The organism is Nonomuraea sp. NPDC049646 (genome assembly GCF_044465525.1).
Lineage (GTDB): Bacteria > Actinomycetota > Actinomycetes > Streptosporangiales > Streptosporangiaceae > Nonomuraea.
Genome location: NZ_JBITLU010000018.1, coordinates 152,356 through 208,541, shown reverse-complemented (window position 1 = coordinate 208,541; position 56,186 = coordinate 152,356). Strand labels below are relative to the sequence as shown.

Annotated in this window: 45 protein-coding genes and 1 pseudogene; 26 read left to right on the top strand and 20 right to left on the bottom strand. The window is 73.0% G+C overall.

The genetic code is table 11. The features are described 5' to 3' along the window. Positions 1–186: pseudogene (locus ACIBQ8_RS40980) on the top strand (hypothetical protein); the annotation flags it as partial. Positions 187–240: 54 nt separating this feature from the next. On the opposite strand, the gene ACIBQ8_RS40975 reads toward ACIBQ8_RS40980, so the two are convergent. Continuing rightward, entirely contained in the window at positions 241–552 is a 312-nt protein-coding gene (locus ACIBQ8_RS40975) for an EthD family reductase (protein ID WP_397194732.1), read from the bottom strand. Between the two features lie 77 nt (positions 553–629). Further along, entirely contained in the window at positions 630–1,100 is a 471-nt protein-coding gene (gene rraA / locus ACIBQ8_RS40970) for a ribonuclease E activity regulator RraA (protein WP_397194731.1), read from the bottom strand. 189 nt (positions 1,101–1,289) lie between these two features. Here rraA and ACIBQ8_RS40965 point away from each other — a divergent pair, with 189 nt between their 5' ends. The 6 genes from ACIBQ8_RS40965 to ACIBQ8_RS40940 all read left to right on the top strand — a co-directional run bounded on the left by ACIBQ8_RS40965 (position 1,290) and on the right by ACIBQ8_RS40940 (position 18,659). Next, the gene (locus ACIBQ8_RS40965; protein ID WP_397194730.1) at positions 1,290–5,735 is read left to right on the top strand and encodes a LamG-like jellyroll fold domain-containing protein; all 4,446 of its coding nucleotides are present in this window, start codon (positions 1,290–1,292) and stop codon (positions 5,733–5,735) included. Positions 5,736–5,905: 170 nt separating this feature from the next. Continuing rightward, positions 5,906–12,649: a polymorphic toxin-type HINT domain-containing protein gene (locus tag ACIBQ8_RS40960; RefSeq protein ID WP_397177306.1), complete on the top strand. Its 6,744-nt coding sequence runs from the start codon at positions 5,906–5,908 to the stop codon at positions 12,647–12,649. Continuing rightward, entirely contained in the window at positions 12,649–12,954 is a 306-nt protein-coding gene (locus ACIBQ8_RS40955) for a hypothetical protein (protein WP_397177308.1), read from the top strand. The genes ACIBQ8_RS40960 and ACIBQ8_RS40955 overlap by 1 nt, the downstream gene beginning before the upstream one ends. 269 nt (positions 12,955–13,223) lie before the next feature. Continuing rightward, entirely contained in the window at positions 13,224–14,897 is a 1,674-nt protein-coding gene (locus tag ACIBQ8_RS40950; protein ID WP_397194729.1) for a BTAD domain-containing putative transcriptional regulator, read from the top strand. A 155-nt stretch (positions 14,898–15,052) separates the two neighbouring features. Beyond that, entirely contained in the window at positions 15,053–17,500 is a 2,448-nt protein-coding gene (locus tag ACIBQ8_RS40945; protein WP_397194728.1) for a S8 family peptidase, read from the top strand. A 34-nt stretch (positions 17,501–17,534) separates the two neighbouring features. After that, entirely contained in the window at positions 17,535–18,659 is a 1,125-nt protein-coding gene (locus ACIBQ8_RS40940; RefSeq protein ID WP_397194727.1) for a helix-turn-helix domain-containing protein, read from the top strand. 54 nt (positions 18,660–18,713) lie between these two features. On the opposite strand, the gene ACIBQ8_RS40935 is transcribed toward ACIBQ8_RS40940, so the two are convergent. Beyond that, entirely contained in the window at positions 18,714–19,682 is a 969-nt protein-coding gene (locus ACIBQ8_RS40935; protein ID WP_397194726.1) for an NAD-dependent epimerase/dehydratase family protein, read from the bottom strand. Between the two features lie 201 nt (positions 19,683–19,883). Between ACIBQ8_RS40935 and ACIBQ8_RS40930 the strand changes: the two genes are divergently transcribed. Then, on the top strand, positions 19,884–21,446 hold the full coding sequence (locus ACIBQ8_RS40930; protein ID WP_397194725.1) for a serine/threonine-protein kinase: 1,563 nt from the start codon (positions 19,884–19,886) through the stop codon (positions 21,444–21,446). A gap of 60 nt (positions 21,447–21,506) precedes the next feature. On the opposite strand, the gene ACIBQ8_RS40925 is transcribed toward ACIBQ8_RS40930, so the two are convergent. Then, positions 21,507–22,085, bottom strand: a complete 579-nt coding sequence (locus ACIBQ8_RS40925) for a hypothetical protein (RefSeq protein WP_397177319.1) — start codon at positions 22,083–22,085, stop codon at positions 21,507–21,509. 236 nt (positions 22,086–22,321) lie between these two features. On the opposite strand from ACIBQ8_RS40925, the gene ACIBQ8_RS40920 reads away from it, so the two are divergent. Beyond that, positions 22,322–23,902 (top strand): glycoside hydrolase family 27 protein, encoded by a 1,581-nt coding sequence (locus ACIBQ8_RS40920; RefSeq protein ID WP_397194724.1) that lies wholly within the window; start codon positions 22,322–22,324, stop codon positions 23,900–23,902. Between the two features lie 38 nt (positions 23,903–23,940). On the opposite strand, the gene ACIBQ8_RS40915 is transcribed toward ACIBQ8_RS40920, so the two are convergent. Next, the gene (locus ACIBQ8_RS40915) at positions 23,941–24,903 is read right to left on the bottom strand and encodes an NADP-dependent oxidoreductase (protein WP_397194723.1); all 963 of its coding nucleotides are present in this window, start codon (positions 24,901–24,903) and stop codon (positions 23,941–23,943) included. 100 nt (positions 24,904–25,003) lie between these two features. Between ACIBQ8_RS40915 and ACIBQ8_RS40910 the strand changes: the two genes are divergently transcribed. Further along, complete coding sequence (locus tag ACIBQ8_RS40910) at positions 25,004–25,615, top strand: TetR/AcrR family transcriptional regulator (protein WP_397194722.1); 612 nt, start codon at positions 25,004–25,006, stop codon at positions 25,613–25,615. Here ACIBQ8_RS40910 and ACIBQ8_RS40905 read toward each other — a convergent pair. The 4 genes from ACIBQ8_RS40905 to ACIBQ8_RS40890 form a co-directional block, all read right to left on the bottom strand. Further along, positions 25,578–26,102 carry a dioxygenase gene (locus tag ACIBQ8_RS40905; RefSeq protein WP_397194721.1) on the bottom strand — a complete coding sequence of 175 codons (525 nt, stop codon included), beginning with the start codon at positions 26,100–26,102 and terminating at the stop codon, positions 25,578–25,580. The two genes, ACIBQ8_RS40910 and ACIBQ8_RS40905, sit on opposite strands and share 38 nt — an antisense overlap. Positions 26,103–26,167: 65 nt before the next feature. Then, positions 26,168–27,181: an NAD(P)/FAD-dependent oxidoreductase gene (locus ACIBQ8_RS40900; RefSeq protein ID WP_397177327.1), complete on the bottom strand. Its 1,014-nt coding sequence runs from the start codon at positions 27,179–27,181 to the stop codon at positions 26,168–26,170. 86 nt (positions 27,182–27,267) lie between these two features. After that, positions 27,268–27,789, bottom strand: coding sequence for an isoprenylcysteine carboxyl methyltransferase family protein (locus tag ACIBQ8_RS40895; protein WP_397177329.1), 522 nt, complete (start codon positions 27,787–27,789; stop codon positions 27,268–27,270). A 33-nt stretch (positions 27,790–27,822) separates the two neighbouring features. After that, positions 27,823–28,887 carry a type III polyketide synthase gene (locus ACIBQ8_RS40890; protein WP_397177331.1) on the bottom strand — a complete coding sequence of 355 codons (1,065 nt, stop codon included), beginning with the start codon at positions 28,885–28,887 and terminating at the stop codon, positions 27,823–27,825. A 126-nt stretch (positions 28,888–29,013) separates the two neighbouring features. On the opposite strand from ACIBQ8_RS40890, the gene ACIBQ8_RS40885 reads away from it, so the two are divergent. Next, complete coding sequence (locus ACIBQ8_RS40885; RefSeq protein WP_397194720.1) at positions 29,014–29,886, top strand: UbiA family prenyltransferase; 873 nt, start codon at positions 29,014–29,016, stop codon at positions 29,884–29,886. Between the two features lie 33 nt (positions 29,887–29,919). On the opposite strand, the gene ACIBQ8_RS40880 is transcribed toward ACIBQ8_RS40885, so the two are convergent. From ACIBQ8_RS40880 to ACIBQ8_RS40870, 3 genes are all read right to left on the bottom strand, one after another. Continuing rightward, entirely contained in the window at positions 29,920–31,107 is a 1,188-nt protein-coding gene (locus ACIBQ8_RS40880) for an NAD(P)/FAD-dependent oxidoreductase (protein ID WP_397194719.1), read from the bottom strand. A gap of 50 nt (positions 31,108–31,157) precedes the next feature. Continuing rightward, positions 31,158–32,918: a glycoside hydrolase family 15 protein gene (locus ACIBQ8_RS40875; protein WP_397194718.1), complete on the bottom strand. Its 1,761-nt coding sequence runs from the start codon at positions 32,916–32,918 to the stop codon at positions 31,158–31,160. 76 nt (positions 32,919–32,994) lie between these two features. Continuing rightward, on the bottom strand, positions 32,995–33,597 hold the full coding sequence (locus ACIBQ8_RS40870) for a YitT family protein (protein ID WP_397177338.1): 603 nt from the start codon (positions 33,595–33,597) through the stop codon (positions 32,995–32,997). A gap of 63 nt (positions 33,598–33,660) precedes the next feature. Between ACIBQ8_RS40870 and ACIBQ8_RS40865 the strand changes: the two genes are divergently transcribed. Further along, positions 33,661–35,091 (top strand): PLP-dependent aminotransferase family protein, encoded by a 1,431-nt coding sequence (locus ACIBQ8_RS40865; protein ID WP_397177340.1) that lies wholly within the window; start codon positions 33,661–33,663, stop codon positions 35,089–35,091. A 71-nt stretch (positions 35,092–35,162) separates the two neighbouring features. On the opposite strand, the gene ACIBQ8_RS40860 is transcribed toward ACIBQ8_RS40865, so the two are convergent. Next, positions 35,163–35,777, bottom strand: a complete 615-nt coding sequence (locus tag ACIBQ8_RS40860; RefSeq protein WP_397177342.1) for a trimeric intracellular cation channel family protein — start codon at positions 35,775–35,777, stop codon at positions 35,163–35,165. 11 nt (positions 35,778–35,788) lie between these two features. Beyond that, complete coding sequence (locus tag ACIBQ8_RS40855) at positions 35,789–37,279, bottom strand: peptide MFS transporter (protein ID WP_397177344.1); 1,491 nt, start codon at positions 37,277–37,279, stop codon at positions 35,789–35,791. 148 nt (positions 37,280–37,427) lie between these two features. Between ACIBQ8_RS40855 and ACIBQ8_RS40850 the strand changes: the two genes are divergently transcribed. The 3 genes from ACIBQ8_RS40850 to ACIBQ8_RS40840 all read left to right on the top strand — a co-directional run bounded on the left by ACIBQ8_RS40850 (position 37,428) and on the right by ACIBQ8_RS40840 (position 41,156). After that, entirely contained in the window at positions 37,428–39,281 is a 1,854-nt protein-coding gene (locus ACIBQ8_RS40850; protein WP_397194717.1) for an AMP-dependent synthetase/ligase, read from the top strand. 102 nt (positions 39,282–39,383) lie between these two features. Continuing rightward, complete coding sequence (locus ACIBQ8_RS40845; protein WP_397194716.1) at positions 39,384–40,505, top strand: hypothetical protein; 1,122 nt, start codon at positions 39,384–39,386, stop codon at positions 40,503–40,505. A gap of 153 nt (positions 40,506–40,658) precedes the next feature. Further along, positions 40,659–41,156 (top strand): hypothetical protein, encoded by a 498-nt coding sequence (locus ACIBQ8_RS40840; protein WP_397177349.1) that lies wholly within the window; start codon positions 40,659–40,661, stop codon positions 41,154–41,156. Between the two features lie 219 nt (positions 41,157–41,375). Here ACIBQ8_RS40840 and ACIBQ8_RS40835 read toward each other — a convergent pair whose 3' ends face one another. Next, positions 41,376–42,029: an NAD(P)-dependent oxidoreductase gene (locus ACIBQ8_RS40835; RefSeq protein WP_397177350.1), complete on the bottom strand. Its 654-nt coding sequence runs from the start codon at positions 42,027–42,029 to the stop codon at positions 41,376–41,378. A 112-nt stretch (positions 42,030–42,141) separates the two neighbouring features. Here ACIBQ8_RS40835 and ACIBQ8_RS40830 point away from each other — a divergent pair, with 112 nt between their 5' ends. The 3 genes from ACIBQ8_RS40830 to ACIBQ8_RS40820 all read left to right on the top strand — a co-directional run bounded on the left by ACIBQ8_RS40830 (position 42,142) and on the right by ACIBQ8_RS40820 (position 44,429). Further along, positions 42,142–42,507, top strand: coding sequence for a winged helix-turn-helix transcriptional regulator (locus ACIBQ8_RS40830; protein ID WP_397194715.1), 366 nt, complete (start codon positions 42,142–42,144; stop codon positions 42,505–42,507). Positions 42,508–42,646: 139 nt separating this feature from the next. After that, the gene (moaA, locus tag ACIBQ8_RS40825) at positions 42,647–43,636 is read left to right on the top strand and encodes a GTP 3',8-cyclase MoaA (protein WP_397177354.1); all 990 of its coding nucleotides are present in this window, start codon (positions 42,647–42,649) and stop codon (positions 43,634–43,636) included. 1 nt (position 43,637) lies between these two features. Then, positions 43,638–44,429 carry an NTP transferase domain-containing protein gene (locus ACIBQ8_RS40820; protein ID WP_397194714.1) on the top strand — a complete coding sequence of 264 codons (792 nt, stop codon included), beginning with the start codon at positions 43,638–43,640 and terminating at the stop codon, positions 44,427–44,429. Positions 44,430–44,743: 314 nt separating this feature from the next. On the opposite strand, the gene ACIBQ8_RS40815 is transcribed toward ACIBQ8_RS40820, so the two are convergent. Further along, the gene (locus ACIBQ8_RS40815) at positions 44,744–45,058 is read right to left on the bottom strand and encodes a DUF3099 domain-containing protein (protein ID WP_397177358.1); all 315 of its coding nucleotides are present in this window, start codon (positions 45,056–45,058) and stop codon (positions 44,744–44,746) included. Positions 45,059–45,157: 99 nt separating this feature from the next. Here ACIBQ8_RS40815 and ACIBQ8_RS40810 point away from each other — a divergent pair, with 99 nt between their 5' ends. Then, positions 45,158–45,370 carry a dodecin gene (locus tag ACIBQ8_RS40810; protein ID WP_125642491.1) on the top strand — a complete coding sequence of 71 codons (213 nt, stop codon included), beginning with the start codon at positions 45,158–45,160 and terminating at the stop codon, positions 45,368–45,370. A 243-nt stretch (positions 45,371–45,613) separates the two neighbouring features. Here the strand turns inward: ACIBQ8_RS40810 and ACIBQ8_RS40805 are convergent, their stop codons facing one another. Together ACIBQ8_RS40805 and ACIBQ8_RS40800 are read right to left on the bottom strand one after the other, a co-directional pair. After that, positions 45,614–46,972: a metallopeptidase TldD-related protein gene (locus ACIBQ8_RS40805; protein WP_397177565.1), complete on the bottom strand. Its 1,359-nt coding sequence runs from the start codon at positions 46,970–46,972 to the stop codon at positions 45,614–45,616. 14 nt (positions 46,973–46,986) lie between these two features. Further along, positions 46,987–48,480, bottom strand: coding sequence for a TldD/PmbA family protein (locus tag ACIBQ8_RS40800; protein ID WP_352327883.1), 1,494 nt, complete (start codon positions 48,478–48,480; stop codon positions 46,987–46,989). Positions 48,481–48,557: 77 nt separating this feature from the next. Between ACIBQ8_RS40800 and ACIBQ8_RS40795 the strand changes: the two genes are divergently transcribed. After that, positions 48,558–49,253, top strand: coding sequence for a beta-ketoacyl-ACP reductase (locus ACIBQ8_RS40795; protein WP_352363417.1), 696 nt, complete (start codon positions 48,558–48,560; stop codon positions 49,251–49,253). Position 49,254: 1 nt separating this feature from the next. Then, a complete protein-coding gene (fabI, locus tag ACIBQ8_RS40790; protein WP_352327881.1) occupies positions 49,255–50,019 on the top strand; it encodes an enoyl-ACP reductase FabI in 765 nt (254 codons plus the stop codon). Positions 50,020–50,026: 7 nt separating this feature from the next. Here fabI and ACIBQ8_RS40785 read toward each other — a convergent pair whose 3' ends face one another. Together ACIBQ8_RS40785 and ACIBQ8_RS40780 are read right to left on the bottom strand one after the other, a co-directional pair. After that, positions 50,027–50,893 (bottom strand): hypothetical protein, encoded by an 867-nt coding sequence (locus ACIBQ8_RS40785; protein ID WP_397194713.1) that lies wholly within the window; start codon positions 50,891–50,893, stop codon positions 50,027–50,029. A gap of 124 nt (positions 50,894–51,017) precedes the next feature. Further along, positions 51,018–51,965, bottom strand: coding sequence for an aldo/keto reductase (locus ACIBQ8_RS40780; protein WP_397177364.1), 948 nt, complete (start codon positions 51,963–51,965; stop codon positions 51,018–51,020). 146 nt (positions 51,966–52,111) lie between these two features. Here ACIBQ8_RS40780 and ACIBQ8_RS40775 point away from each other — a divergent pair, with 146 nt between their 5' ends. The 5 genes from ACIBQ8_RS40775 to mshC are packed head-to-tail and all read left to right on the top strand — an operon-like array spanning position 52,112 to position 56,019. Further along, the gene (locus ACIBQ8_RS40775) at positions 52,112–52,798 is read left to right on the top strand and encodes an MSMEG_4193 family putative phosphomutase (RefSeq protein ID WP_397194712.1); all 687 of its coding nucleotides are present in this window, start codon (positions 52,112–52,114) and stop codon (positions 52,796–52,798) included. Between the two features lie 9 nt (positions 52,799–52,807). Further along, positions 52,808–53,356 (top strand): DUF3090 domain-containing protein, encoded by a 549-nt coding sequence (locus tag ACIBQ8_RS40770; protein WP_352363409.1) that lies wholly within the window; start codon positions 52,808–52,810, stop codon positions 53,354–53,356. After that, entirely contained in the window at positions 53,353–54,117 is a 765-nt protein-coding gene (locus ACIBQ8_RS40765; RefSeq protein ID WP_397177366.1) for an SCO1664 family protein, read from the top strand. The genes ACIBQ8_RS40770 and ACIBQ8_RS40765 overlap by 4 nt, the downstream gene beginning before the upstream one ends. 31 nt (positions 54,118–54,148) lie before the next feature. Next, positions 54,149–54,805 carry an NRDE family protein gene (locus ACIBQ8_RS40760; protein WP_397177368.1) on the top strand — a complete coding sequence of 219 codons (657 nt, stop codon included), beginning with the start codon at positions 54,149–54,151 and terminating at the stop codon, positions 54,803–54,805. Next, positions 54,802–56,019 carry a cysteine--1-D-myo-inosityl 2-amino-2-deoxy-alpha-D-glucopyranoside ligase gene (gene mshC / locus ACIBQ8_RS40755; RefSeq protein ID WP_397194711.1) on the top strand — a complete coding sequence of 406 codons (1,218 nt, stop codon included), beginning with the start codon at positions 54,802–54,804 and terminating at the stop codon, positions 56,017–56,019. The genes ACIBQ8_RS40760 and mshC overlap by 4 nt, the downstream gene beginning before the upstream one ends. Positions 56,020–56,186: the final 167 nt, after the last annotated feature.

Below are 56,186 nucleotides of genomic sequence, written 5' to 3'. Positions count from 1 at the left end.
GGCGGCCGCTTCAACCCCGACACGCTGGGTGTGGACGGGGTGAAGGGCGAGGGCCACATCAAGATCCAGTACGTGGTCACCAAGTGGGGTGACGGTGTGGGCAGGAAGGCCGCTCCGGTGGCGTTCGAGACGGGCGCCTGGCGTCAGCAGGACACCGGCACGGCTCCGGTGTCGGTCAAGAAGTAGCGCGCGCGAACAGCAGAAGGGCGTCTCCCGCCGGGGGACGCCCTTCTCGCATGCTCAGAGCACCGAGCTCGACGGCCCGGTCGTCATCGTGACCCCCGACCCGGCGAACTCGCCCACGTCGGCGACCGCCGCCTGCCCCTCCTCGCTGCTCATCGCCGCGATGAACGCCTGCTCGTCGTCCCAGGTCAGCACCGCCACCAGGTGGTAGGCGGGCCGCTGGCCGCCGCCGGCCACCGGCCGCTGGACGGTGTAGGCCCGCAGGCCGGGCAGCTTGGCCGCCAGGGGCGCGTGGATCTCGTCGTAGTGCCGGTCGAAGGCCGCGACGTCCTCGGGGTGGTGGTAGAGAACGATGAGCTGGAATGCCATGGTCCGCCTCCGGATCGTGATGTCCTGTCACGAAACCACACCCCGGCGTCCGCGTGGAAGCCCGCGCGGCGGCCCGGTCAGCCCGGTACGCGGGTGACCAGGATGCCGTCGTCGTCGCTGAACAGCTCGGCCCCCGGCGAGAACGTGGCGCCGCCGAACGTCACCGGCACGTCCCGCTCGCCCGCGCCCGTCTTGCCGCTCTTGCGCGGGTTGGAACCCAGGGCCTTGACGCCGAGGTCGAGCTCGCGCAGCGCGGTCACGTCCCGGACAGCTCCGTGGATCACCACGCCCGCCCACCCGGCCGCCACCGCCGCGCCCGCGATCATGTCGCCCATCAGCGCGGCGTGCAGCGAGCCGCCGCCGTCCACCACCAGGACCCGGCCCTCGCCGGGCTCCGACAGGACCGCCTTGAGCAGGGCGTTGTCCTGGTGGCAGCGCACGGTGGCGATCGTGCCGTGGAAGGCGCGGCGGCCGCCGTACTGGCGCAGCTGCAGGTCGCAGGAGTCGAGCTCGTCGCCGCGCTCGTCGTACAGGTCCGCGGTGTTCATGGGGGCCCTTCCCGGCGGGGGTGTCAGCGGTCGCGTTCATGCTGCCACGCCGGGCCCGCCGGAGAGGGGCCGGGCGGGAAGCGTTTCCCACGTTTTCCCAACCGGTCGCCGCGGCCTACCCCGGCGGCCCGGCCCGATCGATGCTGTGGCGGAACGCAGGCCACGTGATCGTGCACCAGGGGAGTACGCATGGGGTTACGAAGGTGGACGGCCGTCCTGGCAGCGGCGTCGCTGGCCGTGGGCGGCCTGGCCGGCACGGTGTGGACGCCGCCGCGGGCGGTCGCCGAAGCGGCGGACGCCGAAGCGGTGGACGCCGCCACCGCGTGGATGGTCAAACCCCTGTTCCGGCTACGGGGCACCACCGGCACCGACAACACGCTGTTCACCTCCTGGGAGACGGAGTACGACAGCGCGGTGACGAAGTGGGGTTACACCCCTGAGGGCCAGGTGCTGCACGTCTCGCGCGAGGCGGTCTCCGGGCTGTCGCCGGTCTCCGGCCTGCGCAAGGCGGGCGGCGACCGCATCTTCACCCTCGACCAGGGCGAGCGCGACCAGGCCGTCGCGCAGGGCTACGTGGACGAGGGCGTCCGCTTCCACGCGCAGGCCGCGGGCGGCGACGGGCTGCTCCCGGTCCACCAGCTCGTCAAGGGCCCCTCCCACCGGTACGCGGTCGGCGAGGCGGAGAAGGCGCGCGCGCTCGCCGAAGGCTGGACGTACCAGAAGGTCGCCTTCTACGGACGGGGCTCGTTCAGCAAGAAGCTGCTGCTCAACGGGGAGTTCACCACGGACGCCACGTCATGGGAGGCCGCCGGGCCGGCCACGGCGGCGGTCGAGGACGGCGTGCTCAAGGTCACCGTGGCCGACGGCACCACCGAACCGGGGCAGGCCCACCTGCGCCAGCTCGGGCGCACGTTGCAGGCCAAGAAGACGTACACGCTCTCCTTCGACGCCCACGCCACCGCCGCGGCGACCATCAGGGCCGTGCTCTGCGAGGACGCCGAGACCTGCCCGGAGATCTTCGCCACGGACGTGGAGCTGCCCGACCAGCCGCAGCACTTCTCCTACACCTTCGACTCCACCGCCGACACCACCACGGGGGCGCTCACCTTCCAGCTCGGCGGCCAGGGCGCGCTGACGGCCTTCCTGGACAACGTCTCGCTGACCGAGCAGAAGTGGACCGTTTCCACCGACCCCAAGCAGAGCGAGGCCGAGGCGCTGGCCGCCGCCGAGGCCACGGGGCAACTGGTGGAGGTGCTGGCCGAGCGGGGCGAGACGCGCGAGGTGTACGCCACCCCCGAAGGCACGATGTACGTCAACGACCGGCTCGCCCCGATCAGGCGGAAGCAGGGCGACACGTGGGTCCCCCTGTACAACGGCCTGCGGTTCCAGGACGGGACGGTCCGGCCGTACTCCTCGCTGGTGGACCTCAGGCTGTCGGCCGGCGGGACGGGGCCGATGGCCACGCTCACCCGCTCCGGCCACACCATGTCGCTGACCTGGCCGGCCGCGCTGCCCACGCCCAGCCTGGACGGCGACACCGCCGTGTACGCCGGCGTGCTCGGGCCGGACGTCGACCTGCGCGTGCGGGCCACCGCGGACGGCTTCGCGCACACGCTGGTGGTGAAGACGCCCGCCGCCGCCCAGGACCCCCGGCTGGCCAGGCTGACCCTCGGCCTGTCCGCGCCGACGCTGACGGTGAGCACCGGCGCCGACGGCACGCAGGAGGCGGTCGACCCCGACAACGGCGCGGTGATCTTCGAGGCGCCCAAGCCCGTCATGTGGGACTCGGCGGCCGCGCCCCCCGCGGCGGGCACGGGCATGGTGGGCGAGGACGGCCCCGTCGACCCGCCGACCACCCACGCCACGGACGGCGCCCCCGGCGACGCGTCGAAGATCGCCACGATCGGCGCCGACCTGGCTCAGGGACAGCTCACGCTGACCCCGGACCCGGCCATGCTGACCGCGGCCGACACGACGTTCCCCGTCTACATCGACCCGATGTACCGCACGCCGATGAGCTCGGCGAACCTCATGGTGGCCAGCAGCGGGTTCGAGATCTACAACTTCACCAAGGACCAGGGCATGGGCCGGTGCCCGATCGGCCTGCCCTCCAGCGGCAAGAGCTGCGGCTCCCCGCACAAGAAGCGGCTGTTCTACCGCATCCCCACCGGCTGGCTGGCCGGCAAGCAGGTCCTGTCCGCCGAGTTCCACGTACGGGAGGTGTGGGCCGCCTCCGGCAGCAAGCGGCCGGTCAACATCCACCTGGCCAAGGCGTTCGGCAAGAACTCCACCTGGAACTCCACCTCCGACAACTGGCTGCGCAAGCTGGACGGCCGCAACGTGGCCAAGGGCTGGTCGGGATGCGCCGCCAAGTCCTGCCCGGCCGGTGACGTGCTGTTCAACGTGACCTCGGGCGTCCGGGAGGCGGCGCAGAAGGGCTGGCGGGACACCACGTTCGGCCTGCGCGCCGCCGACGAGGGCGACCAGCTCGGCTGGAAGCGCTTCGAGTCGCGCGCCTACCTGCGGGTGCACTACAACCGGCCGCCGCTGCAGCCGAGGATGAGCCAGCTGGAGATGGAGCCGGGCGGCCCGTGCAAGGGGCCGGGCAACCCGTCGGTGTTCAACTGGTCCACGCCCAAGCTGATCGCCAAGAACCTGCGCGACCCCGACACCTACAACCGCACGGCCGACAAGGTGCAGGCCGAGTTCCTGGTGTCGTGGAAGAACGCCGCCGGCCAGAACAAGGAATGGCGGTACCTCACGCCGGCCAAGAGCGCCAGGTCCGGCAAGGCGGGCAACAGCTTCATGGCGCAGGTGCCGCGCGGGCTGCTGCCGGAGAACACCGTCGTCAACTGGCAGGTCCGCGCCCAGGACAGCCGCAAGGGCAAGGGGCCGTGGAGCTCGGCCGGGGCGGCGACCGCCTGCTACTTCGTCTTCGACACCAAGGCGCCGCCGCTGCCGGTGATCACCTCGTCGGCGGCCGACGGGTACGTCGCGGAGAACCCCCTCGACCCGGCGCAGACGCCGCAGGACGGCATGGGCCGCCACGGCCGGTTCGTCATCACCTTCGACCCGTCGGTGACCGAGTGGGCGTACGCGGTCAACGACGACCCCACCGTGTTCCGCAAGCGGACCGCGGGCAGCGCCACCGAGACGGTGCAGATCCTGCCCAAGGTCGTCGGCAGCAACAGCCTCTACGTCCGCGTCAGGGACCAGGCGGGCAACTACTCCAAGGGCTCGGCCGTCTACCGGTTCCGGGTCGCGCCCGGCCGCGGGCCGAAGGCCCACTGGAAGCTCAACGACCCGGCCGGCGCCACCACCCTGGCGGAGACCGGCGGCCGTTACCCGGCCCGCGTCGCGGGCGCGCCGCAGCTCGGCGTGGCCGGATCGCGCGGCACGGCGATGGCCGGCAACGGCACCACCGCCTACGCCCGCACCGACGCCGCGGTGCTCGACACCACCAAGAGCTTCACGGTGACGGCGTGGGCCAAGCTGCCGGACGTCCTGCCCGCGTCCTACGCCACCGTGCTGGCCCAGGACGGCGCCAACGTGTCCGGCTTCTGCCTGCGCTACGACGCGCCGAACCGCAAATGGGTGTTCTGGCGCATGAACGCCGACTCGACCTCGGCGGCCTCGTCCAGCGCGTGGTCGGCGAAACAGGCCAGACCTGGCGAATGGACGCACCTGATGGGCGTCTTCGACGCGGTGGCCAAGAAGGTGCGCATCTACGTCAACGGCGAGCCCGGCACCGAGATGGACTACACCAGCGCCTGGGCGGCCAGCGGCCCGCTCACCATCGGCCGGGTCCTGTGGGGCGCCCAGCAGCTCGACCACTTCCCCGGCAAGATCGACGACGTCCGCGTCTACGACCGGATCGTCAGCGTCGAGGAGGCGGCGGCGCTGTCCAAGGAGATGCTGACGGTGACGCACAAGTGGCACCTCAACAACGTCCCCGACGACAGCGGCGAGGCGCCGAGAATCCCCGTCAAGCTGTACGGCGCGGCCCGCTTCGCGGCCAGGACCCCCATGAGCAACAGCGCCGTGCCCGGCTCCCTGCGCCTGCCGGGCGCGACCGGCGACTACGCGGCCGTCGAGTCGGCCGTGCTGGACCCGAGGGAGAGCTTCACCCTGTCGGCCTGGGTGGAGACCAGCGGCCAGGCGCGCAAGGCGATGACCCTGCTGAACCTGCCCATGGCCACCGGCAGCGCGCTGACGGTCACGTTCGACCCCGCCCGCGGCGACCCGGACATGGGCGAGACCGGCCGGTACGTCGTGGAGCTCCCCGGCGGCGCCGCCGTGGAACACCCCGCCTTCCACACCGGGTTCGGCGACTGGGACCACCTGGCGGTCGTCTACCGGGCCCGCGAGAAGACGCTGGAGTTCTGGGTGAACGGCGCCCTCGAAGCGGCTCCGGAGGCCGAGGTCAAGTCCTACCGCAACGACGTCACCCTGGCGGGCCCCATCACCTCGGCCCAGCTCGGCCGCGGCGGGACGGGCCTGAACTGGGCGGGCCACGTCGACGACGTGTGGGTGCTGCGCGGCCCCGCGGACGAGAGCCTGATCGACCTGTTGTCCCTGTGGTCGGAGATGACGACCGTCTCCGAGGACGCGCTCAACGACAACACCCCTGACTGACCCCGGTGCGGGGGCGTCGCGCCGGCGCCCCCGCCGTCCCTCCTGCCGCTTCCGCTCTCTTCCCTGGGAGGTACGGCATGCGCGTCCATGCCGCACGCCGACGTCGCTCTTCCTGGTCCCGGCCGCTCCGCGCGGCCCTCACGTTGCTGCTCACGGCCGGCCTGATGGTCGTGCCCGCGACGCTCCCCTCCGCGAGCGCCGCCGCCGAGCGAGATCGGCCCAAGCCCGTCGACCGGGAACGGGTCGTGCCCGGCCGGCCCGCGGCGGTGAAACCACGGATCACCGAACGCAAGGCCCCCGACCCCGTGGCGGCCTGGCCTACGCCCGGCACGGTCGAGGTGGATCTGGCGGCGCCGCCGGCGTCCGCCCGCAAGGCGGGCGCCCTGGCGGCCACGTCGGCCGACGCCTCCGCCGCCGGGCGGGCGCGGATCCAGACCCACGACCGCGCGGCCTCGCAGCGCGCGGGGGTCGGCGGCCCGATCTTCACCGCGGCCCGCACGTCGGGACCGCCCGGCAAGGTCACGATGAAGGTGGACTACGCCCCCTTCGCCGAAGCCTACGGAGGCGGCTTCGGTTCCCGGGCGCGCCTGGCGGCCCTGCCCGCATGTGCCCTGACCAGCCCGGACAAGGCCGAGTGCCGCCGGGCCGTGCCGCTGAAGGGCCGCAACGACACCGCGGCCAGGACGCTCAGCGCCGACGTCGACCTCGCCGCCGAGCCCATGGTGCTGGCCGTGACCTCCGGGACGTCGGGGGACAAGGGCGACTTCGGCGTCACCTCGCTGTCGCCGTCGGCGACCTGGCAGGTCAGCCCGCAGACGGGCGACTTCACCTGGTCCTACCCGCTGCGGGTGCCGCCGGTGCCGGGCGGGCTGGTGCCGAACCTGGTGGTCAACTACTCCGCGGCCGCCATCGACGGGCGCACCGCGACCACCAACAACCAGGCGTCCTGGCTCGGCGACGGGTTCGAGCTGTCGCCCGGGTACATCGAGCGCAAGTACAAGTCCTGCAAGGACGACGGCGTCCCCAAGGACCCGACCTACCAGGTCGAGCCGATGGACCAGTGCTGGGCCTACGACAACGCCACGCTCGCCCTCGGCGGGTCGGGCGGCGAGCTCGTCCCGACCGGCCCCGACACCTGGGTCCTGGCCAGGGACGACGGCACCCGGGTCCAGCGCCTCACCGGCACCGCCGCCGACACCGCCAACGGCGACGAGGACAACGAGTACTGGCGCGTGACCACCGCCGACGGCACCCAGTACTACTTCGGCAAGAACCGCCTGCCGGGCTGGACCTCCGGCAGACCCCAGACGAACTCCGCCTGGGACGTCCCGGTGTTCGGCGACGACGCCGGCGAACCCTGCCACAAGGACGCCTTCAAGGACTCCTGGTGCCGTCAGAGCTGGCGGTGGAACCTCGACTACATCGAGGACACCCACGGCAACGCGGTGACCTTCTACTACGCCAAGGAGCAGAACCGTTACGGCCGCAACCTGCGCGCCGCCGACGACACCGCCTACGACCGCGGCGGCTACCTGACCTCCATCCAGTACGGCCTGCGCCGCGGCGACCTCTTCCCGGCCACGCCGCCCGCGCGGGTCGACTTCGCCAACGCCGAGCGCTGCCTGCTGACCGCCGCCGAGTGCGCCGACATCTCCGCCCATCCGGCCCGCTGGCCCGACGTGCCCTGGGACATGAACTGCGACGAGGGCACCGAGTGCAAGGACGGCAAGGGGACGGCCTCGCCGAGCTTCTGGACCCGCAAGCGCCTGACGAAGGTCACCACCAAGGTCGTCAACGCGGCCGGCACCGGCCACCGCGACGTGGACTCCTGGGAGTTCAAGCACCTGTGGGGCATCGCCGACGTGGACCGGCAGCTCAAGCTCACCGACATCGTCCACACCGGGCTCGCCGGGGCGGCGCCGGTCACCATGCCGCCGGTGAGCTTCGTCTACCAGCAGCTGGCCAACCGGGTGGACAAGCTCGGCGACGACGTCGGCCCGTTCGTCAAGGAGCGGGTGGCCTCGATCCAGAACGAGACCGGCGGCAAGCTCGACGTCACGTACTCGGGGATGGACTGCAGCCCCTCCGACCTGCCGCAACCGGCGACCAACCGGCGGCTGTGCTTCCCGACGTTCTGGCAGAACTCCAACGGCGGCGCCGACCCGAGCCTGGACTGGTTCCACAAGTACGTCGTCCGCGAGCTGATCCAGACCGACCTGACCGGCGGCGGGTCGGACATGGTCACCCGCTACGACTACAGCATCGGCAAGCCCGCCTGGCACTACGCCGACGACGACGGCATCACGCCGGAGAAGTTCAAGACGTGGTCGAACTGGCGCGGCTTCGACAAGGTCCGGGTGATCGGCGGGGCCACCAGCGCGGCCAGCGGCGGCACCCCGTCCCAGACCGACTACTGGTACTTCCAGGGCATGAACGGCGACCGCGCGTCGGTCTCCGGCGGCGCCAAGACCGTCACCGTGGACGACGGCGAGGGCGGCACGTACCCCGACCACGAGTCCCTGCACGGCACGACGCTGCGCACCGTGACCTACGACAAGGCCGGCGGCGTGCCGGTGAGCAAGTCGGTCAGCACGCCGTGGTACCACCAGACGGCCTCCAGGTCCCGCCCGTGGGGCACGATCACCGCCAACCTGACCGGCACCAGGTCCACCCGCACCTTCGGCCTGGTCGGCCTGTCCTGGCAGCAGACCCGCTCGACCGTGACCGAGTTCGACCTGACCACCGGCGCCGCGCTGACCACCGACGACGAGGGCGAGGTGGGCGTCGCCGGCGACGAGGAGTGCACCAGGACGGAGCTGACCGCGGACGGGGCGCGGGTGCTGCGCCTGCCGGCCCGGGTGACCACGGTGGCCCGCCGCTGCGCCGACACCCCGAACCTGCTCACCGACCTGATCGCCGACGCCCGCACCTACTACGACGGCAAGGCGTTCAAAGCCGCGCCGGAGCACGGCGACGTGACCAGGACCGAACGCGGGAACGCCGCCTCGGCGACCGCCATCACCGGCTACCAGGTGATCGCCCGGTCGACCTACGACGACCTGGGACGCCCCGAGACCGTCGCCGACGCCGCCGGGCTGACCACCTCCACCGACTACACCGAGGCGCACGGCGTCACCACGCAGGTGGTCACCACCACCCCGCGGGCCCGCGCCGACGACCCCGACTCGGCCATGGTCACGACCCGGGTGCTCGACCCGGCGTGGGGCCTGGCGACCAAGGAGACCAGCGCGGCCGGCAAGGTGACGATCGCCCAGCGGGACGCGCTGGGCCGCACCGCCAAGGTCTGGGGGCCGGGCCGCACGACCAGCATGACGCCCGACAACGAGTACCAGTACCTCGTCGACGCCGGCGCGATCGTGGCCGTGGGCGCGAAGACGCTGACCAACGAGGGCGGCCAGCAGACGTCGTACACGCTGTTCGACGGCTGGCTGCGGCCCAGGCAGTCGCAGGCCCCCGGCAAGAACGGCGACACCAGGGGCCGGATCGTCTCCGACAGCGTCTACAACGGTGCCGGCCAGGTGCACTACACCTTCGCTCCCTACTACGCCGACGGCGATCCCGAGCCCAAGCGGTTCGGGGTGGCGACCGTGGGCGCGGTGGAGTCGCAGCTGTGGAACACCTACGACGGCCGCGGGCGGCTGCTCGCCGAACGGCTGCTGTCCGGCAACAGCGACGGCGACGTCAACGAGCTGTGGAACACCCGCTACGAGTACGGCGGCGACTGGACCAAGGTCGTCCCACCGTCCGGCGGCACCCCGGTCACCACCTACACCGACGTGCACGGGCGTACCCGGGAGATCCGGCAGCAGACGGCCGCCGGGGCGGTCGTCACCACGTTCGCCTACAACCACCGCGGTCAGCAGGAGTCGGTGACCGGCCCCGGCAACCAGGTCTGGTCCTACAGCTACGACCTGCTCGGCCGCCGGGTGCAGTCGAACGACCCCGACCGCGGCGTGGAGAAGACCGCCTACGACAACCTCGACCGGCCGGTCCTGATGACCGACGCCCGCAACCAGAAGATCGGCATCGAGTACGACGGGCTCGACCGCATGGTCGCCAAGTACGACGCGACCACGTCGTCGCCCGGCACCAAGGTCGCCGAGTGGGTGTACGACACCGTCCGCAAGGGCCAGCTCACCAGCTCCACCCGCATCGTCGGCGCCGACCGGTACACCACGCAGGTGGAGGCGTACGACAATCTGGACCGCCCGCAGCGCAGCAGGGTGGTCCTGCCCGCCGTCGAGGGCGGCCTCGCGCCCGCCCAGGGGTACGTCTTCGACACCAGCTACAACCTCGACGGCAGCGTGGCCGCGAGCAGCAGCCCCGCCGTCGGCGGGCTGCCGGCGGAGAACATCGCCTACACCTACGACGACCTCGGCCGCCTGGTCTCCACCAAGTCCCAGCTGTCGACCTACCTCGTCGGCACCGACTACACCAAGACCGGGCGGGTCATCGGCCTGCGCATGCAGTCCGGCGGCGACGGCAAGCAGATCGACCAGACCTTCGACTACGAGTTCGGCACCGGCCGCCTGGCCAAGGCCACCACCTGGCACTTCGGCATGACCGGCACCGACCGCAGCACCCAGTACGCCTACCAGCCCGCCGGGAACATCACCCAGATCAAGGACACCTCCCGCGACGGCGTCGACAACCAGTGCTTCCGCTACGACGAGCTGTCGCGCCTGTCGGAGGCCTGGACCCAGGACGGCGACGCGGCCTGCGCCGCCACCGGCGCGAACGCCACCGTCGGCGGGCCGGCCCCCTACCGGGCCGCCTACACCTACGATGACACGGGCAACCGCCGCAGCGAGTCCCTCTACGGCGCCGGCCCGGCGGGCGGCGTCCAGCAGTCGGACCGCACCTACGTCTACGACCCGGCCAAGGCCCACCGCCTGACCACGGTCCCCGGTGCCGCCTCCTTCGCCTACGACGCCTCCGGCAACACCGTCGAGCGCCGCACCCAGGCGAGCAACCAGACGCTGACCTGGGACGCCGAAGGCGAGCTCGTCAAGGTCAACGACGACAAGAAGGGCGAGACCCGCTTCCTCTACACCGCCGACGGCGAGCGGCTCATCCGGCGCGACAAGGACGGCACCACCCTGTACCTGCCCGGTCTGGAGGTGCACCTGGTCAAGGGGGCCACCAGCCCCACGGCCAGCCGCTACGTCGGCAACGCCATGCGGACCACCACCGGGGTCACCTACGTCCTCGGCGACCACCACGGCACCGCCGAACTGGCCATCAACGCCGAGACCGGCGCCCTCAGCCAGCGCCGCTACACCCCCTTCGGCGCCCTGCGCGGCAGCCAGGGCGCCTGGCCCCAGGACCACCAACGCGGATTCGTCGGCGGCATCAACGACACCAGCACCGACCTGACCACGCTCGGCGCCCGCAGCTACGACCCGCTCACCGGCCGCTTCATCTCCGTCGACCCCCTCATCCAGATGGGCGACTCCCAGCAGATGAACGGCTACAACTACGCCAACAACAATCCCCCCACCCTGGCCGACCCCACCGGCAAGAAACCCTGCTGCACCGGCGTCGGCTGCTTCCACTCCATCGCGCCGCCCTGCGCGCCCGGGGACTACGACAGCCCCGACTGCGAGGGCCCCTGCGATCCGGGCGGAGCCAAGAAGAACCTCGGCAACGCCCGCGACTCGCAACAGAACGAGCGGCAGCAACACCAGCAGACCGCCAAACGGAACGCGGTGCTCGAAGCCTTGAAGGCCGCAGGCATCGGATTCATCAAAGATTTCCTGAAAATAGATGACATAAAAGGCTGTTTAGGCGGCAGCGTCGGCAGTTGCGTCAGCCTGATCCTGGAATTCGTGCCGGCCAAGAAGATCGGCGGCCTGATCTGGAAACTGGCCACCAGGGTCCGGATGGGCATCAAGATCTACAAAAAGGTCCAGGGCGTCATCAAGGCGGCCCGCCGCGCCATCGAAGCCATCGACGCCAAGATCGACGACATCAACAAGAAAATCGCCGCCCTGGACGGCCTGATGGCCCGCGTCGCGAAACGCAGCAAGAACCCCTCGGCGGGCGGCTCCTGTCCCTTGTCCAACAGTTTCGTCCCGGGAACCAAGGTCCTGCTCGCCGGCGGCCTGACCAAACGCATCGACCAGCTGAAACCCGGCGACAAGGTCATGGCCACCGACCCGGAGACCGGCCGTACCGAGGCCAAGGACGTCACCGCCACCATCGCCGGTGAAGGCCCCAAGAACCTGGTCACCGTCACCGTGGACAGCGGCGACGGCAGCACCCGCGACATCGTCGCCACCGACGGTCACCCCTTCTGGGTGGCGGACGCGGGGAGCTGGCGCGAGGCCAAGGACTTACGTCCCGGCCAACTCCTCCGTACGGCCGCCGGCACGTACGTCCAGATCGAGGCGGTCAATGCGTGGACCGCCCACGCCCGCGTCCACAACCTCACCGTCGCCGACCTACACACGTACTATGTGGTGACCGGGGACACCTCGGTCCTCGTTCACAACTGCGGAATCATCGCCGACAACAACCTCATGGTGAAGGCGATAGGGGGTCACGAGCAGGCGCTGGCCGAGATCCAGAACGCCTCGACGGTGTACATCACGCCGAACCAGCGACACGAATTCCTCAACGTCACCAACGGGCTGAACGCAAGGCGTCGTTTCCTCGAGGAGAACAACATTCAGACGATCACCGGTCAGCAGGCCGAGGAGTGGGCTTCCTCCTCGGAATTCCGGACGGCCTTCAACGCCGTGGTGGGCGCGAAGGGACGGGGTGACGCCGCGTTGGTGGGCTTCGCGGCTGCCAGCGGGATGACCGCGGTGACGATGGAGCGGAACCTGACCAATTTCGTCACGCAGACCCTCCGGCTCCCAGGGGTGTCCCTCCGCAGGGTGATGCCCTGATGGGCAGCTACAACCTGCTGTCCTTCACGGAAACGTGCCCCAGGTGCGGATATACCGGCGAGGCCGAGGCGGAGTTCCAGTTCGGACTTCTCGAACTGCGGCCTTACCGGGTGGGGGACCGTGTCGAGTGGGGGACGAAAGGCCTGCGATTTCCCTCGGCACGCCCCGAAGGAGGCGATTTCGAAGGCGCCGGCTATGTCGAGTGCGAGAACTGCCGGAAGGATTACTGGGTCGCCATATCCGTCGAGGCGGACATCATCTCCGGGGTGCGCGTCGATCACGGCAGAAGGGGCTACGTGGATTAGTGCCTGCCCCGCACGCCGGAGGGACCGGCTTCACCCGTGAAGCCGGTCCAGGGTGCCGGGGAAACGACTTCTGGATGTCTCCGAGCCGCGCTGTTCATGTTCGAGGCAGCGTTACGGAATGTGACTTGCCTCCTCTCGGCAGTTGGTTGGTCTCAGTCGGATATCGCTCACGCATCGGAGCCGCCAAGGTTTCTCCGAAGAAATGCGGGATTTGTCTCGGTTGAATATCGGTTGACCGCGAGGTTCGACAGTCGGTCAATCATGGGGGAGTGATCAATTCACCGTACGACGGCGTTCGGGTGTTGGGGGCGGTCGAGTTCGGGTGGGCGGGGGCGCCCGTGGTGTTGCGCAGGCGGCAGCAGCGGCTCCTGCTCGGCGTGCTGGCTCTGTCGGCCGGTCGGGTCGTCCCGCTCCAGCGCCTGGTCGAGGTGCTCTGGCCCGAGGGGGCGCCGCAGGGCGCGCGCAGGCAGGTCCAGGTGCTCGTCTCCCGGCTGCGCGGCCTGCTCGCGGACGCCGCCGGGAGCGACGTGGAGGTGCTCGCCACCGGATCCGGCTACGGGTTGCGCATCGATCCCATGGCCGTGGACGCTCACCGGTTCGCCGTGCTGAGGGAGCGGGCCGGGGGCAGCGACGACGACGAGGAGAAGGCCGGGCTGTTGCGGCAGGCGCTGGAGTTGTGGCGTGGGCCGGTGCTCGACGAGGCGGCGGTCGGCGCGGCCCGGGACACGCTGTGCGTCCGGCTGGAGGAGGCGCGGCGAGAGGCGCTGGAGGAGCACGCCGAGGCGTCGTTGCGGCTCGGCCGGCACCGGCAGGTCCTCGGCGCGCTGGCCGAGGAGGTGGCGGCCGCCCCCACGCGGGAACGGCTGGTGGGCCTGCTGATGCTCGCGCTCTACCGCTCCGGGCGCATCGCCGAGGCCCTGGACGTCTTCGAGCGGTCGCGCGCCCGTCTCGGCGAGGAACTGGGGCTCGATCCCGGCCCCGCCCTGGTACGGCTGCGCCTGGACATCCTGCGCGGCGACCCCCGCCTCGGCGGCCGGTCCGGGCCGGGCGGCATCGGGGGCGCCGAGACCGTCAGGAGGTCCGGCGACCTGGAGGGGGAGGGGCTGGTGATGCTCGGGCTCGGCCGGATCCGCTTCGCCCAGGACCGCTTCGCCGAGTCCGTCGCCGCCTACGAGGAGGCCCGGCGGGCCTTCCAGCGGCTCGGCGACCGGCGGCACCTGGCGGCCGCCCTGTCCGGCCTGGGCACCGTACGGGCCGAGGGAGGGTGGTTCGCCGAGGGGGAGACCGACCTGCTGGAGGCGGCCTCGCTCTTCTCCGCCCTCGGCGACCAGGCCGGGCACGCGCACGCCATCTACATGCTGGGCTTCGTGGAACGCGAGCGCGGCGACGACGAGCTGGCGCTGTGGCTGCTCAGCCGGGCGCTGCAGACGTACCAGAAGATCGGTGACCTGCGCTGCCAGGCGCTGCTCCAGCGCAGCATCGGGCTGGTGCACCGGGCGAGGGGCGAGTACGGGCACGCCGCGACCAGGACGCGCGAGTCCCGCCGCCTGTTCACCGTCCTGTCCGACCCGCACGGGACGGCCTACGCCGACCAGTCCCTGGCCAAGATCCGGATCCGCCTGGGCGACCTGCCGCGGGCCGAGCGGGCGCTCCAGGCGAGCCTGCGCGTCTTCACCCGCCAGGACGACCGCTTCGGCCGCGCGCTCGGCCTGCGGACGCTCGGCGAGCTGCGCCTGGAGCAGGACGCGGCGGCCGAGTCGAGAGCCGCCCTGTCCGCCTCCCTCGATCTGTGGGACACGCTGGAGCTGCCGCTGTGGCGCGCCCGCACGCTCTCCGTGCTGGCCCGCCTGGAGTCGCGCAACGGCGAGGCCGCGCACGCCGGCGCCGCCCGCCAGGAGTCGACGGCCATCTTCAGCCGGATCGGCAGCCGCGAGGGCCGCTGACGGCCCTGGCATCCCCTCGGAGTCCTAGATATCCCGGCATCCCCGGCATCCCCGGCATGCCGGGCGGAAGGGCGCTGACGTCGCTGGCAAACGGGTGGCAACAGGGGCCGCGTACATTGCGCGGGCGTCTTCGTCCCGCGCCGAAGGAGAGCCTCATGAGGCGATCAGCCACCGTCACGGCGGCCATCCACCGCGTGCTCGTCCTGACGGCGATCCTGCTCTCCTCGGTCGCCGTCGCGACCGGCGCATCGGCCGCCTCGGCGGGACAGTGGGCGGCGCGACAGTGGGCGGCGGGGGAGCGGGCGGACGCGGGGCCGTGGGTGGAGCCCGGACTGGCCCGCAAGCTGGACTCCGGAGGCAGGCTCCGGGTCAACGTCGTGACCAGGGACCGCGACGAGCTGGCCGCCGTCTCCGGCTCCGGCGCCGGCCAGGTGCTCCAGACGCTGTCCCGCCTGCCCGTGGTCACCCTGCGGACCGACCAGGCGGGCCTCCAGCGGCTCGCCGCCAGGCCGGGCGTGCTCAGCGTGTCCGAGGACCGGCCGGTGCCGCCGGCCCTCGGGCAGAGCGTCCCGCTGATCGGCGGCGACCGCACGAGGGCGGCCGGACTGACCGGCGCGGGCACCGCCGTGGCCGTGCTGGACACCGGCGTCGCCACCGGCCACCCCTTCCTCGGCGGCCGCGTCGTGGCCGAGGCGTGCTTCTCGCCCGCCGACCCCGACTACTCCGCCACCAGCCTGTGCCCGGACGGCGCCCCCAAGCAGGACGGCCCCGGCTCGGCCGACGCCGAGAGCGGCGGCTGCTCCGACGAGCTGCTGGACTGCTCCCACGGGACGCACGTGGCCGGGATCATCGCCGGCGACGGCGAAGGGATCGACGGCGACGGCGGGAGCGGGGTCGCGCCGGGCGCCGGCCTGGTGGCCATCCAGATCTTCAGCCGCTTCGACTCCGACGACTTCTGCGGCTCCGGCGGCGCGCCCTGTCTGCTCAGCTTCTCCAGCGCCCAGCTGGCCGCGCTGGAGAAGGTCCAGACGCTGAAGGCGACCCTGCCCATCGTGGCGGTGAACCTGAGCCTGGGCAGCGGCATGCACACCGCGTCCTGCGACACCGACCCGCGCAAGGCCGCCATCGACGCCCTGCTGGCGGCCGGAGTCGCCACCGTCGTCGCGGCCGGCAACGACGGCTACACCAACGCGGTGGCCGCCCCCGCCTGCGTCTCGTCGGCCGTCGCCGTGGGCAGCACCACCGACGCCGACGTCCTGTCCTCCTTCAGCGACCGCGGCCCGCTCCTGGACCTCCTGGCCCCCGGCAGCGACATCGTCTCCTCCGTGCCCGGCGACCGGTGGGCGTCGATGAGCGGCACGTCCATGGCCGCGCCGCACGTCGCCGGGGCGTTCGCGGTGCTGAGCCAGGCGTTCCCCGGGCTCGGGCCCGCGGCACTGGAGGCCAAGCTCAAGGAGACCGGGCGCGCGATCGTCTACGCCGGGGCCACCACGCCCCGCGTCCAGCTCGACGCCGCCGCCCTGGACGCGACGCCCCGGCCGGGGCCCGACCAGTACTTCCACTCGCGGGGCAGGGTTCTGGACAACGTCCGGATCAGCGCCAACTCCGCCATGACCGTGCAGGTGGCGGGCGTGGCCGGGCTGCCCGCGCAGGGCGTGCGGGCCGTCGCGCTCAACGTCAGCGCCAAGGGCGACTTCTTCAACACCGGGACGATCACCGTGCACGCCTCCGACGAGCAGGAACCGGACGGCAAGGTGCTCGCCTACGACGCCTCCCGCTACGCCGCCACCATGATCATCGCCAGGGTCGGCGCCGACGGGAAGATCAAGGTGGTCAACCGCGGGACGGGCCCCGTCAAGGTGACGCTCGACGCGCACGGCCACACCCTCGACAAGGCGGGAGCCGCCGTGGGCGGCGCCTACTTCCCCGTCACGCCCGCCCGGGTGGCCGACCACACCGTCATCCCCGCGCTGGGCAACTATGAGCTGTCCGTCGCCGGGATGAACGGCCTGCCCGCCACCGGGGTCGCCCAGGTCGCCCTCACCGTGGTGCTGAAGAGCCCGTCGAGCGGCACCGTACGCGTGTACGCCGCCGGGGACCCCTACCCCGTAGACGCCAACGTCGACTACCCGGCGAACCTCGCCACGCAGTTCCACACGATCGTCAAACCGGGCCAGGACGGCAAGATCAACGTGCACAACCTCGGCTACGACGACGTCGAGATCTCCGTGGACGTCACCGGCTACTTCTCCGCCGAGCGGCGCGGCGCGCTGGTCAAGGCCGTCCGCCCCACATCGGCGGGACGGGCCCTGGCGATCCCGGCGGGCGGCACCAGGACCGTGCGCTTCACCGGCCTGCCCGCCTCCGGCGTCGCCGCGGTCGCGCTGACCGTGGCCGCGCGGGGAGCGGCCGCCGGGACCGTCTCGGTGCTGCCGCAGAGCGGGCCCTCGACCGCCCGCGTCGTCTCCTACCCGCCGGGCAAGGACGCCGTCGGGTCCATCATCGCCGCCGTACGCGCCGACGGGTCGGTGGTGCTCAAGAACGAGGGCACCGGCCAGGTGAGCGTCGACGTCGACCTGTACGCCTACTTCGCCAACGCCTGACTCACGGGCGAACACCGGAAAAGGAGGCGGGCGAATGAGCCCCGCAGTGGTGAACGGCATCCACGCCCGCATGCTCGCGGCCGAACTCAGCCTGCTCAAGGCCGCCTCCGGCCTCGGGCTGGTGCAACTGGCCGGGCACACGCACTGCAGCAAGTCCTCGCTCCAGCGCTACCTCAGCGGCAAGCTGCTGCCGCCCCGCCAGGCCGTCGAGGCCATCAGCAGGGCGTGCCGCGGCGACACCGCGCGCCTGGTGGCGTTGTGGGAGCTGGCCGTGGCCGGTCCGCCCGAGCGGCCGCGTCCGGCGCAGCTCCCGCACGACGTGCCGGGCTTCACCGGCCGTTCCGCCGAGCTGGCCCGCCTGGCGGGCCTGCTGCCGGGCTCCGGCAACGCCATCGCGATCGCGGTGATCGACGGCGTCGCCGGCGTCGGCAAGAGCGCGCTCGCCGTGCACTTCGCGCACCGGGTGGCCGGCCGGTTCCCGGACGGCCAGCTCCACCTGGACCTGCGCGGCTCCGACGCCGGAGGTGGGCCGCTGCCGCCCGCCGAGGCGCTGGCCCAGCTCGTCCGGGCCCTCGCGCCGGACCTGCGGCGCCTGCCCGGCGACGCGGGGGAGCGGGCGGCCCTGTTCCGCAGCCTGATCGGCGGCCGGCGCATGCTCGTCCTGCTGGACGACGCCGCCTCCACGGACCAGGTCCGCGCGCTGCTGCCGGGCAACCCCGGCTGCCTGGTGCTGGTGACCAGCCGCCACCGGCTGGGCGGGCTGGTCGCCCGTGACGGCGCCCACCATCTCGCCCTGGGCACCCTGACCGCCGACGAGTCCGCCGACCTGCTGGCCGCCGCCGCCGGTGCGGACCGCATCGCCGCCGAGCCGGGGGCCGTCGCCGGCGTGACGCGGTTGTGCGGATATCTCCCGCTGGCCCTGCGCATCGTGGCCGAGCACCTGGTGGTGAACCCGTCGCTCACCGTGACCGACCTCGCCGGTGACCTCGCCGGTGGCCTCTACGGCGAGCTCCCCGCCGAACACCGCCCGTACGGCGGTGGCCCGGACCGGCCCGCCGCCGTACGGGCGGTGTTCCCCAGGTCCTACCGCGGCCTGCCGCCGCAGGCCGCGCGGGCGTTCCGGCTGCTGGGCAGGCAGGGGTGCCTGGACCGGCGCTGAGCAGCCGCCGGGTGCCACATGCGCCGCGGGGCCGGGCACGGCGGATCGGCCCGGTCAGCGGTCGTGGCCCGCGCGCAGCCAGGAGACGTAGTCGGCGATCCCCGAATCGGTGTCGTAGGCGGGCTCGAAGCCGGTGTCCTCGCGCAGCCGGGTGACGTCGAGGCACAGGTCGCGGCCGGGGCCGGCGGGGTCGCGGCCCTCGCGCAGCTCGACGTCCGCGCCGGGCACGGCCCGCCGGATCGCCGCGGCGACCTCGCCGTTGGCGGTCATCCGGCCGGTGGCGACGTTGTACGTGCGGTGACGCAGCCGCTCGGCCGTCTGCAGCAGGGCGATGGCCCGTCCGCAGTCCTTGGCGTAGCACAGGTCGCCGCCGTCCTCGGCGTACGCGCCCCACGCGGGACTCGTCAGGTCCGGCGCGGCGCCTCGCACGGCGGCGTGCACGAGCTGCGGCAGCAGGAAGAACGGCGAACGCGCGTGGCCGAGCGGCCCCCAGATCGCGCCGATGCGGAGGTTGACCACCTCCAGCCCGGCGGTCTCGGCCAGATGGCCGGCCACCAGCTCGCCGATCTTCTTGAACGTCGGGATCGGGTGGCCGGCCGACATCGTCAGCGGCAGGTCCTCGGCCAGCGGGCCCGGGGACTCGACGCCGCCGTAGACGCCGATGGTGCTGGCCAGGCCGAGCCGGGACACCTGCCATTCGGTGGCGGCGTGGAAGACGTTGAGCAGGCTCGCGACGGACTTCTCCACCCCCTCGACCGGCTCGTGCGCGCCGACCGGCCAGGGCATCGAGCCCGCCAGGTGCACGATTCCAGTGATCTTGTGCCGGTCGCCCAGGGCGAGCAGCGCCGCCCGGTCGGTGAGGTCGGCCCGCTCGACGACGAGCCGCCCCTCGGCCTCCCCGGCCAGCGACGCCGGCACCTCGGGGGCCCGGCGCTGGACGAGCACGACGGACTCGCCGAGGTCGAGCAGCGCCCGCGCGGTGTGCGTGCCGATGAAACCGAGCCCGCCCGTGATGAGGATCATGACCCCAACTCCTTAATCGTCAGTGCCACCGATCGTCAGTAGCACTGATGATTACCGTAGTATGCGAACCCGGCGGCTGTCCAACGGGCGCAGGACGGGTCCCGCGTCGAACGGCGAGGTGAACCTGAGGGCGGCGGATCCTGATTCATCCCGCTAAAGTTCATGATTCGGTACCGCTGCTGTCCCAGGAGTCACCGCCTCATGCCGAACGCCGAGCCCTTACGTCCTGGAGATCCCACGTCCTTGGGGGCCCACCGGATCACCGGATGGCTGGCCTCCGGCGGGCAGGGGGTCGTCTACCTCGGCCAGCGGCCGGACGGGCGGCCCGTGGCCGTCAAGGTCCTACACGGGATCGTGGCCGGTGAACGGTTCGCCGCCCTGACGGAGGCGGCCCGGCGGGTGGACTCGCCGGGCGTCGCGCGGGTGCTCGACGCGGCCTGGGGGCGGCTGTCGTACATCGTGAGCGAGTACGTGGAGGGGCCGTCGCTGGCCGAGGTGGGCCGGCTCGGCGGCGGCAACCTGCGGCACCTGGCGGTCGGCACGGCCACGGGGCTGGCCGCGGTGCACCGGGCGGGGCTCACGCACGGCGACCTCAAGCCGTCCAGCGTGCTGCTCGGCCGGGACGGCGCGCGCCTGGTCGGCTTCGGCACCGCGGGAACCGGCCCCGGTTCCGGCCGCGCCGGCGCGGGCACCGGGCCCGGCCACGGCTCCGACGGCGGCGCGGTGGCGTACATGGCGCCGGAGCAACTGGACGGCCGCACAGCGGGCGCGACGGCTGGGGCGGCGGCTGGGGCGGCGGCGGGCGCAACGGCGGGGGCGGCGGCGGACGTCTTCGCCTGGGCGTCGGTGATGGTGTTCGCGGCCACGGGCCGGCCGCCGTTCGGCGACGACGCCCCGGCCGCGGTCGCCGGACGCATCCTGCGCGGCGAGCCCCAGCTCGGCGACCTGCCGGACCCGCTGCGCGACATCGTCCGCGCCTGCCTGGCCAAGGATCCGCAGGACCGCCCGCCCATGACGGCCGTCCTGCCGCTCGTCCTGGGCGAGCCCCGCCCCGCCGGCCCGGAGCCTGCCGAGGACCGTGAGGACCACGAGGACCACGAGGACGCCCCGGCGGGGACGGCCGATGATCCGGCCGCCGCGCCGGCGGCCCGGTCCAGGCGGGCGGCGGGACGGCGGTCGCCGGTGCTGGCGCTGGCGGCCGGGGCGGTGGCCGTGTCGGTGGCGGCCGGCGTCGTGGTGTGGAACTCCGGCAAGCGCCAGGCGGACGCCGAGGTGCGGTCCGCCCGCGAACCCGTGCGCACGTCCGCCTCGGCGGGGCCGTCCAGGCACGGCACGGCCGCGTCGCGGCCCACCAGGACGCCGCAGCACCGCGCGACCCGTCCCACCCCCTCCGCCACGGGCCCGTCGGAACGCTCCACGACGCCGCCCGCCACCACCCGCAGGGCCTCCTTCGCGCTGGCGTACGTGCGCGTCCAGGGCCCCTCGACGGTCAACTCGGCCGGGGTCGCCTGCTACACCGGCGCGGTGAACTTCGCCGCCGGGGTGAACGCCACCCGCCCCGGCGCCGTCTACTCCTACCAGTGGCTCTACGACGGCAGGGTGATCGAGCGCGGCTCGTCCCGCTTCCCCGCGGACAGCCGCAGCGGCTACGTGAGCTCCAGGAGGCTCATCACGCCCGCGGCCGGCAGGCACACCGTCACCTACCGGATCCTGACCCCCTCGCCCAGGACGAAGTCGGTCAGGTTCACCAAGTGCGCGCCGTAGGCGGGCACGAGAAGGGCGGGCCCGCATGGTGCGGACCCGCCCTGATGGCAGCCATCGGCATCACAGCCCGTAGCTGACCACCCAGTATCCGTTGTACCGTCCGCCGTAGCAGGACAGCCTGGTCGGGCTGTGCCAGCTGCGCATCACGACGCCACCGCCGATGCGGCAGCGCAGCGAGGTCACGTACCGGTAGTTGTAACCCCAGTCGCGGTCGCCGTCCCGGTAGCGCTCGTCGTCGTCGCGCTCCTCGTCCCGGTAGCGGTCGTCGTCCCGGTAGCGGTCGTCGTCGTCGTAGCGGTCGTCGTCCTTGCAGCGGTCTTCGTCCTCGTACCGGTCGTCTTCCCTGTACCAGGCGTGGTCCCTGCCGTGGTCCCGGTCGTGGTCGTCGTCCTTGCAGCGGTCGTCGTCCTTATCCCCGTCCCAGGTACGGTCGCCGTCCCAGTGGCGGTCGCCGTGGTGACGGTGGTGGTCGTGCCACCACGGGTTGTCGGCGCCGAGGTACGGACCCCTGATGTCGTAGCCCGGAGCCGTGTACGAGAACGGCTCAGGACGCGGGTCGGCGGCAGCCGGACCGGCGGTGACGAGCGGAAGGGCGCCGGCGGTGGCGCAAGAGACAAGTGTTGCGATGAGTCGTCGCATCACACCGATCCAATCACTGTCGATGATCTAACCGCTACAGATAGTAACCGCAGGTCAGCGACTTGAAACGCGGCCCGGAGGGCTCCGTGTCACCCCGTCGGCAGCCCTTTGCGCGTCGAACGGCAGGCAACAGAATCCCTCAAGACCCCTTGACTCCACACGCAAATCGCCGGACGATCCTGTTTGATTTAGTCGGATCATGTTGGGTCCTCACCCCTCGGTGTTGAAGGAGTCCCATGCGTGCGATCCTTCGGTCAACCCTCGCCCTGGCCCTCGCCGCGACCTGCCTGACCGCCCTCTCACCCCCCGCCGCCGCCCTGGACAACGGCCTGGCCAGAACCCCCCAGATGGGGTGGAACGACTGGAACAGCTTCGGCTGCTCGGTCAGCGACACCCTCGTCAGGCAGACGGCCGACGCCATGGTCTCCTCCGGCATGGCCGCGGCCGGCTACAGCTACGTCAACATCGACGACTGCTGGTCCACCAGGAGCCGCAACGCGGCCGGCGACCTCGTCCCCGACCCCCAGAAGTTCCCCGGGGGCATCAAGGCCGTCGCCGACTACGTGCACGCCAAGGGGCTCAAGCTCGGCATCTACTCCTCGGCCGGCACCACGACCTGCGCCGGCTATCCGGCCAGCCTCGGCAACGAGCGCAGGGACGCGGCCCTGTGGGCGTCCTGGGGCGTGGACTACCTCAAGTACGACAACTGCGGCGACCACCTCGGGCAGAGCGCGCAGCAGCGCTACACCGCCATGCGCGACGCGCTGGCCGCCACCGGCCGGCCCATCCTCTACAGCCTGTGCAACTGGGGCCAGGACGACGTCTGGACCTGGGGCATGCCGGTCGGCAACTCCTGGCGCACCACGGGCGACATCCAGGCGAACTGGGGCTCGGTGATGGGCATCCTGGACAGCCAGGCGGGGCTCGCGGCGTACTCGGGGCCGGGCGGCTGGAACGACCCCGACATGCTGGAGGTCGGCAACGCCGGGCTCACCGCCACCGAGTCGCGGGCCCACTTCAGCCTCTGGGCGCTGCTCAACGCGCCGCTCGTGGCGGGCAACGACCTGCGCTCGATGAGCGCCGAGACCCGGACGATCCTCACCAACGCCGAGGTCATCGCCGTCGACCAGGACTGGGGCGGCCGGCAGGGGCACAAGATCGCCGACAGCGGCGACCTGGAGGTCTGGCGCAAGCCGATGGCCGCGACCGGCACGGGCACGGGCTCGGTCGCCGTCGTCCTGCTCAACCGGGGCGGCGCCGCGGCCACCGTCTCCACCACCGCCTCCGCGCTCGGCCTCGGCGCCGCGGCCGGCTACTCCGTACGCGACCTGTGGGCCCACACGACCGGCTCCTCGGCGGGCACGATCAGCGCCTCCGTCCCGGCCCACGGAGCCGCCATGTACGTCGTCACCGGCGGCGGCACGCCCCCCGCGGCCACCGCCCTCAAGGGCGCCGGCTCCGGCAGGTGCCTGGACGTGCCCGGCGCGTCCCAGACCAGCGGCACCCAGGTCCAGATCTGGGACTGCAACGGCGGCGCCAACCAGCAGTGGACCCCCACCACCGCGGGCGAGCTGCGCGTCTACGGCGGCAAGTGCCTCGACGTCTACGACCGCGGCACCGCCGACGGCACCCGCGTGATCATCTGGGACTGCAACGGCCAGACCAACCAGCAGTGGCGGCTCGGCGCCGACGGCACGGTCACGGCCGTCGGCGCGAACAAGTGCCTCGACGTGCCGGGCAACGCCACCGCCAACGGGACCGGGCTGGTCATCTGGACCTGCAACGGCGGCGCCAACCAGCGCTGGACCCGGACCTGACCCGCTCAGGCCGCGTTCGGGCCCCGCTCAGGCCGCGTTCAGGCCACGCGTAGGACGATCTTGCCCTGGATGTGGCCCCGTTCGGCGCGTTCGTGCGCCTTCGGGGCCTCCTCCAGCGGGAAGACGCTGTCGACGCCGACGCGCAGCCGCCCGGCGTCGATCAGCTCGGCCAGCGCGGCCATCTGGGCCCCGTCGGAGTGCACCTGGCCGCCGCGGCGCACGATGCCGCGCCGGGCCAGCTCCTCGTCGTGGTACTCGCCGAAGAAGACCGGGCTGAGCGTGCCGCCGTCCTTGAGCGCGGGCAGCAGCGTGTGGCCGCCGGGGCCGCCCACGGTGTCGATCAGGCAGTCCACGTCGCGCACCGCGTCCTGCGGCCGGACCCGGGTGTAGTCGACGAACTCGGCCACGCCCAGGTCCTTCAGGAACGCCTCGTGCCGGCCGGAGGCGACGCCGATGACGTGCGCGCCGAGGTCTGCGGCGAGCTGGACGGCGAAGTGGCCGACGCCGCCGGCCGCGCCGTTGACCAGGACCCGGCTGCCGGGCCGCAGCCCGATGACGTCGTGGACGAACTGGTAGGCGGTCAGCCCGGCCATCGGCACCGCGGCGGCGGTGACGTGGTCCACCGAGGCGGGCTTGCGGGCCAGGTGGCCGGCCGGGGCGGTGGTGTACTCGGCGTACCCCCTGCCGCCCTCGTCGCCGATGCGCGGGAAGCGGACGAGGCCGTACACCTCGTCGCCCTCCCGCCACTCGGTGACGCCGGGGCCGAGGGCCGTGACGACGCCCGACACGTCCGAGCCGGGGGTGAAGGGCAGCGCGACCTGCGGCCGCTTCGACGGCGGGATGTCGGCGAACCCCCGCCGGGCGTACCAGTCGGGCGGGTTGAGCGCGGCGGCGCGCACCTGCACCAGGACCTCGCCCGGCCCCGGCGCCGGCCGGGGCACCTCCTCCAGGCGCAGGACCTCGGGGCCGCCGACCTCGTGCACGCGGATGGCCTTCATCATCGATTCTCCTCGGGGAGACGGGCGCCGCTATGATGCGGAGCAGTGTTCCGGATCATAACCGGAGCACTGCTCCGATTGTCAATCGCCCGGAAGGTATCGGATGACCTCCACACCCCGGAACCAGCGCGCGGACGCCCAGCGCAACCGGGAGCGCATCCTGGCCGTGGCCGCCGCCGTCATCGAGGAGCAGGGCACGGAGGCGTCCCTGCGCGACGTCGCGCGCCGCGCCGAGGTCGGGCTGGGCACCCTCTACCGGCACTTCCCGACCAGGGAGGCGCTGCTGGAGGCGCTGCTGCGGCAGCGCTTCGACTCGCTCGCCGAGCGCGCCAGGACGCTGGCCGCCGCCGCCGCGCCGCACGAGGCGCTGCTGGAATGGCTGCGCTCGTTCGTCGCGGGCGCGGGCGCCTACCGGGGGCTGGCCGCCTCGATGATGGCCACGATCAACGACGAGGGCTCGCCGCTGCACGCCTCCTGCCACGCCATGCGCCAGGCGGGCGGACGGCTGCTGGAACGCGCCCAGGCCACCGGCGAGGTGCGCGCCGACGTGACCGGGCTCGACCTGTTCGCGCTGGCCAGCGCGCTGAGCTGGATCGCCGACCAGGCCCCCTCGCTGGCCGCCCGCGGCGACCACCTCTTCGGCCTGGTCATGGACGGCCTGCGCCCCCCGGAGCGGCTCACCGGCCCGGCGCCCACCCCAGCGGCACCAGCCTGAGGTCGAACTCGACCTCCTCGTACGGCCCCTCCATCCCCCAGCCGCGGGCGCCCGGCACCGGCCGCCGCACCAGCTCCTCCTTGACCGCGAACGCGGCGTCGGAGCCCAGGTAGGGGTCGCCGGCCAGGAGGTCGCGTTCGGGCCCCTCGCTGATCCACGCGCCGGGCTCGCGCCCGGGAGCGGGGGAGTGGAAGGGGCCCTCGACCGAGGACGGCGTCATGTTCTCCGGGCCGGCGTGGTTGACCTCCTCCACGGCGGAGGTGAGGCCGAGCATGTCCGACAGCAGCACGAACTCGTCGCGGTCCGGCGTGCACCACCTGCCGGTCTCGGCGAGGAAGGCCAGCCCGGCCCGCCACTCGGCCTCGGTGGGGCGCACCTCGTCCACGAACGCGTGCAGGTGGGCGATCAGCGCGCGGACGAGTTCGCCGACCCGCGGGTCGGGGGCGTCCACCTGGTCGAGCACCTGCCGCACGAGCTTGTCTGTCATGGCGACCGTCCTTGGGGGGACCGTGGGGGTTCATCGTCGGCGTCCGGCCGGGGCCCGGGGAAGGCTCAGGCCAGCACGCGGACCACGCCGGCGAACAGGCGGGGCAGCCGGCGCGCCGCCGGGACCACCAGGCGGGCCGTGCCGGGACGGCGGGCGGCCTGCACCAGCGCCGCCGTCAGCAGCCGGTGGGTGCGCGACAGGCGCAGCCACGCGCCGTCGTAGTCCTGCGGACGGTCCGCCGCCAGGCAGCCGACCAGCAGCTCCGCCGAGCGCACGGCCAGCGAGACGCCCTCGCCGGTGAGCGCGTCCACGTAACCGGCGGCGTCGCCGACCAGCAGCACGCGTCCGGCGCGGCGGGAGCGCACCGCCTGGCGCAGCGGGCCCGCGCCGCGCACCGGGGTGACGGCCGGGCCGCTCAGGCGGCGGGCCAGCCCGGGGAAGCCGCGCAGGTGCTCATCGAAGCCGCGCCGCGCCGAGCTGAGCACCGCGACGCCCACCAGGTCCTCGCCGACCGGCGTCACGTACGCCTCGCCCGCCCCCGACCAGTGGACCTCGACGAAGTCGCTCCACGGCTCGATCCGGTAGTGCCTGCGCAGGCCGTACCGGCGGGGGCCGCGTACCGGCAGGTCGAGGCCGAGCGAGCGGCGCAGCGGCGAGTGCAGGCCGTCGGCGGCCACCAGCCAGCGGGCCCGCAGCCCGATCGCGCTCACGCCGTCGCGGTCCTGGTCGGCGCGGGTGATCCGGCCGGTGACCGTCTTGACGCCCAGCTCGGCGGCCCGCTGCCAGAGCGCGGCGTGCAGGCTCGTGCGCCGGACGCCGAGCCCCGGCCCGGCGGCGAACGCGGCCCGCGCCTCCCGCCGCCCGTCGAGGTAGTGGATGCCGCGGAACCCCCGCCCCTCGACCGGCGCGCCCATCGCCGCCAGCGCGGCCACCCCGCCCGGCATGACGCCCTCGCCGCACGCCTTGTCCACCGGCGCGGCCCGCGGCTCGACGACGACCGCCTCCATCCCGGCCAGCGCCGCGTGGATCGCCGTGGCCAGCCCCGCCGGCCCGCCCCCCGCCACCAGCACGTCGATCACCGGCCCGCCTCCCGGCCACTCGTCGCGAGCACGTCGATCACCGGCCCGCCTCCCGGCCACTCGTCGCGAGCACGTCGATCACCGGGTCATCCCCTGGTCGCGAGGGCGAGCGCGGCGTTCTCGCAGCGGATGCGCACCACCATCAGCGCGGCGTTGAGCAGCGTGAACGCCAGCGCCGTCAGCCACGCCGTGTGCACCAGCGGCAGCGCCAGCCCCTCGGCCGCCACCGCCACGTAGTTGGGGTGCCGCAACCACCCCAGCCGGTACGGCCCCCGCCGCACCAGCGGCAGCCCCGGCACCACGATCACCTGGGTGTTCCAGCGCGGCCCGAGCGCGGCGATGCACCACCACCGCAGCGCCTGGGCCGCCACGACCACCGCGAGCATCGGCCAGCCGAGCGCGGGCACGAACGGCCGCCCGGCCAGGGCCACCTCCAGCGGCGCGCACACCAGCAGCCCGGTGTGCAGGGCCACCATCCACGGATAGTGCCCCCGCCCGGTCACCACGCCGCCGCGCGCCATGCTCCACGCGGCGTTCCGCCTGGCGACGACCAGCTCGGCCAGACGTTCCAGGCCGACGAGCACGATGAGCACCAGATACCAGGTCACAGGCCAACCACCAGCCGATCGCAGGGACGGGGACTACCAGCGCAGCAGCACGAGCTCGGAGCAGAAACCGGGGCCCATCGCGATGAGCAGCCCCCAGCTCCCCGGCGCGGGCGGCTCCCCGGCCAGGGTGTCGCCGAGCACGTGCAGGACCGAGGACGACGACAGGTTGCCGTTGGCCGCCAGCGAGCGCCACGTCACGTCGAGCGCGCCCACGGGCAGCTCCAGCACCTCCGAGACCGCCTCCAGCACCTTCGGCCCGCCCGGATGGCACACCCACGCCGTCACCTCCCCGGCCGTGATCCCGTGCTCGGCCAGGAAGCCGTGCACGTCGTCGGCCAGGTAGCGGCGCACCACGGCGGGGACGCTGGCGTCCAGCATGACCCGGAACCCGGTGTCGCCCACCTGCCAGCCCATGACGTGCTCGGAGCCGGGATACAGGTGGCTGCGGGTGGCGACGACCGTGGGCCCGGCGGCGGGCCCGGCCGGGCCCCGCCCGCCGCCGCTGGCCACCACGGCCGCCGCGCCGTCGCCGAACAGCGCGCTGGCGACCAGGTTCGCGGGCGAGGAGTCGCCGCGCTGCAGGGTCAGCGAGCACAGCTCCACCGACAGCAGCACGGCCACGTGGTCCGGCCAGCCGCGCAGGTAGTCGTGCAGCCTGGCGATGCCCGCCGCGCCCGCCACGCAGCCCAGGCCGAAGACGGGCACCCGCTTGACGTCGGGACGCAGCCCGAGCGCGGCGGCCAGCCGGGCGTCCACGGACGGCGCGGCGATGCCCGTCACCGACGTGAACATGATCAGGTCGACGTCGGTCGGTTCCAGCCCGGCGGCGTCCAGGGCGGCCTTCACGCTCTCCAGCCCCAGCTCGACCGCGACGGAGACGAAGGCGTCGTTGGCCGCGCCGAAGCCGTTCAGCTTCTCGTAGCGGTCGATGGGGAGGGCCAGGTTGCGGTGCTCCACGCGGGCGCTGCGGTGCAGGCGGTCGAGGAGGCGGCGGTCGGCGCCGTCGGGCAGGCACAGGCGGGCGGCCATGTCGGTGAGCTCGGACTGCGGGTAGCGGTGGGGAGGGAACGCACAACGGACTGCGGCGATTCGGGTCATGCAGTGCTCCCTCGACAGGTCGCCCACAACACTCACTCCCCGCACGCTTCCCGCAAGGATGGTCATCTAAGCCATATGCGGCGCGTGGGAATTCTCCTTCCGGATCTGCCGGTCTACGATCACCGTGTGACCGACCCGGATCCCGCGGCCGCCGCCGTCGCGCGCGGCGGGCCGGTCCGCACGGCCGTCGCGCTGGCGCTGGCCTGCCATCCGGGCCCCACCGTGGCCGTGACCGCGCTGGTCACCGCGCTGGCCGTGGCGGCGGGCCGGGACCCGGCCGGCTGCGTCCTGGTGGCCGCCGCGGTGCTGGCCGGGCAGTTGTCGATCGGCTGGTGCAACGACGCGCTCGACGCCGGGCGCGACGCCGCGGCCGGGCGCACCGGCAAGCCGGCCGCCGACGGCACGGTGAGCGTGACCGCCGTGCGGGTGGCCGCGCTGGCGGCGCTGGCCCTGTGCGTGCCGCTCTCGCTGGCCTCGGGCCGTACGGCGGGGCTGGCGCACCTGGCGGGCGTGCTGGGGGCCTGGGGGTACGACTTCGGCCTGAAGGCCACCGTCCTGTCGTGGGCGCCGTACGCCGTCGGGTTCGGGGTGCTGCCGGCGTTCGTGACGCTGGGCCTGCCCGGGGAGCCGTGGCCGGCGTGGTGGGCGGTCGCGGCGGCGGCGCTGCTGGGCGTGGGCGCGCACCTGGCCAACGTGCTGCCCGACATCGAGGGCGACCTGGCGACCGGCGTGCGCGGGTGGCCGCAGCGGCTGGGGGCGGCGCGCGTACGGGTGCTGGCGCCGGTGCCGCTGCTGGCCGCCACCTGCCTGCTCGTCCTCGGGCCCCCGGGCGCGCCCGGGGTGGCGGGGTGGGCGGCCATGGCGGCCGCGGCGCTGCTCGCGGCCGGGGGAGCGCTGCTGGCCGGCCGGTCCGCGCGGGCGCCCTTCGTCACCGCCGTCGCCGTGGCGGCCGTGGACGTGCTCCTCCTGCTCGCCAACGGCGCGGTCCTCACGGCCTGAGCCGCGGCCCTGCCCTGACGGCCCGTCCCTGGGTCAGCCGCGGCGGGGGAGGCGTGCCGTGCCGCGCAGCCAGCGCAGGCCGACCGCCAGGGCCAGCGGCGCGGGCACCGTCCCGGCGCCGAGCCCGACCTCCACCAGCAGGTCGAACACCTCCTTGCGGCGCGCGGCGGTCGCGATGGCCGCGTCGATGAACCCCGGCGACTGCGCCAGCCGGGCCAGCACGTCGGTCGTGCGCAGGTGCCGCCCCAGCGCGCCGCGCAGCTTGGCCCGGTACCGGGCCAGCGGGTCGCCCGCCGCCGCACCTCCCGCCGAGGCCCCCTCGGCCGCTTCGACCACCGCCTCGGCCGCCAGCCGCCCCGACAGCAGCGCGTAGTAGATGCCTTCGCCGGTCAGCGGGTTGATCAGCCCCGCCGCGTCCCCGGCCAGCAGCACCCGCCCGCGGCCCGGCGCGGGCCGCCCGGTCGACAGCGGCAGGTGATGGGCGCGCAGGTCGCGCGCGGGCCGGTCGGGCAGCAGCTCGGCCAGCCGGCCGTGCAGCACCTGGCGGCCCGGCGCACCCGCCGCCCGCAGCCGGGGCAGCAGCATGCCGAACCCGACGTTCGCGGTGCCGTCGCCGATCGGGAACGACCACGCGTAGGCCGGCCAGCCCGCCCGCTGCATCGCGATGAGCTGCACGTCGTCGGCCTCGGGCACGTCGGCGTAGCCGCGCACGGCCAGGGCGGTGTGCCGCTCGCCCGCCGCGGGCAGCCCGATCAGCCGCCGCACCGCCGAGTAGGCACCGTCGGCCGCCACCACCGCGCGGGCCCGCAGCCGCCCGTCCAGGACGACCCAGGACCCGTCCTGGGCCAGCTCCCTGACGCGGTGGCGGCGCACCTCGACGCCCCTGGCCCCGGCCGCCGCCACCAGCCGCGCGTCGAACACCCGGCGCGGCACGACGTGGTTGGGCCGGGCCGCCTCGGCCGAGACGCGCAGCCCGCCCGGCGAGACCACGGTCAGCCGGGGCGTGGGCCGGTAGTCGTCGATGAGGCCGGGCAGGCCCAGCCGGTCCAGCTCGTCGCGGCCGTGCGCGGCGATGCCGTCGCCGCACGGCTTGTCGCGGGGGAAGCCGGCCCGGTCGAGCAGCACCACGCGCAGGTCCGGCCGGAGCTGGACGGCCCGCAGCGCCGCCGCCGAGCCGGCCGGTCCCGCGCCCACGACCGCCAGGTCCCATTCCTCACCCATGCGAGGTCTTGTCCCACTCGGCGCGGGAGCGGAAACCCGTTCCCGCCGGGTCAGGCCCGCGACAGCGCGCGGGCGGCGTGGATCAGGGGCACGTGGCTGAACGCCTGCGGGAAGTTGCCCACCAGGCGCCCGTAGCGCGGGTCGTACTCCTCGGCCAGCAGCCCGACGTCGTTGCGCAGCTCCAGCAGGCGTTCGAACAGCTCCCGCGCCTCCTCCTTGCGGCCCTGCATCGCCATCACCTCCACGAGCCAGAAGCTGCACGCCAGGAACGCGCCCTCACCGCCGGGCAGGCCGTCGACGTCGTTGTCGGCGGCCAGCGGATAACGCAGGACGAACCCGTCGGACATGAGCTCCTTCTCGATCGCCGCCACCGTGCCGGTCACGCGGGGGTCGTCGGGCGGCAGGAAGCCCACGACCGGGATCATCAGCAGCGCCGCGTCCAGCTCCGACGACCCGTACGACTGGGTGAAGGTGTTGCGGTGGGGGTCGAAGCCCTTGTCGCAGATCTCGGCGTGGATCGTGTCGCGCAGCTCGCGCCACTTGTCGACCGGGCCGGTGCGGCCGAAGCTCTCGACGTACTTGACGGCCCGGTCGAGGGCGACCCAGCACATCACCTTGGAGTGCACGAAGTGCCGGCGCGGGCCGCGCACCTCCCACAGGCCCTCGTCGGGCTCGTCCCAGTGCTCCTCCACGTAGTCCAGGAGCTGGCGCTGGATCGACCAGGCGCGTTCGTCGGCGGCCAGGCCGCGGGCGCGGGAGACGTACAGGCAGTTCATCACCTCGCCGTAGACGTCGAGCTGGAGCTGCTGGACCGCCTCGTTGCCGATGCGGACCGGGCGGGAGCCCTCGTAGCCGTCCAGCCAGTCGAGGCGCAGCTCGGGCAGGCGGCGCTCGCCGGCGACGCCGTACATGATCTGCAGGTCCTGGGGACGCCCGGCGATGGTGCGCAGCAGCCAGGACCGCCAGTCGGCGGCCTCGTCGAGGTAGCCTGAGCTGATCAGCGCGTCGAGCGTCATCGTGGCGTCGCGCAGCCAGCAGAACCGGTAGTCCCAGTTGCGCACGCCGCCGATGTCCTCGGGCAGGGACGTGGTGGGCGCGGCCACGATGCCGCCGGTCGGCGCGTACGTCAGCCCCTTCAGCGTGATCAGCGACCGGGTCACCGCCTCCCGGTAGGGGCCCTCGTAGGCGCACTTGCCGACCCACTCGGTCCACATGGTCTCGGTCTCGGCGAGCTGCTCCTCGGCGTCGATGCGCGGCGGCATCGGCTCGTGGGAGGGGTGCCAGGTGAACACGAACGGCAGCCGGTCGCCCGCCTCGACGGTGAACGTGGCCCGGTGGGCGTAGTCGCCGCCCTTGAGCGGGACGGGGGAGTGCAGCCACACCGAGTCGGGGCCGCCGACGGCCTGGAGGTGGCCGTTCGTCCGGCGCACCCACGGCACGATGCGCCCGTAGTCGAAGCGCACGCGCAGCTGGGTGGAGACCTCGACGCTGCCCGAGACCCCCTCGACGATGCGCACGACGTCGGGGTTCCGGTCGCGCGGGGGCATGAAGTCGATCACCCGGACGGTGCCGGTCGGGGTGTCCCACTCGCTCTCCAGGATGAGCGTGTCGGGCCGGTAGCGGCGCCGGGTGGCCGGCCGGCGGGCCGTCGGCCCCAGCCACCAGTGGCCGTTGCGCTCGCTGCCCAGCAGGGCCGCGAAGCACGAGGGGGAGTCGAACCTGGGCAGGCAGAGCCAGTCGATGGAACCGTCCCTCGCCACCAGTGCGGCCGACTGCATGTCTCCGATCAGCGCGTAGTCCTCAATCCGCATGCGCAAGACGCTACTCGCGCGCGGGCGATCCCGCGCCGGGCCGGGCCTGTCGCGTCAGGACGGACCCGGCGCGGGATCACGACAAGGGGAACCAGCGGGTGAACAGCTGGGTCAGCGGGCCGATGGCGAGGGCGAAGACCAGCGTCCCGACGCCGACGCTGCCGCCGAGCAGCCAGCCCACGGCCAGCACGGTGAGCTCGATGAGGAAGCGGGCCAGCCGTACGGACAGGCCGAGCCGCATCAGGCCGGTCATGACGCCGTCGCGCGGCCCCGGGCCCATGCCCGCCCCGATGTAGAGCACGGTGGCCAGCGCGATCGCGACCACGCCGAGCGCCACGTACAGCGACTGGACGACCAGGTGGGACGGCGTGGGCAGCAGGAGGATCGCCGCGTCGGCGAACAGGCCGAGGAACACCACGTTGCTGATCGTGCCGAGGCCGGGCCGCTGGCGCAGCGGGATCCACAGCAGCATCACCAGGGCGCCGACGCCGATGATGACGGTGCCGATGGACACGTCCAGCCGCAGGGCCAGGCCCTGGTGGAAGACGTCCCAGGGGTCGTTGCCGAGGCCCGACTCCACCTGCAGCCCGATGCCGGCGCCGTACAGGGCCAGGCCGCCGTACAGGCGCAGGAGGCGGGAGGGGAGGGAACTCAGGCGGGGGACGGTTGCTTCGCTCATGATGGCCCCATGGTGGCAGGCCACCTGGTTGCCAAAACAGGGCCAATCATGGAAAGTGGCCTTATGAGGCATTTGTCGGCTGCGCAGGTGGCCCGGCTGGTCGACGTCGATCCGGCCGCCCGGCCGTACTACCGCGCCCTGGCCGACGGCGTGCGCGCGCTCATCATGGACGGCCAGATCCCCGTACGCGTGCGCATGCCCGCAGAACGCCACCTGGCCGAGACCCTGGGCGTCAGCCGCACCACCGTCACCTCCGCCTACGACCTGCTGCGCGAGCGCGGCTACCTGGACAGCAGGCAGGGCTCGGGAAGCTGGACCACCCTGCCGGACCCGGCCACCACCCGCGAGAACCCCTGGCTGTCCACCGGCGACGACGGCCTGATCCAGCTCCACTGCGCCGCCCCGCCCGCGCCCTCCGCGCTGCGCGAGGCCATGGCCGAGGCCCTGGACGACCTGCCCAGGTACGGCATGGGCAACGGCTACGACCCCATGGGTTTGCCGGTCCTGCGCGAGCGCGTCGCCGCCCGCTACACCGAGCGCGGCCTGGCCACCCGGCCGGACCAGATCGTCGTCACCACCGGCTCCCAGCACGCCATCCAGCTCGTCGCCGGGCTGCTGGTCGGCCCCGGCGACCCCGTCATGGTCGAGTCGCCGACCTACCCGCACGCCATCGACGTGGCCCGCCAGCACGGCGCCCGGATCGTGCCCTTCGGCATCTCGCACGAGGGCTGGCAGCCCGACCTGATGGCCGCCACGATGCGGCAGTCGGCCGCCCGCCTGGCCTACCTCATGCCCGACTTCCACAACCCCACCGGCGCCCTCATGGACGACGCCACCCGCGCCGCCGTCGCCGGCGCGGCCCGCCGCAACGACGTCATCCTGCTGGTCGACGAGACCTGGAGCGAGCTGGCCCTGGACGACGTGCCGCGCACCGCGCCCATGGCCGCCTTCGACACCGACAGCCGCGTGATCAGCATCGGGTCGGCGTCCAAGCTGTGGTGGGGCGGCCTGCGCATCGGCTGGATCCGCACCACGGCCGCCCTGGCCCGCCGGCTGGCCCGGCACCGCGCGGTCGTCGACATCTCCAGCCCGGTCATGGAGCAGCTGGTCACCGCCCGCCTGTTCGAGCGGATGGCGCAGACCCGCGCCGAACGCCTGCGCGGCCTGCGCGCCTCCCGGGACGCGCTGACCGCCGCGCTGGCCCGCCACCTGCCGCAGTGGACGTACACGCCGCCGCGCGGCGGCGGCACGCTGTGGGTGCGGCTCAACGGCGACACCTCCACCACGCTCGCCGACGCCGCCGCCTCCCACGGCGTGCGCCTGGCTCCCGGGCCCTGGTTCGGCCTGGAGGGCACCCTGGAGGGCTACCTGCGGCTGCCGTTCACCCTGCCGCCCGAGACCGTGGCCGACGCCGTCGCCCGCATCGCCCGCGCCCGGATCCAGGGCCCCACCGGCGCCCGCCGCCACCCCGACTCGCTGGTGCCGATGGTGTGAGGGGCTCGCTCGTGCGTGGTGCGGGGGCTACTCATGCGTGGTGCGGGGGCTACTCGCGCGTGGTGCGGGGGCTAGGAGTGTTCCTCGGCGCCCTTGGCCAGGGGCGCGCGCCAGTTGCGGCGCATCGCGGTGATGCGCAGGCCGAAGGCCAGCAGCGCGGCGGCGAGCGTGGCCGGCCAGCCGTGCATCCCGGCCGTGGACAGGCCCGCCATCACGGCCGAGCCCAGCAGCGCGGGCACCGCGTAGAGCTGGCGGTCGTACAGCAGCGTGGGGATCTCGCCGGCCAGCACGTCGCGGATCACGCCGCCGCCGACGGCCGTCGTGACGCCGAGGATGGTGGCGTGCAGCGGGCTGAGGCCGTACTCCAGGGCCTTCTCGGTGCCGACGGCCGCGAACAGGCCGAGACCGGCCGCGTCGAGCACGAGGATGACCGGCATCACGCGCGCCACGTGCGGATGCCAGAAGAAGACGATCACCGTGGCGGCCACCGGCACCAGCACGTACCCCAGGCTCTGGAAGGCGGCCGGCCGCACGTTGAGAATGAGATCGCGGACCAGCCCGCCGCCGAGCGCGGTCATCTCGGCCAGGACGCCCATCCCGACCACGTCGAGCCGCTTGCGCACACCCATGAGCGCACCGGTCAGTGCGAAGACAAAAATACCGACAAGGTCGAGAATTTCAGACACGTTGGATGTTTTTACCGGATCGGCGGCATGGCCGCCGCATGGTAGTGCTCGGCCATGAGCACCCGCAGTTTCCGCGTGAACAGGAACATCGCCAGCCCGGCCGCGATCGCCATGATCGCCAGTACCAGGTAGTACATCGGGTCGGACAGGTAGCGGGTGAGCCGCCCGGTCTGGCCGCCGACCGCGTCGCCCACCGACACCGCGATGAACCAGATCCCCAGCATCTGCCCCTTGAACGCCTCCGGCGCCAGCTTCGTCGTCACCGACAGCCCGACCGGGCTCAGCGACAGCTCGCCGAACACCTGGATCAGGTAGACCAGCACCAGCCACCACACCGACACCCGCCCGCCGGTCGCCAGCCCGGCGGCGATGGCCATCACCACGAAGCTCAGCCCCACCATGACCAGCGCGAACCCGAACTTCTGCGGCGTGCTCACCCGCACCCCGAGCTTCACCCACAACGCCGCGAACACCGGCACGAAGATCATGATGAACAGCGGGTTGAACGACTGCGTCGTCGCCGCCTGGATCGGCACCCCGAACAGCTCCAGCCGGGTGTGGTCGGCGGCGAAGAACAGCAGCTTGCTCGGCGCCAGGTCGTAGATCATCCAGAAGATCGCCGCCGCCACGAACAGCCAGATGTAGGCCTTCATCCGGCTGCGCTCCTCGTCGGTGAGGCTGTGGCTGCCCAGCAGGATGTAGGCGAAGTAGACCACCGGCACGATCAGGATGACGATCGTGATCGCCAGCGCCAGGCGGTCGATGGTGAGCGTGCCCGTGGCCGCCCACGCGCCGAGCGCGACGGCGGTCACCGCCACGCCCGCCCCGGCCGCCCGCCCGAACCGGCGGCGCTCGGGCGGCGTCAGCCGGACGCCGGGCCGCTCCCCGACGCCCCGCAGGTTCCGGCCGCCCCACACGTACTGCAGCAGGCCGAGGGCCATGCCGACGGCGGCGGCGCTGAAGCCCAGGTGCCAGCGGTCGCCGTCGGCCAGCCAGCCGACGACCAGGGGAGCGAAGAAGGCGCCCAGGTTGATGCCCAGGTAGAACAGGGAGAAGCCGGCGTCGCGGCGGCCGTCCTCGTCCTCGCCGTACAGGCGGCCGACCATCACCGAGATGTTCGGCTTGAGCAGGCCCGTGCCGCTGATGATGAGCAGCAGCCCCAGCCAGACGAAGAACGACGTCGTCACCGGGATCGCCATGCTGATGTGGCCCAGCATGATGACGAACCCGCCCCAGAACACCGACCTGCGCGCCCCCAGCACGCGGTCGGCGATCCAGCCGCCGGGCAGCGCCACCAGGTAGATCAGCGCCCCGTAGACGCCGACCACCGCCTGCGCCGTCTCCTGCGACATGCCGAGGCCCTTGTGGGCGGGCGAGGCCGCCATGAACGTGGCCAGGATCGCCCGCAGGCCGTACCAGCTGAAGCGCTCCCACATCTCCGTGGAGAACAGGGTCGCCAGCCCCCACGGATGCCCGAAGAAGGTCCTTCCGCCCTTGCTCATGCCCGCCCTCCCGAGACACGTACGGCACCTGGACGATCACTCTACGTGACCTCGCCGACTGTTTCCCGTCTGGGTCTTGCCGCTGTCCAGAGGGTGTGGTGCGATGCATGCCACCTGTGCAAGTGATTACTGACTGGAGGCGGGTGCCATGGCCGAAGTCCTCGACGTACGGGCCGAGATCGAGCGGGAGATCGCCGGTCGTACGGTCTGCGAACAGCTCAGGCAGGTGGCCGCCCGGCACCCCGACGCACCCGCGTACTCCGACCCCGACGGCTCGGGCAACCCCGGCGGCTGGACCACGTTGACCTACGGCCAGGCGCGGCGGCGCATCCTGGAGATCGCGGCCGCCTTCGCCGCCCTCGGCCTGCGCCGCGGCGAATCAGTCGCCATCATGATGGTCAACCGCAGCGAGCACGTGCTGGCCGACCTCGGCGCCGTGCACGCCGGCGGCGTGGGCTGCACGGTCTACTCCACCTTCGCGCCCGACCAGATCGCGTTCGTGGCCGGCGACGTGGGCGCCCGCTTCGCCGTGCTGGGCGGCCCCGCCGAGCTGGCCCGCTGGCAGCCGGTGCTCGACCGGCTCGACGGCCTGCGCCGGATCATCATGCTCGACGGCGCCCCCGACGACGAGCGGTTCCTGTCCTGGGCCGACTTCCTCGACCTCGGCCGCGCCCGCCTTGCCGAGGACGAGGCCGCCGTCGAGGCCCGCGCCCGCGAGGTGGCCGCCGGCGACGTCGTCACCGTGCTCTACACCTCGGGCACCACCGGCATGCCCAAGGGCGTGCCGCTCACCCACACCAACGTCTTCTACGAGGCCGCCGCCACCGACCGCATCACCTCGCTGCCGACGCACGGCACCCAGATCTCCTACCTCACCTACGCCCACATCGCCGAGCGCATCCTCAGCCTCTACCTCCCGCTGGTCAAGATGTCGCACGTGCACTTCTGCACCGACCTGGCCAACCTCGGCGCCACGCTCGGCCAGGTCAGGCCGATGATGTTCTTCGGCGTGCCGCGCGTGTGGGAGAAGATGATGGCCCGGCTGCTGGCCGTGCTCGCCACCCAGCCGCCCGAGCAGCAGGCCGCCGTACGCGAGGCCATGGCCGCCGGCGCCGCCTACGTCGAGGCCGGCCAGTACGGCGGCACCATCACCCCCGAGATCCAGGCCGCCTACGACAAGGCCGACGCGGCCCTGCTGTCGGTCGTCCGCGGCATGATCGGCTTCGACCGCGCCGAGTGGACCGCGACCGGCGCCGCCCCCCTGCCCGCCGAGGTCCAGCACTTCTACGCCGGCCTCGGCCTCAAGGTCATCGACGTCTACGGCATGACCGAGACCACCGGCGCCTTCACCGGCAACAGCCCCTCCTGCTACCGCCTGGGCACCGTCGGCAGGGCCGAGCCCGGCGTCGAGGTCCGCATCGCCGAGGACGGCGAGATCCTCACCCACAGCCCTCTCAACACCGGCGGCTACCTCAACCGCGCCGAGGCCACCGCCGAGCTGCTCGACGCCGACGGCTGGCTGCACACCGGCGACATCGGCACGGTCGACGAGGACGGCTTCTACCGCGTCGTCGACCGCAAGAAGGAGCTCATCATCACCGCCGGGGGCGAGAACGTCTCGCCCGCCGAGATCGAGAACCACCTCAAGGAGCACCTGCTCATCGGCCAGGCCCTCGCCTACGGCGACAACCGCCCGCACCCGGTGGCCGTCCTGACCCTCGACGGCGAGACCGCGCCGGGCTGGGCGCAGGCCCGCGGCATCGGCTTCACCTCCCTGGCCGAGCTGGCCGAGCACCCCGACGTCCTCAAGGAGGTCGCGGCCGCCGTCGAGGCCGCCAACGCCAGGCTGGCCAGGGTGCAGCAGGTCAAGCGGTGGGCGCTGCTCGGCACCGAGTGGACCGCCGAGACCGAGGAGCTCACCCCCAGCCTGAAGCTGAAGCGACGCGTCATCCACGCCAAGTACGCCGACGTCATCGAGTCCCTCTACGGCGACGCGCGCTGAACCCGCGCACCCGTCGGCACCCGTCGGCCCCCGGTCGGCTTTGCCATAAGGGGTGCGTGTCGCGGTCCTGGTCATGACCGGGCGGTTCCTAGCGTCTCGCTCATGACCAGAAGCCTCCTTCTCGTCTCGCTCGCGGCGGGGTCGCTCACGGCGCCCGTGCCTGCGTATCCCGCCGCGACCGAGCTCGCCATCCGCGCCATCACCGTACGGCCCGCGAACCCGGTCGTGGGGGCCCACGACTCGGTGAGCCTGGTGATCGACGTGATCGCGCGGGGCGCGCGCGGCAAGAACGGCGTCACCGTCAAGGTGGAGCCCGGCGCACCGCCCGGCCCGCTGCTGTCGGCCAAACCCCCGGTCGAGGACACCACCGACCTCCCGCCCGCCGCCGAACCCGGCCTCCAGCCGCCAGCTGTCTCCGGACCGTCGGAGTCCTCCTCGTCCGCGGAGCCCGGGTCGTCGTCGGAGCCCGCCGGATCCACCGGGTCCACCGGGTCCACCGGGTCCACCGGGCCCGCGGGGCCGTCCGGGTCTTCGGCCGCGCCGGGCGGTCCGGCCGCCGCCGTGCAGGGGAGCGTGTACGCGGATCCCGCCGCCGTCCCGGTCGAGGGGCTGCGGGCCCTGATGCCGCTGCCCCTGACGGTCGCCGCCGCGCCGGCCGCCGAGCCTGCCGCCGCGCCGAGGGCCGACCTGCAGAAAGCCCCGTCCGCCGGCACGCTGCCGCCCCGGCTGGTGTGGCGCCAGGGGGCGACTCCGCCGGCCCGGATGGCGGCCGACTGGCAGACCTGGCGTTTCCTGCCCGACAAGAAGCTGAACCGCTTCTACCCGACCGGCACCTGGACGATCAGCGCCACCGCCAGGGACGCGGACGGCGCCACGGTCACCGAATACGCCTCCTTCGAGCTCAGGAGGGCGACCAGGCTGTCGTCCGTCCGGGTGGAGAGGTCGCCGAAGTCCGCCGGCGGCGTGCGCCTGCGCGGCTCGCTGACCAGGATCGACCCGCGCGGCTTCACCGACTTCGGGCCGTACGCCAAGCAGCGGCTGCGCCTCCAGTGGCGCGGGGAGGGCTCGCCGGCCTGGGAGGACGTGGCCGAGACGACGACCGACGCGGCCGGGGCCTTCGTGCAGACGGTGCCGCCCAGGAGAGGCGGCCTGTGGCGGGTGCACTTCCCGGGAACCCCCCACTACGCGCCATACACCACTAAACCCCGACAAATCGCCAGTTAAAGTAATAAAACACGCACAAAAATCCGTCGGGGTATTTGTCGTTATCTAATCGTGATCTGTCGTATCGCAACTTTTCTTTACCCTTACGCGTCATTAGGCGTTGACGTGTCCCGTCCCTGGGGCGCGTCCGAGACGGGGAAGGATTTGTTTTTGATGATGCGACGTCTAGCCGCCGGACTGGCCGCGGCCGCTCTGGGCGCCACGATGGTGGCCACCGCCGCCGCCGCGCCCGCCCTGGCGGACACGGACCCCGATCCCGACTTCGCGGGCGGGAGCACGAGCCTCCAGCTCGATGTCAACCCCGAGCCGGCGCGGCGCGGCAGGGCCCTCGACATCCAGGGCAAGCTGTCGGTGTCCTGCGACGAGGACTACATCAGCGGGTTCGTCGCGGTGCACCACGCCGACTACTGCAAGGACAGCGAGCGCTGGCACCGTCTGGCGTGGAAGCGGGTCGTGATCCTCTTCCAGGCCGACGGCAGCGACGAGTGGGACTACGTCGAGTCGGTCCGGACGAACCGGGACGGCTCCTTCCGTACCAGCGAGCGGGCCTACACCTCGGGCACCTGGCGCGCCGTCTTCGAGGGCTCCAGGTACCTGGCCCCCTCCGAGGGCAAGGACTGGGTGAAGGTCTACGGCGGCCGCCACCACTAGCAGCACCGGCGGAAGCCCGGCCGCAAGGCCGGGCTTCCGGCATGTCCGGCCCCGTTCGGAGCCTCTCCCGAGGCTTCCCGGGCCGTTCCCCGGGCCGTTCCCGAGCCGTTCCCCGGGCCGTTCCCGGGCTGTTCCCCGGGCCGTTCCCAGGCCGTTCGCGAGCCGTTCCCGGCCCTGTTCCGAGCGTCTTCCGAGCCGTTCCCGGGCCGGTCGTCGCCGTCAGTAGCCCACGGCGACCTGAACCCGGTGGTGCCGCGGGTCCTCGATCTCCGCCACCACCGCCGCCGCCAGATCGGCGTAGGAGAACACCGGCCCGCCCTCCTCGGCGGCCATGACCTGCTCCCCGCCGAACCGGTGCCGCCCGCTGCGCTCGGCCCGGTCGTCGAGCACCACCGGCGGCGGCGCGATCACCACCCAGTCCAGCGCCCCGCCCTCCTCGCGCAACACCTCCAGCTCGGCGGCGTGCCCGAGGGAGAACGTCCGGGCGTCCTCGGGGAAGCCGGGGGTGTCCACCAGCCGCGTCCCCGGCGCGACCTCCAGCAGGGTGCCGATGCCGAGGGCCACCAGCCGGGGCACGCCCGCCGCCGCCAGCCCGCCGGTCAGCGCCCGCGCCGCCGCCGTGTAGAACTCCGCGGACGGCACGTCCAGCCGGACGCTCGCCTGCACCGCCACGTCGTGCCCCGCCGCGACCGCCGCCACGCTCTCCCGGTCGGTCACGTCACCGGCCACCACGCGCACGCCGTCGCCGGACGGCCCCGCGTACCGGGACGGGTCGCGCACCACGGCCGTCACCTCGTGCCCCCGCTCCAGGGCCTGCCCGGCCACCCGCGCGCCGGCCCGTCCGCCGCCGCCGAAAACCACGATCCTGCTCATCGTCCGCCACTCCGTCCGGCGGCCGGCACACCCGGCCGCGTCCGGCAGACGGTAGACGCCCGACGGTCACTTCCCGCAACGATAGTGAGCCTCCGCCGCCTAGCATGGACGCATGGCCGAACCCCTTGACCCCGACATGTTCGCCGCCTGTGCCCCCGTCGCCCCCGTCCGCGTCGGCGACAAGTGGACCGCCAAGATCATCCGCTGTCTGGAGCAGGGCCCGAGACGCTTCACCGAGCTGCAGGTCCCGCTGCGCGGCATCACCCCGAAGGTCCTCACCGCGTCCCTGCGCGCCATGGAACGCGACGGCCTGCTCACCCGCACGGCCTACCCCGAGATCCCGCCCCGCGTCGAGTACGCCCTGACCTCCCTCGGCCGCAGCCTGCTCGCGCCCATGGCGGCCGGCTGCGAGTGGTCCAGGCGGCACCTGTCGGAGCTCATCGACGCCCGCGAGTCCTGGCACGCCGCCCACCCCTGACGGTCCCGTCCCGGCGGCCCCGAGGAATCGATCACCGGCGCGGCGTGTTGCCTGCCAGGGGGAGGCAGGCGGTTTTGAGCGCCGCGCGACACCCGTCGTAGTCTGGCTCTCTGGCGAAACGGACAGGAGGTGACGCCCCATGTTGCGAGACTCGTTCGGACGGGTGGCCACGGATCTGCGGGTGTCCCTCACGGACAAGTGCAACCTGCGCTGCACGTACTGCATGCCGCCCGAAGGGCTCGACTGGCTGCCCACGGCCCAGTTGCTGACGGCCGACGAGATCGTCCGGCTGGTGCGCGTCGGCGTCGAGCGGCTGGGCATCACCGAGGTGCGCTACACCGGCGGCGAGCCGCTGCTCCGGCGCGAGCTGGTCGACATCGTCGCCCGCACCACCGCCCTGGAGCCGCGTCCCCAGGTGCTGCTGACCACCAACGGCATCGGCCTGGCCCGGGTGGCCGAGCCGCTGGCGCGGGCCGGCCTCGACCGGGTCAACGTCTCGCTCGACACGCTCGACCCGGCCACGTTCAAGCGGCTCGCCCACCGCGACCGGCACGCCGACGTCATCGCGGGGCTGGCCGCCGCCGACGCGGCGGGCCTGCGCCCGGTCAAGGTCAACGCGGTGCTCATGCGCGGCGTCAACGACCACGAGGCCGTGCCGCTGCTGCGCTTCTGCCTGGAACGCGGCTACGAGCTGCGCTTCATCGAGCAGATGCCGCTCGACGCCCAGCACGGCTGGACCCGCGAAGGCATGATCACCGCCGACGAGATCCTCGAACGCCTCTCGGCCGCCTTCGACCTGACGCCCGACGACCTGGAGCAGCGCGGCAGCGCCCCGGCCGAGCGGTTCCTGGTCGGCGGCGGCCCGGCCCGGGTCGGCGTGATCGGCTCGGTGACGCGCCCGTTCTGCGGCGCCTGCGACCGGGTCCGGCTCACCGCCGACGGCCAGGTGCGCAACTGCCTGTTCGCCACCGAGGAGTCCGACCTCAAGACCGCCATGCGCGCGGGCGCCTCCGACGACGACCTGGCCGCCCGCTGGGTCGCCGCGGTCGCCCGCAAGCGCGCCGGGCACGGCATCGACGACCCGTCCTTCCTCCAGCCGTCCAGGCCGATGTCGGCCATCGGCGGCTGAGGTGCCCTTCGACGCGGTGATCCTGGCCGGGGGAGCGGCCCGCCGTCTGGGCGGCGCCGACAAGCCCGGCCTGGCCGTCGGCGGCCGTCCGCTGGTCGAGCGGGTGGTCGCGGCGGCGTCCGGCGCGCGCCGCACGGTCGTCGTCGGGCCGCGCCGGGAGCTGCCCGGGGTCGTGTTCACCCGGGAGGACCCGCCGGGCGGCGGGCCCGTCCCCGCGCTGGCCGCCGGGTTGCGCCAGGTCGACGCGCCGTGGCTGGTGCTGCTCGCCGGCGACCTGCCGTTCCTGACGGCCGCGCACGTGCGGGAGCTGCTGGCGGCGGCCCGTCCAGGCGCGGGAGCCGTCATGGTCGACGACGACGGCCGCGAGCAGTGGCTGGTCGGCGCCTGGCCGGTGCCGGAGCTGCGGACGGCGCTCGCCGCCTACTCCGGGCGTTCCCTCAAGGGCCTGCTCGGCCCCCTGACCGGAACGCGGCTGGCCTCGCCGGGCCGGCCGTGGTTCGACTGCGACACGATGGACGACCTGAAGGAGGCTCGCATGAACGTACTCGCCGAGTGGACGGCGCTGGTGTGCACGGAGCTGGGCGTCGACCCCGCCCGGGTGGACCGCGACCTGGTCCTCGACCTGACCAAGGAGGTCGCCCACGGGGTGGCCAGGCCCGCCGCGCCGCTCACCGCCTACCTGCTCGGGCTGGCCCAGGGCGCGGGAAGCGCCCCCGAGGACGCGGTGGCCAGACTGGTCACATTGGCGAAGAACTGGGAGCAGGCGACCACCGAGACGCTGACTGACGGCTGACACTCGAACGAACTCTTGAAGTCAAGCCGGCCGCTTCCTCCAGATTTCCTGGGAATTACGAGGAGGAGGCCGGTGTAAACGATTTCGGGAAAGCGGTCCTATCGGACTCCGGCCGGCGCGGGGGACTGATCGTCCAATGCAAAGGGCTGGCCAGGAAAAGGGCGACGCCGGGTGGTTACGGGGGCAAACCACCCGGCGTCGCTTCATCGGCGTTCCGACGGGGGCCCGGAACGCCGGCACCAGCACTCCGACGGGGGACCGGAGCGCTTGCCTAAAGCGTACACCTACAACCCATGGGATGCGTCAAGACTTAGTCACGACCCGATCTCGCGTCGATGCAGCGGTATCTCGGTTTGGTTAGCCTCGGGGGACTGAAAGTGGGGCGGCGGCGCGCCCTCGCTGCGCTCATTGGCCCCGATTACGGCAATGTATGGCAAAAACACTGCCCCGGCGATGAACAGCAGCCGGTAGGGCCACGGCACCGGCACCACGACCGCCAGGATCAGGCAGATCGTCCGGATGCCCATCTTGATCAGGTAGGCGATCTCACGCTTGCGGATGTCCGCCGTCAGCGAGGGTCTGGCGTCGGTGACCTGGTGGACGTCCGGCTTCTTGCGCCACCCCTTCATACCTTCCACGGTAGACCTCGTACGGGCAGGGCGCGACGGCGCGGCCGGGCGATGAGGAGGGTCATGCGATCATGGCCTTCGAGTAAGGAGGATGGGGAGATGACGGATCGAACGTATCGGGTCACTGAGATAGTCGGCACGTCGGGGGAGAGCCTTGACCAGGCCATCCGCAACGGCCTCCAGCGGGCCTCGCAGACCCTGCGCCACCTGGACTGGTTCGAGGTCACCGAGATCCGCGGCCACCTCGACGGAGGCGAGATCGCGCACTACCAGGTGGGCATGAAGGTGGGCTTCCGCCTGGAGGACTCCTGACCGTCCCCGGACGGCCCGGGGCCGGCGCCCCGGCACACTGACGCCCGTCCGAGCCCCGGCCCGCCCTGCGGCGCGCTGGGAGCCCGGACGGCCGCCCGGAACGACGACGCCCGCCGCCCCGCTCGATCGCGGGACGGCGGGCGCGTACGGCAGCCGTGACCCCGGGCGTGACCCCGGGCGTGACCCCGGGCGTGACCCCGGGCGTGACCCCGGGCGTGACCCCGGGCGTGACCTGCGGCCGGGTCAGCTCGCCTGGCTGACCGTCGACATGTTGAAGTCCGGCACCCGCAGCGGCGGCATCACCGTGCGCTGGAAGTAGTCGTTCCACTCGCGGGGCAGCGTGCGCTGCGCCGCCCCCACCTCCGTGACGCGCCCGAGCAGGTCGACCGGGCTCTCGTTGAACCGGAAGTTGTTCACCTCGCCGACGACCTCGCCGTGCTCCACCAGGTAGACGCCGTCGCGGGTGAGGCCCGTGACCAGCAGCGTCTGCGGATCGACCGCGCGGATGTACCACAGGCAGGTGACCAGCAGCCCGCGCCGGGTGGAGGCGATCATCTCCTCCAGCGACCGGGCGCCCTCCGCCGGGCCGGACATGACGAGGTTGTCGACGCCGGGCGTCACCGGCAGCCCGCTCAGCTCCGCCGAGTAGCGCGTCTGGAGCAGCGACTCCAGCCGGCCGTCCCTGATCCAGTCGGTGGGGCCCAGGGGCAGGCCGTTGTCGAACACCGAGCTGTCGCGGCTGGAGGCGTGCGCGGTGACGAAAGGCGCGCACGAGATGCCCGCGGCCCGGGGATCGCTGGACAGCGTGATCGGCAGCGTGGCGAGCTGCTCGCCCACCCGGGTGCCGCCGCCCGGCCCGGAGAACACCGAGCGGCCGTCGAGCGCGTCCCTGGCGCCCGCGGACCAGTACAGGTAGATCATCAGGTCGGCCACCGCGCTCGGCGGCAGCAGCGTCTCGTAGCGGCCGGCGGGCAGGTCGACCCGGGTCTTGGCCCACTCCAGGCGCTGGGCCAGCGTGGCGCCGAGCGCGGCCACGTCGACGTCGGCGAAGTCCTCGGTGAACACGCCGGTCCAGGCCGACCGCTTCAGGTCGCCGGACTTGGCGTTGAGCTCCAGGCGGCCGGTCGGCTGGTCGTGCCGCAGCCGCACGCCGGTGGAGGTGCCGAGGAAGGTCGAGGTCAGGGAGTGCTCGGCGAAGCCGTAGAGCTTCCTGTCGCCGGACTCGGCGGCCGAGAACGCCTCGCCGAGCGCGGGCGCGAACCGCTCGAACACCCCGATGTCGGTCGGCCGCACCTCGTCGTCCCAGCCGGGCGCGGCCGGGCCGCCCTCGACCAGCGGGCGGGCGTCCTCGGCGGGCCGGGCCTCGCGGGCCGCCCGGTCGGCCGCCGCTACCACGTCGGGGAGCTGGTCGGCGCGCACGGCCGAGCGCGAGACCACTCCCACGCCCTGCCCGGCCACCGAGATCACGGTCAGCCGGGACGAGCGGGCCACGCCGTTGGTGGTCAGCGTGTTGCCCGCGAAGCGCAGGTTGGCCGTGGAGCCCTCGTCCACCAGCACCACGCAGCCGTCGTTCGCGGAGAGCTCCAGAGCCCTCTCCACCATCTCCTGCGGAGTAGTCACTTGCCGCCCTCCTGCACCGTGTTGAGCACGCGCACGCCCCTGAACAGCGCCGACGGGCATCCGTGGCTGACCGGCGCGACCTGCCCCGGCTGGCCCTTGCCGCAGTTGAAGGCGCCGCCCAGCACGTACGTGCCCGGCCCGCCGACGCCGTCCATCGACTGCCAGAAATCGGTCGTGGTGGCCTGGTAGGCGAAGTCTCTGACCTGCCCGGCCAGCTTCCCGTGCGAGATCCGGTACGCCCGCTGCCCGGTGAACTGGAAGTTGTAGCGCTGCATGTCGATCGACCAGCTCTTGTCGCCCACGATGTACAGGCCGCGCTCCACGCCCGCGATGAGCTCCTCGGTGGAGGGCCCGCCGGGCGCGGCGGCCAGCGACACGTTCGCCATCCGCTGGATCGGCATGTGGCCGGGGGAGTCGGCGAAGGCGCAGCCGTTGGAGCGCCCGAACCCCTTCATCAGCGCCATCCGCCGGTCGAGCTGGTAGCCGACCAGCACGCCGTCCTTGACGATGTCGAAGCTCTGCCCGCGCACGCCCTCGTCGTCGTAGCCGACCGTGGCCAGGCCGTGGGTGACCGTGCGGTCGCCGGTGACGTTCATCAGCGGCGAGCCGTAGACCAGCTCGCCGAGCTGGTCGAAGGTGGCGAAGCTGGTGCCGGCGTAGGCGGCCTCGTAGCCCAGCGCCCGGTCGAGCTCGGTGGCGTGGCCGATCGACTCGTGGATGGTCAGCCACAGGTTGGACGGGTCGATCACCAGGTCGTAGTCGCCCGCCTCGACCGAGGGCGCGGCCAGCTTCTCGGCCAGCAGCTCGGGCAGCCGGCCCAGCTCGGCCGGCCAGTCCCAGCCCGTGCCGGTCAGGTACTCGTAGCCGCGGCCGACCGGCGGCGCGATCGTGGACATGTCGTCGAAGCCGCCCTCGTGCGCCTTCATCGCGTTGAGCGACGGATGCACCCGCACGCGCTGCTGCGTGGTCACCGTGCCCGCGGTGTCGGCGTAGAACTTCTGCTCCTTGACCTGCAGCAGCCGCGCCGAGACGTGGTCGGCGCCCTTGAGCAGCCCGGCCGACCAGTCGGCCAGCAGCCCCACCTTGTCGGCGGAGGGCACCTCGAACGGGTCGACGTCGTAGTCGGAGACCCACACCGCGTCGGCGTGCACCGGCTCGGGCGCCAGCTCGATGGGCTCCCGGTTGACCGGGGCGCTCACCTCGGCCACCCGCACCGCCTGCTCGGCCACGGCCGCGGCGGCCTGCGGGGTCAGGTGGATGCCGGCCGCGAACCCCCATGTGCCACCCTTGACGACACGGACGGCGTAGCCGAGGTCGTCGGCGTCGAGCGCGCCTTCGAGGCGGGCGTCGTACAGGCGCAGCGTCTCGGCCCTGACGCGTTCGAGCCGGAAGTCGGCGTGCTCGGCGCCGAGGTCGCGGGCGCGTTGCAGGGCCGCGTCCGCGAGCTGCCGCAGCGGCAGTTCCAGGAAGTCGGGATCGATCTGGCGCATGTCCACGATCCTAACCCTGTGATCTTGTGCCACCCGGACAAGCGGATACTCGCAAGTAAGAGATAGCGTCAGATGCCATGGCACGCTCTGTACTCGTCACCGGAGGCAATCGCGGCATAGGCCTCGCGATCGCCCGTGAACTCGCCGCGGCCGGCGACGCCGTCGCGGTCACCTACCGATCGGGGGAGCCGCCGGAGGGCCTGTTCGGCGTCCGCTGCGACGTCACCAGCACGGCCGAGGTCGAGGCCGCCTTCGACAAGGTCGAGGCCGAGCAGGGGCCGGTCGAGGTCCTCGTCTCCAACGCCGGCATCACCAAGGACACCCTGCTGGCGATGATGAAGGAGGAGACCTTCACCGACGTCATCGACGCCAACCTGACCGGGGCCTACCGGGTGGCCAAGCGCGCCATCAGGCCCATGATGAAGATCAAGCGCGGCCGCATCATCCTCATCTCCTCCGTGGTCGGCCTGTCCGGCCAGGCGGGCCAGGCCAACTACGCCGCCTCCAAGGCCGGCCTGGTGGGCTTCGCCCGCTCCCTGGCCCGCGAGTACGGCTCGCGCAACATCACCGTCAACGTGGTCGCGCCCGGCTTCGTGGCCACCGACATGACGGCCGGCCTCGACCAGGAGGCCATCGTCAAGAACATCCCGCTCGGGCGGCAGGCCGCCCCCGCGGAGATCGCGCGCGTCGTCCGCTTCCTGGCCGGCGACGACGCCTCGTACATCACCGGGGCCGTGATCCCGGTCGACGGCGGACTCGGAATGGGGCACTGACGTGGGAATTCTCGAAGGCAAGCGGATCCTCGTGACCGGCGTGCTCACCGACGCCTCCATCGCCTTCTCGGTGGCCAAGCTGGCCCAGGAGGAGGGCGCCACGGTGGTGCTCACCGGGTTCGGCCGGCTGAGCCTGGTCGAGCGCATCGCCAAGCGGCTGCCCCAGACCCCGCCGGTGCTGGAGCTCGACGTCCAGGACACCGACCAGCTCGACACGCTGGCCGCCCGCGTGGGCGAGCACGTCGACGGGCTCGACGGCGTCGTGCACTCCATCGGGTTCGCGCCGCAGAGCGCCCTCGGCGGCAACTTCCTCAACACGCCGTGGGAGGACGTCGCCACCGCCCTGCAGGTCTCCACGTACTCGTTCAAGTCGCTGGCCGTGGCCTGCCTGCCGCTGATGAAGGAGGGCGGCGCGGTCGTCGGCCTCGACTTCGACGCCTCCAAGGCCTGGCCGGTCTACGACTGGATGGGCGTGGCCAAGGCCGGCCTCGAGTCGTGCAGCCGCTACCTCGCCCGCGACCTGGGCAAGCACAACATCCGGGTCAACCTGGTCTCGGCCGGGCCGCTGCGCACGATGGCCGCCAAGTCGATCCCCGGCTTCAAGGAGTTCGAGGAGAGCTGGCCCGAGCGCTCGCCGCTGGGCTGGGACCTCACCGACACCGTCCCGGCCGCCAAGGCGTGCGTGGCGCTCATGTCCGACTGGTTCCCCGCCACCACCGGCGAGATCGTGCACGTCGACGGCGGCGCGCACGCGATCGGCGGCTGAGCGCCCCTCACGCCAGGCGGTGCCGGCCGCTGCCCGCCGGGGCCGGCTCGAACGGGATCGACTCGCTCGGCTCGGCCCGGTGCCGCCGCTGCTGCACGATCCGGGTGGCCAGCACCGCCGAGCCCAGCAGCACGATCGTCAGCACCGTGCCCAGCACGTCCTGAGCCGGCGGGCTGGGCCGCACCACCCGCTGGTCGCGCAGCGGCACGGCCAGCTCGCGCCCGAACGGGTTGGGCCACAGCAGCTCCACCCGCGAGTCGTCGGGGTCGGCGGTCGGCTCCTCGGCGGTGACCGGCCGCTCGTCGTCCAGCGTGTACGGCCGGTGCTGCGGCGGCGTGGGCGGCTGCGTCGGCAGCGGCGCGGTGGCCTCGTCGGTCTCGCGCTCGCGCGGCCGGTCGCCGCGGTGCCGCCCGGTCTCGGTCTCGGTCTGCGGCCCGGGGGACGCCGTCGGGGTGGGCCGGGGCGTCAGCGAGGTGAGCACGCCCTGGTCGCCGCAGGCCAGCACCGGCAGGCACACGTCTTTCAGCGTCTCGGGCACCAGGTCGGAGTGGCTGGGGCTGGGGGAGGGGCGGTCCGATCGCGACGGCTTGGCGGGCCTGCCGGTCGGCACGGCGTCGCCGACGGTGCCGAGCACCTCGCCGGTGGCCTTGTCGACGCCCTTGGTCACCGGGTCGGCCTTGCCGCCGGTCACCTCGTCGACCGTGCCCGTGAGCGCGCCGACGACGTCGCACAACGTGTCGGTGACGCCCGAGAGCAGGCCCCCCTCACCCGGGCAGCCCCGGACGGCGGCGGCGGAAGCGGCCGGCGTCCCCGCCGGGATCGCCGCCAGCGCCACCGCGAGCACCCCGGCCGAGATCGCGGTCCTGCTCCCCATCCGTCCCCTCCTGTGTCGCTTCAGGAGGAAATCCTTATGGACAAGGCCCGTCAGACGCAGGCTTTTTCCCGGTAAAGTTGCGATTCGGTATCGACTAGTGATACGCGAGATGGATTCTCGTTCGTCAGTCGAGCGAGGACACGTCATCGAGCGCCTCCCGGATCTCGATCGGGAGCACGACGTCCTCGGCCGACAGGATGCCCTTGAGCTGCGTGTGGGTGCGGGCGCCGACGATCGCCGAGGCCACCCCGGGCTGGTCGCGCACCCACGACAGCGCCACCGCCAGCGGCGAGACGCCGAGCCCGTCGGCGGCGGTCGTGACCGACTCGACCACGCTGCGGCCCCGCTCGTCGAGATAGGGACGGACGAAGTCGGCGAAGTGCGGCGTCGCGGCGCGGGAGTCGGCCGGGATGCCGGTGCGGTACTTGCCGGTCAGCACGCCCCGGCCGAGCGGCGACCAGGCCAGCACGCCGACGTCGAGGTGGGCGGCGGCGGGCAGCAGCTCGCGCTCGGGCTCGCGGGCCAGCAACGAGTACTCGACCTGGGCCGAGGTGATCGGGATGCGGCCGGGGACCGCCTTCTGGGTGACCGCGGCGGCGGCGAGCTGCCAGCCCGCGTAGTCGCACACGCCGGCGTAGACGGCCCGGCCGGAGGAGACGATCGCGTCGAGGGCGGCCAGGGTCTCCTCCAGCGGCACCTCGGCGTCGTAGGTGTGGAGCTGCCACAGGTCGACGTAGTCGAGGCCGAGCCGGTTGAGCGACTCGTCGACGGCGGCGATCAGGTGGCGCCTGGAGGCGTCGCGCGGCCGGCGGCCGGTCGGGGTGACCACGGCCTTGGTGGAGATCACCAGCTCCGAGCGCGGCACGGAGTCGCGCAGCATGCGGCCGAGCAGCCGCTCGGAGTCGCCGCCGGTGTAGACGTCGGCGGTGTCGACGAGGGTGCCGCCAGCGTCGACGAACGAACGGAGCTGGGCGGCCGCCTCCTCCGGGTCGGTGTCACGGCCCCAGGTCATCGTGCCGAGCCCCAGCCGGGACACCGACAGGCCGCTGCGGCCGACATAGCGCTGCTCCATGATCCCGCCAGGTTACCAAGAACGGGCCCGCCCGCCAGTCCGCCGCTCCAATGTCCTGCCTGGTGAGGAGCGTGGCGGCGGGTGGATGCGAAGTTTTCTCGCAGGTGCGTGAAACATGGTGATCCGCGCCTGCGACACTTGCTGGTGTGACCACCCTTCTGCTGGCCCGCCACGGGCTGACCGACCTCACCGGGCCGGTGCTGGCCGGGCGCACCCCGGGGGTGCACCTGAGCGAGGCCGGGCGGGCGCAGGCCGAGGCGCTGGCCGGCCGCATCGCCGGGGTCCGGCTCGACGCCGTCGTCTCCAGCCCGCTCGAACGCTGCCGCGAGACCGCCGAGGCCGTCGCCAAGGGCCGCGGGGCGGACGTGCTCCTCGACGAGCGGCTGATCGAGTGCGGCTACGGCACCTGGACCGGCCGCCCGCTCAAGGAGCTCGCGCGGGAGCCGCTCTGGCAGACCGTGCAGGCGCATCCGAGTGCGGTGACATTTCCGGAAGGGGAGTCGCTGGCCGATATGCAACATCGGGCGGTCGCCGCCGTCCGGGAGTGGAATCGACGCCTCGGGTTGAAGGGTGTCTACCTGGCGTGCACCCACGGAGACGTCATCAAGGCGATCGTGGCGGACGCTCTGGGGCTGCACCTCGATCATTTTCAGCGGATAACAGCCGATCCTGCGGCCCTCACCGTGATTCGCTATGCCCCCTTGCGTCCCTTTGTTCTCAGGATTAACGATATGGGGGAATTGCGGTTGCCCGAGGATTCGGAGGAGAAAGACGGGGGAGAAAACATCACCGGGAGCGATGCCGCCGTCGGCGGTGGACCCGGGACCACGTAAGGTCAGGCTATGCCGGTCTTCGACTACGACCCACCGGAGAGGTTCGTCGCCGGCGCCCTGGGGCAGCCGGGCGCGCGGGTCTTTTTTCTGCAGGCCAGGGCCGAGGGCAGACTGACCACCGTGGCGCTGGAGAAGCTGCAGGTGGCTGCGCTCGCGGGCAGGCTCGACGAGCTGCTCGACGAGGTTCTGCGGCTCAGCGGGGGCACCGCGCACGTGCCCGCGCTGGCTCCGGCCGACCTGGCCGACGACGCCCCCCTCGACGTGCCGGTCGCGGAGGACTTCCGGGTCGGCACCATGGCGCTGGCCTGGGACGACGACAAGTCCCAGGTGGTGATCGAGGCGCAGGAGGTCATCGACGAGGAGGACCTCGACGGCCCCGACCCCGCCGTGCTGCGGGTGCGGATCAGCGCCGGCGCCGCGCGCGCCTTCACCCGCAGAGCGCTCCAGATCGTGGCGGCGGGCCGGCCCCCCTGTCCCCTGTGCGGGCAGCCGCTCGACGCCGAAGGCCATGTCTGCGTCCGACTCAACGGCTACCGCGGGGGTGAGGCGGCTTCATGACCGCTCCTGAGAGCGAACCGGCCGTCAAGCCGCCACAAGGGCCGATCATGCAGGAGGAGGAGGCGCTCACGCTGCTGCGCGACGGGCGCCTGGAGGTGGCCGGCCGCCTGGTCGAGGCCACCAACATGACCCTCTACTGCTCGATCAAGCTGGGCAGCCGCAGCGCCGCCTGCGTCTACAAGCCGGTGCGCGGCGAGCGCCCCCTGTGGGACTTCCCCGACGGCACCCTCGCCGCCCGCGAGGTGGCCGCCTACGAGGTCTCCCAGGCGACCGGCTGGCGCATCGTGCCGCCGACCGTCTACCGCGAGGGCCCGTTCGGTCCCGGCATGTGCCAGTTGTGGATCGACACCGAGCGCGAGATCGACCTCATGCGGCTGGTCAAGAGCCGCAACCCGGTGGTGCGCCGGATGGCGGTGTTCGACGCGGTGGTCAACAACGCCGACCGCAAGGGCGGTCACCTGCTGCCGCTGCCGACCGGGCACGTCTACGGCGTCGACCACGGCGTCTGCTTCTCGGTCGAGGACAAACTGCGTACCGTGCTGTGGCAGTGGCGGGGCAAGCCGCTGGCGCGCGAGGCGGTGGCGGTGCTGGCCAAGCTGGAGCGCGACCTGGAGTCGGGCTCGCTGGGGCGGCGGCTGCGCGAGCTGCTCACGCCGGCCGAGGTGGAGGCCACCTGGCGGCGGGTCAGGCGGCTGCTGGACACCGGCGTGCATCCGTACCCGTCGGAAGGGTGGCCGGCCGTTCCCTGGCCCCCCATCTGAGAACTGGCGGGGGTTTTATACCCTTTGCCGCATGTGCACGCTGATCGTGAGAACCGGGGAGCCGCTGACCCTCATGGGCGTGCGGGACGAGCTCACCGACCGCCCCTGGGAGGGGCCCGGGGAGCACTGGCCCGAGCATCCCGGCGTGATCGGCGGCCGTGACCTCAAGGGCGGCGGCACCTGGATGGCCCTCTCGCCGTCCGCCTGCCGCGCCGCCGCCCTCCTCAACGGCCACGGCAGGCAGGCCCCGGAGACCACCAGGGTCTCCCGCGGCGACCTGGCGCTGATCGCGGTGTCCACGGGCGGCGTCCCGGACGTCGACCTGACCCGCTACGACCCCTTCCACCTCGTGCTCGCCGACCTGTCCGGCGTACGGCTGTTCAGCTGGGACGGCGACCGCCTCACCGCCGCCGCCCTGCCCGAGGGCACCAGCATGGTCGTCAACACCGGCCTCGACCCGGACGCCGGCCGCGTACGGGCCCACCTGCCGCGCTTCGCGAGCGCGCCCGACTGGGCGGAGCTGATCACCGGCGCGCACTCCGACCGGCCGGACGCCCTCCTGGTGCGCAACACGCTGCCCGACGGCCGGGTCTACGCCTCGCTGTCGGTGATGCGGGTCACGCTGGCGCAGGACGACACCGCCTACGAGTTCACGGACCTTACGGCACGGATAGGCTCAAAGGCATGAGATCGTGGTCTGCCCAGAACATCCCCAAGCTCCCAGGTGAGAGCATTCCGCTGCGTCTCTACGACACGACGACGAGGCAGGTGCGGCAGACCGATCCCGGCCCCACCGCCCGGATGTACGTCTGCGGCATCACCCCCTACGACGCCACCCACCTCGGCCACGCCAACACCTACCACGCCTTCGACCTGGTGGGCCGGATGTGGCGGGACGCCGGGCACGAGGTCCACTACACCCAGAACGCCACCGACGTGGACGACCCGCTGCTGGAGCGGGCCGCCCAGACCGGCGTCGACTGGCAGGAGCTGGCCGAGCGCGAGATCGAGCTGTTCCGCACCGACATGGAGGCGCTGCGCATCCTGCCGCCGCGCGAGTACGTCGGCGTCACCGAGGTCGTGGGCCACGTCGCCGACCTGATCACCGAGCTCGCCACCAAGGGCTGCACCTACGACCTCGACGGCGACGTCTACTTCAAGGTGGCCGACGCCCCCAAGTTCGGCCAGGTGTCGGGCTACGACGAGGCCGAGATGCTGGCCCTGTCCGCCGAGCGCGGCGGCGACCCCGACCGGCCGGGCAAGCGGCACCCGCTCGACTGGCTGCTGTGGCGGGCCGAGCGGCCCGGCGAGCCGGCCTGGGAGAGCAGCCTGGGCCGGGGGCGTCCCGGCTGGCACATCGAGTGCACCGCGATCGCGCTGCGCAACCTGGGCCCCGGCTACGACGTGGCGGGCGGCGGCTCCGACCTGATCTTCCCGCACCACGAGTGCGGCGCCTCCGAGGGGCACGCGGCGACGGGGGAGTGGCCGTTCGCCAAGTTCTACACGCACGCGGGCATGGTGGCGCTCGACGGCGAGAAGATGTCGAAGTCCAGGGGCAACCTGGTGTTCGTCAGCCGGCTGCGGCAGCAGCACGACCCGATGGCCGTGCGGCTCGTCCTGCTGGCCCACCACTACCGGGAGGACTGGGAGTACACGCCCGACCAGCTCGCCGCCGCCGAGCGCCGGCTCGCGCTGTGGCGCTCGGCCGTCGCCCTGCAGGGCGCGCCGCGCGCGGAGGAGCTGCTGGCCACGGTCCGCGAGCGGATGGCCGACGACCTCGACTCGCCGGGCGCGCTGGCCGCGATCGACGCCTGGGCCGAGCGGGCGCTGGCCGAGGGCGGGCCGCAGCGGCCCGGCCTGGTCAAGGATCTCGCCGACGCCCTGCTCGGCATCGCGCTCTGACCGCCGCCCGGCTTCGGGCCCAGAGGGCGAACGCACGGGTGACATGGTCGTGGGGGGGGGGGGGGGGGGCGGGCGCGCCCCCCCCCCCCCCGCGCCGCCGGGGGGGGGGGGCGGGGCGCGCCCCCCCCCCCCCCCCCCCCCCCCCCCCCCCCCCCGGCGCCGCGGCG

Excerpts from the sequence above, each read along its gene's own strand:
- ACIBQ8_RS40830 (WP_397194715.1), top strand. The coding sequence starts at position 42,142 with ATGGCCGAACCCCTTGACCCCGACATGTTCGCCGCCTGTGCCCCCGTC.
- rraA (WP_397194731.1), bottom strand. The coding sequence starts at position 1,100 with ATGAACACCGCGGACCTGTACGACGAGCGCGGCGACGAGCTCGACTCC.
- ACIBQ8_RS40910 (WP_397194722.1), top strand. The coding sequence starts at position 25,004 with ATGACCTCCACACCCCGGAACCAGCGCGCGGACGCCCAGCGCAACCGG.
- ACIBQ8_RS40810 (WP_125642491.1), top strand. The coding sequence starts at position 45,158 with ATGACGGATCGAACGTATCGGGTCACTGAGATAGTCGGCACGTCGGGG.
- ACIBQ8_RS40920 (WP_397194724.1), top strand. The coding sequence starts at position 22,322 with ATGCGTGCGATCCTTCGGTCAACCCTCGCCCTGGCCCTCGCCGCGACC.
- ACIBQ8_RS40785 (WP_397194713.1), bottom strand. The coding sequence starts at position 50,893 with ATGGGGAGCAGGACCGCGATCTCGGCCGGGGTGCTCGCGGTGGCGCTG.
- ACIBQ8_RS40880 (WP_397194719.1), bottom strand. The coding sequence starts at position 31,107 with ATGGGTGAGGAATGGGACCTGGCGGTCGTGGGCGCGGGACCGGCCGGC.
- ACIBQ8_RS40840 (WP_397177349.1), top strand. The coding sequence starts at position 40,659 with ATGATGCGACGTCTAGCCGCCGGACTGGCCGCGGCCGCTCTGGGCGCC.
- ACIBQ8_RS40780 (WP_397177364.1), bottom strand. The coding sequence starts at position 51,965 with ATGGAGCAGCGCTATGTCGGCCGCAGCGGCCTGTCGGTGTCCCGGCTG.
- ACIBQ8_RS40875 (WP_397194718.1), bottom strand. The coding sequence starts at position 32,918 with ATGCGGATTGAGGACTACGCGCTGATCGGAGACATGCAGTCGGCCGCA.
- ACIBQ8_RS40865 (WP_397177340.1), top strand. The coding sequence starts at position 33,661 with ATGAGGCATTTGTCGGCTGCGCAGGTGGCCCGGCTGGTCGACGTCGAT.
- ACIBQ8_RS40765 (WP_397177366.1), top strand. The coding sequence starts at position 53,353 with ATGACCGCTCCTGAGAGCGAACCGGCCGTCAAGCCGCCACAAGGGCCG.
- ACIBQ8_RS40800 (WP_352327883.1), bottom strand. The coding sequence starts at position 48,480 with ATGCGCCAGATCGATCCCGACTTCCTGGAACTGCCGCTGCGGCAGCTC.
- ACIBQ8_RS40975 (WP_397194732.1), bottom strand. The coding sequence starts at position 552 with ATGGCATTCCAGCTCATCGTTCTCTACCACCACCCCGAGGACGTCGCG.
- ACIBQ8_RS40855 (WP_397177344.1), bottom strand. The coding sequence starts at position 37,279 with ATGAGCAAGGGCGGAAGGACCTTCTTCGGGCATCCGTGGGGGCTGGCG.
- ACIBQ8_RS40890 (WP_397177331.1), bottom strand. The coding sequence starts at position 28,887 with ATGACCCGAATCGCCGCAGTCCGTTGTGCGTTCCCTCCCCACCGCTAC.
- ACIBQ8_RS40935 (WP_397194726.1), bottom strand. The coding sequence starts at position 19,682 with ATGATCCTCATCACGGGCGGGCTCGGTTTCATCGGCACGCACACCGCG.
- ACIBQ8_RS40845 (WP_397194716.1), top strand. The coding sequence starts at position 39,384 with ATGACCAGAAGCCTCCTTCTCGTCTCGCTCGCGGCGGGGTCGCTCACG.
- ACIBQ8_RS40870 (WP_397177338.1), bottom strand. The coding sequence starts at position 33,597 with ATGAGCGAAGCAACCGTCCCCCGCCTGAGTTCCCTCCCCTCCCGCCTC.
- ACIBQ8_RS40930 (WP_397194725.1), top strand. The coding sequence starts at position 19,884 with ATGCCGAACGCCGAGCCCTTACGTCCTGGAGATCCCACGTCCTTGGGG.
- ACIBQ8_RS40770 (WP_352363409.1), top strand. The coding sequence starts at position 52,808 with ATGCCGGTCTTCGACTACGACCCACCGGAGAGGTTCGTCGCCGGCGCC.
- ACIBQ8_RS40815 (WP_397177358.1), bottom strand. The coding sequence starts at position 45,058 with ATGAAGGGGTGGCGCAAGAAGCCGGACGTCCACCAGGTCACCGACGCC.
- ACIBQ8_RS40760 (WP_397177368.1), top strand. The coding sequence starts at position 54,149 with ATGTGCACGCTGATCGTGAGAACCGGGGAGCCGCTGACCCTCATGGGC.
- ACIBQ8_RS40940 (WP_397194727.1), top strand. The coding sequence starts at position 17,535 with ATGAGCCCCGCAGTGGTGAACGGCATCCACGCCCGCATGCTCGCGGCC.
- moaA (WP_397177354.1), top strand. The coding sequence starts at position 42,647 with ATGTTGCGAGACTCGTTCGGACGGGTGGCCACGGATCTGCGGGTGTCC.
- ACIBQ8_RS40955 (WP_397177308.1), top strand. The coding sequence starts at position 12,649 with ATGGGCAGCTACAACCTGCTGTCCTTCACGGAAACGTGCCCCAGGTGC.
- mshC (WP_397194711.1), top strand. The coding sequence starts at position 54,802 with ATGAGATCGTGGTCTGCCCAGAACATCCCCAAGCTCCCAGGTGAGAGC.
- ACIBQ8_RS40850 (WP_397194717.1), top strand. The coding sequence starts at position 37,428 with ATGGCCGAAGTCCTCGACGTACGGGCCGAGATCGAGCGGGAGATCGCC.
- ACIBQ8_RS40905 (WP_397194721.1), bottom strand. The coding sequence starts at position 26,102 with ATGACAGACAAGCTCGTGCGGCAGGTGCTCGACCAGGTGGACGCCCCC.
- ACIBQ8_RS40805 (WP_397177565.1), bottom strand. The coding sequence starts at position 46,972 with ATGGTGGAGAGGGCTCTGGAGCTCTCCGCGAACGACGGCTGCGTGGTG.
- ACIBQ8_RS40925 (WP_397177319.1), bottom strand. The coding sequence starts at position 22,085 with ATGCGACGACTCATCGCAACACTTGTCTCTTGCGCCACCGCCGGCGCC.
- ACIBQ8_RS40795 (WP_352363417.1), top strand. The coding sequence starts at position 48,558 with ATGGCACGCTCTGTACTCGTCACCGGAGGCAATCGCGGCATAGGCCTC.
- ACIBQ8_RS40965 (WP_397194730.1), top strand. The coding sequence starts at position 1,290 with ATGGGGTTACGAAGGTGGACGGCCGTCCTGGCAGCGGCGTCGCTGGCC.
- ACIBQ8_RS40835 (WP_397177350.1), bottom strand. The coding sequence starts at position 42,029 with ATGAGCAGGATCGTGGTTTTCGGCGGCGGCGGACGGGCCGGCGCGCGG.
- ACIBQ8_RS40945 (WP_397194728.1), top strand. The coding sequence starts at position 15,053 with ATGAGGCGATCAGCCACCGTCACGGCGGCCATCCACCGCGTGCTCGTC.
- ACIBQ8_RS40915 (WP_397194723.1), bottom strand. The coding sequence starts at position 24,903 with ATGATGAAGGCCATCCGCGTGCACGAGGTCGGCGGCCCCGAGGTCCTG.